This window comes from Pseudoprimorskyibacter insulae, from assembly GCF_900302505.1.
Lineage (GTDB): Bacteria > Pseudomonadota > Alphaproteobacteria > Rhodobacterales > Rhodobacteraceae > Pseudoprimorskyibacter > Pseudoprimorskyibacter insulae.
In genome coordinates, this window is record NZ_OMOJ01000002.1 from 1 (window position 1) to 57,671 (window position 57,671).

Below are 57,671 nucleotides of genomic sequence, written 5' to 3' on the forward strand. Positions count from 1 at the left end.
CGCAATCGCCCGCCCCGCTGCGCGAAATGAAAGCTCCGCGCGTCGGGCGATTGCTCAACCTGCGCCGATCGGCGTAAACACCAACCGGACTCCGGTCGCGGCTGGATGAAAGTTCAGTGGCAGGTCAAAGGGCACAAGGCTGGGCAACAAACATACCAATCCAGACCATGAGTGGGTCACGGGGACATCCCGCCACTGTTGAAACAGCCGATGAAAATGCAATTGAGTTTGCCGTTGACTGTATCGCATCGAATTTGGTTTGGCCGACACGCCGCCGCGCATTCCGAACAAAAAACGATTGTTAGGCAGTTTTCGGAAATAATGCAGCAAATGCCGGTGGTCATACGCCATCTGATCGCTGAACCAGCCTTGGCTACTTTGCTGCTGTTTGGTCAAAGGCGCTGTCACAAGGACCTGAGATTGCGCCGGCATATAGCGGGCGCGAAGCCAATCAGGCACATCATCCGAGGAATAACCGTTCGTCGCCAAGATCACCTTCTTGGCACACACAATTCCATTATCTGTGTAAGCCCTGAAACCCGCACCGCTCGTTTCAAGACGGCGCACAGCGCTAAAGGGATGCAAGCGCGCGCCCGCTGCAAGCGTTATGCGTTGCAAGCCATTAAGATACTTCGCGGGGTTCAGGCCGAATCCAATCGGTATTGTCAGCGCACCAAAAAATTTGCCAGCCAGTCCATGACTTGCCAAATCCGATGGCGCGATGACCGCTGGATCAACCCCATAGGACCGGCGGACACCCGTTGCCGTCTGTGCAAGCTTTCGAAATGCGCGTGGCGAATGCGCCATTATCGTTTCGCCGTTGGAATGCAGATCGACCTTCATCCCGTGTTCGGCGATCAAATCCGCCACCAATTGGACGGCAACGCGTTCCGCCAAGGCCCAGTCAGCGGCGGCGCCTTCTCCAAATTTGCGGGCAATCTGCGCATGGGTCAGCTTGGCACCGCCCAAACAGCAAAAGCCCCCATTCCTACCAGACGCACCGAACCCAGGATCGCGCTCTTCCAGAACGACAACATCGCACCCAGCCTTTGCCAAGTGAAACGCTGCGGACAAACCGGTGTACCCAGCCCCAACAACGGCCACGTCGCAAGTTGTATTTCCGGCCAATGGCAGCGCATCAACCGGATCAACGAACTCATCCCAATAGCATCCAGTTCGCGCAGCATAGGCCTGCGGTTCATAGATGCGTCGCATCGGTTACGACCGTTCGGCGGACTGTTCGTCGCGCGCCCGCTTCACTGCTGCGCGTTTTGTAATCAAAGACGCGGACACGACGCCCACGGTGACGATGCCAATCATGATAGTCGACAGGGCGTTGATTTCCGGGCTGACGCCCAACCGTACCGCCGAGAAGATCTTGATCGGCAACGTTGTCGCCGATGGCCCAGACGTAAAGCTGGCGATGACCAGATCGTCCAACGACAAGGTAAACGCCAGCAACCAACCCGAGATGATCGCAGGTGCGATGATCGGCAAGGTGACAAGGCGGAACGCCTCAAACGGGGAACATCCAAGGTCAAGCGCCGCTTCTTCCAGCGAATGATCGAAGGTGGTCAACCGCGACGACACCACCACCGACACATAGCACATCGCAAAGGTCGTATGGGCCAAGATGATCGTGACAATCCCCCGGTCCAGTCCGATCCCGATAAACAGCAAAAGCAGGGACAGGCCGGTGATGACCTCAGGCATAACCAGCGGCGCGTAGATCATGCCGGAAAACAGGGTCCGCCCGTGAAATCGCCCCTGCCGGACAAGCACATAGGCGGCCATCGTGCCAAGAACCGTCGCAAAGGTGGAGGACACAACCGCCACTTTCAACGTCACCACAGCGGCGGCAAGGAAGTCTTCGTTGTGGAATAATTCGACATACCACTTGGTCGAAAATCCGGCCCAAACGGTCACCAGCTTGCTGGCGTTGAAGCTGTAGATCACCAGAATGATCATCGGCATGTACAGGAATACGAAGCCAAGCGTCAGCGAGGTCGCGTTGAACCAGGAAAACCGCTTCATACCGCGCCCTCCTGCGATGCGGAGGAAAGACCATTCATCGCCCTGCCTCCCGCGCTTTTTGTTCGTTCCGCTGGAACAGGATGATCGGGATGATCAGGATCAGCAGAAGGATGATCGCCACGGCCGAAGCCACCGGCCAATCGCGGTTTGAGAAAAACTCTTCCCACAGGACTTTACCGATCATCAGCGTGCCCGATCCGCCCAACAACGACGGGATGACAAATTCGCCAATCGCCGGGATGAAGACCAGAAAACACCCCGCCACGATCCCGTTGCGGGACAGCGGGAAGGTGATCAGCCAGAAGGCCTGCAAACGCGAACAGCCCAGATCCTCGGCCGCTTCGAGCAGGCTTTCGTCCAGCTTTTCCAAGGCCGAATAGATCGGAAGGATCATGAAAGGCAGGTAGGTGTAAACGATTCCGATATAGACGGCGATCTTGGTGTTCAGCAGGATCAAGGGTTCGGAAATGATGCCGGTCCACATCAGGAACCGGTTCAAAACGCCCTCGGTCGATAGGATGCCCATCCACGAATAGACGCGGATCAGAAAGCTGGTCCAGAAGGGCAGGATCACCAGCATGAGCAGCGTCGGCCGCCATTCATCCGCAGCCCGCGCCATGGCGTAGGCAATGGGATAGGCCACCAGCAGGGTCAGCAGGGTCGATACAACCGCGATCTGCAGCGAGCTTAGGTAAGCCTTCCAATAGAGATCATCTGTCGACAGGAAGACAAAGTTCTCAAAGTCCAGTTCAGACAGGAACGCCTTGATCCCGGCCCAACCTTCCGCCAAGTCAAGCTGCGGAAAATAAGGCGGACGCGCCAAGGCCACATCCGAGAGAGAGATTTTCAGAACGATCAGGAACGGGATCAGAAACAGCGCCACCAACCAAAGGTACGGCACTGCGATCAGGATCAAGCGGCGCATGGTCGACCCCCGCTCACTTCGTCAACAGAACACCGGCGGTGTCTGTCCAACTAAGCCAAACTTCGTCGTCCCACGTAAAATCCCGACGCGCCAAGCGACGCGAGTTGGTCATCAGCGCACTGATCAACCCGCCGGACGGCAGGCGCACGTGATAGGTCGACACGTCGCCCAGATAACCGATGTCCTCGATCTTGCCGCGCACATGGTTGGCGCGGTCGGCCAAGGGTTCACGATCTACGGAAATTTTCTCAGGGCGGATCGCGTAGCTGACGCGCTGGCCATCGCTGATCGGTTGATCAAAGGCCGTGATGATCGGGTCGGCCCCTTCAGCAAAGGAAATATGCACCCGGTCGCCCTGCACGGTGGCGTTGCCTTCGACGATGTTCACATCGCCAATAAAGTCAGCGACATAGACGCTATTGGGGGCCTCATAAATCCCGGCGGGTGTGTCCACCTGAATCATTTTCCCGTGGTCCATAACCGCAACCCGCGACGCGACTGTCATCGCCTCTTCTTGGTCGTGCGTCACGATGACGAAGGTCGTGCCGGTTTTTTCCTGAATGTCCATCAGCTCAAACTGCGTTTCATTGCGCAGTTTCTTGTCAAGCGCGCCAAGCGGTTCATCTAGCAACAGCAGCTTGGGCGCTTTGGCCAGCGACCGCGCCAACGCAACGCGCTGACGTTGCCCGCCTGAGATCTGATGCGGTTTGCGTTTGGCAAATTGCTCAAGCCTGGTCAGGCGCAGCATTTCGGCGACGCGTTCCTCGATCTTGTCTTGGTCCAGCTTGTCCCGGCGCAGACCAAAGGCAATGTTGTCCCAAACGCTAAGGTGCGGAAACAGGGCGTAGCTTTGGAACATCATGTTCACCGGCCGCTTGTTCGGCGGCACCGCCACGATGTCTTGCCCGCCCAGCAGGATCTGGCCCCGCGTCGGGTTTTCGAACCCGGCCAACATCCGCATCAGAGTGGTCTTCCCGCAGCCCGACGGGCCCAGAAGGGCGAAAAATTCGCGTTGGTAGATGTCGATTGTCAGATCATCGATCGCCGTGAAGTCGCCGAATTTTTTCGTGACATTCTTGAATTGGATCAAAGGCTTCGCATCGGGATCTTCCCAAGGCGCAAATGCAGTGGATGCGTGTTTGATACCCGAGGAACGGGGCGCACTGGCCATGAGGATGTCTCCGGCTAATGGTGTGGCCCCGCGCCAAGTCCGGTCGGCACGGGGCATTTCATAGCGATCAGATCAGGTGCCAGACTTGATCTTGGTCCACAGACGGGTCAGCGAACGCTGGTCCTTCGGGCCCCATGGGGTCACGGTATAAAGGTTTTCCAGCGTTGCAGCGTCCGGGTAAATCGCGGTGTCGCCGATCACGTCTTCGATCAGGAATTCCTGCGATGCCTTGTTGCCGTTGGCGTAGTAAACATAGTTCGACGCCGCCGCCATGTTGTTGGCATCCATGATGAAGTTCAGGAACTTGTGCGCACCGTCCGGGTTCGGAGCATCCACCGGGATCGCCATTTGGTCGAACCACATCAGCGACCCTTCGGAGGGCGCGTTATACGCGATCTCAACACCGTTGTCGGCCTCAGCGGCGCGGTCACGGGCTTGCAGAATGTCACCCGACCAACCGATTGCCACGCAGATATCGCCATTGGCCAGCGCGTTGATATACTCCGAGCTGTGGAACTTCTGAATATAGGGGCGCACAGCCATCAGAACTTCTTCGGCCTTGTCCAGCGCGGCCTGATCCTTGCCATCCGGGTCCATACCGGCATAGGCCAGCGCCGCAGGGATAATCTCGGTCGGGGCATCTAGGAAATGCACGCCGCATGCGGCCAGCTTTTCCATATTCGCCGGGTTCAGAACCAGCTCCAGCGACCCAACGGGCGCGTCTTCGCCCAGAATCTCGGTCACTTTGCCAACGTTTACGCCAATACCGGTGGTGCCCCACATGTAGTTGATCGAATAGGCGTTGCCTTCGTCATAGGACGCGGTGCGCTTTTCGATCACGTCCCACATGTTGCCGATGTTGGACAGCTTGGACTTGTCCAGCTTTTGGAACGCGCCCGCAGCGATCTGACGCTGCAAGAAGGTGCCGGTTGGCACAACAACGTCATAGCCCGACCCGCCAGCCAGCATTTTCGTCTCAAGCAGTTCGTTCGAATCGAACACGTCGTAGATCAGATCGATACCGGTTTCTTCTTCGAACTGGGTCAGCAGCTCTTCGTCGATATAATCGGACCAGTTGTAGACGCGCACTTCTTCAGCGCTGGCCATACCGGCCATCAGTGCCGCAACGGCGGTCACGTTCAGCAGATGCTTAGTCATGTGTAATCTCCCACAGGATCCGGAGTCTTCAGCCCCTTGCCCTCAGAATGAGCCGATAATTTGCGCCAACGCAACGGGGCACAGCCTTTCGATGTGCGATTTACTGCGCGACGCTGCGAAACTTTGCATTCCAGTCGCATCCCCTTGTTGGCCGCTTCGAAGTCGCGCCATAGTGCAGGCGTCACGTTTCTGGAAAGGCGCCCGCATGGTCAGCATCTCGACAAACACCCCAACATCCGAACTTCAGGCGATTGATGCGGCGCATCACATGCACCCTTTCACCACGGCGCAGGATCTGGCCGTCAAAGGGGCCCGCGTCATCACCCGCGCCGAAGGCTGTTGGCTGACCGATAGCGACGGGAACCGCATTTTGGACGCTATGGCGGGGCTGTGGTGTGTGAATATCGGTTATGGCCGCCGCGAATTGGCCGAGGTCGCCGCGCGCCAGATCCAGGATCTACCCTTCTACAACACCTTCTTTCAGACGACCCATGTGCCGGTTATCGCCCTGGCCGCAAAACTGGCGGAACTGGCCCCCGGCGATCTGAACACCGTGTTCTTCGCAAACTCAGGGTCTGAGGCGAATGACACCAATATTCGCGCCGTCCGCACCTATTGGGCCGCCAAAGGCCAGCCGGATCGCAATGTCATCATCAGCCGCTGGAACGCGTATCACGGGTCTTGCGTCGGGTCCGGCAGCCTTGGCGGTATGACAGGCATGCACGCACAAGGCGGCATGCCGATTCCTGACATCCACCACATTGGCCAGCCGCATTGGTACAACGAAGGCGGTGATCTCAGCCCCGAAGACTTTGGCCTTGCCCGCGCCCGCGAATTGGAAACCGCAATCCTCGAGATTGGCCCGGATCGCGTCGCCGCCTTCATTGCCGAACCGATCCAAGGCGCAGGCGGCGTCATCGTGCCCCCGGCCAGCTACTGGCCCGAAATCCAGCGCATCACCAAACAATACGGTATCTTGTTGATCGCTGACGAAGTCATCACCGGCTTTGGCCGTACCGGCAATTGGTTCGGCTCTGAAACGCTGGGCATCACGCCCGATATCATGACCATCGCCAAGGGCCTCAGCTCGGGCTACCAGCCCATCGGTGCGTCCATCCTGTCGGATGAGGTCGCGGCGACCTTGGCTCAGGTCGAGTTTAACCACGGCTATACCTATTCCGGCCATCCCGTGGCCTGCGCCGTCGCCTTGGAAAACATACGCATTCTCGAAGAAGAAGACATCATCACCCGCGTACGCGAAGACACCGGCCCCTACCTGAAAAAGCGCTTCGAAAGCCTGACCGACCACCCCTTGGTGGGTGAGGCCAGCATCGTCGGCATGATGGGATCGCTGGCGCTGACACCCGACAAAGCCACCCGCGCCCCGTTTGAGGCCGAGGCAGGCACCGTCGGCTATATCTGCCGTGAACGGTGCTTTGCCAACAACCTGATCATGCGCCACGTTTACGACCGCATGATCATCTCGCCGCCGCTGACGATCTCGAAAAAGGAAATTGACATCCTGATCGAACGGGCCAGAAAGTCGCTCGATGAATGCTACGCGCATCTGCAAGCGAACGACATGCTGAAGCCGGGAACCCGCCCCTAGCTTCTTCTCTTTATTAAATACCGCTGGGGGTGAATGGCCGTAGGCCAGAGGGGGCAAGGCCCCCCTCCTTTCACTGCGGGAAAAACTGCGCGGGTGTTTTCATTGCCGGGTGCGCCCGCATCCGATCAAGCCACCCGGCCATTTTCGCGGACGGCTCCAAGCCTGCGACGGCCAGCCATTGGGTATAGCCCCAAACCGCGCAATCGCCGAAGCCCGGAAACGCGCCGTGCAAGAAATTTGCATCGCCAAGCAAACGGTCAAAGTTCTTCACATCGGCGTTAAAGCGAATGGTCAGCCATTCGATGGCCCCATCCGGGAAGCCTTCGTTCTGCACACGCCGCGCTTCTTTCAGCTGCGGCACGCACATGCCGATCCGGTTCGCCTCCCACATCAGAATTTCGCGACCGCGCCGCAATCCCTCGGCACTTTCGCCGCCCAGAACCCCGAACCGAGACGCAATCTCCATCAGGATCGCGCCGGATTGCACATGCGCCACGCCGTTTATCATTAGGCAAGGCACCTCGGCAAAGGGGCTGGCTGCTAGAAATTCGGCCGGGCGAGTGGCCGGATCAGCCCAGATATCCACCCATTGGGTTTTGTGGTCAAAGCCTGCCATCGACAGGGCCAAAGCCACCTTGCAGGCGTGGCCCGAATCCGGGTGTCCGAAAAGCAACAAATCAGTCATAGCGCATTCCTCAAATCAGTCTGGCCACGCTGATTTGAACCTGTGTTCCTGTCAATCGGTCTAAAATGAAAAAGGGGGCCGAAGCCCCGATTCCTGTTCAATCGGTTTAACGCTTCAGCGCCTGCCGGTCGATCTTGCCCGTTCCCGTCTTGGGCAGGCTTTCGACGTATTCCATGATACGCGGGTACTTGAACGGCTGAAGCTTGCCCTTCACATAGTCCTGCAAGGCTTTGGTTTGGCCATCATCCCCGGCACCGGCCCTTAGGCTGACCACCGCGCGCAGGGTCATCCGGCGATCCTCCAACTCATGGGCCAGCACCGCGCATTCGTGAACGTCGGGGTGTTCGTTCAGGCACCGCTCCACCTCTAGCGGCCAAACCCACTGGCCTGAGACTTTGATCAGATCATCGGCGCGGCCTTGGAAGTAATAGAAGCCGTCCTGTTCGATGAAGCGATCGCCGGTATAGATCCAATCCTCGCGCATGGTCTCGGCGGTTTTGTCGGGGCGGTTCCAATAGATCGGCGCGGATGACCCGCCGCGCACATACATCACCCCATCCACGCCCGAGCCGACACGATTGCCATCGCCGTCGCGAAGCTCAATCTCATAGCCCGGTACGGCCTTGCCGGCGGAGCCAAGCCGCTGCTCCTCAGCCGTGTTCGATAGATACACGTGCAGCATTTCGGTGCTGCCAAGGCCCTCAATCGGCGGCAATCCCGTCAGCGCCTGCCAGCGCTTGAACACGTCTTCCGACAGGATTTCAGCCGCCGACATACATTGCCGCAAAGACGATAGATCACGGGTTTCAACGCCCGGCATATTGCAAATCGCGGTGTACAGCGTCGGCAGGCCGTAGAATACGCTGGGTTTATAGGCCTCAACCGTATCAACCACCGCCTCGGGCGTGGGCCGCCCCGGCATCAGCAGGGTGCAAGCCCCGACCGAGAATGGGAAAGTGAACGCATTCCCGAACCCGTAGGCAAAGTAGATCTTCGGCACCGAGAAACACACATCCCCCGCCGTCAGTTTCAGCACGCTTTGCGCAAAGCTTTGCTGCGAATAGGCCATGTCGTGATGCAGGTGGACGATCCCCTTGGGCCGCCCCGTGGTGCCCGACGAATACATCCAGAACGCCATGTCATCGGGGCCGGTGGTCGCCACCGGCAGATCCGGGCCGTAGCCTGCAAGGAAATCATCCGCGCTTTGCGTTCCTGCAGGGGCCTCGCCGTTGACCACAACCAGCGGCACGCGCGATTTTGCCTCCGAGAAACGCTCAACAAGCCCGGCCTCGGTCAGCGCGAAAGGCGCGGCGCTGTCTTCGAGATAGTAGTTCAAGATGTCCGGCGGGGTCATGGTGTTGAGCAAAACAGGCACGAATCCAGCCCGAACCGCGCCAAAAAAAGCGGCCGGATAGACCGGCGTATCCTCAAGGAAGAAGGCAATCCGGTCGCCCTGAACCAAGCCTGCGGCCTTGAACGCATTGCCCCAACGGCCCGCTTGGTCGATCAATTCGGCATAGGTCACATCGCCAGCCGGTCCGGTCAAGGCACGCGCATTCGGGTTGCGGTCAAGGTTATCCCACAGGATGGACGAGCAATTCGGGTGCTGCGCCTTGTCAAAGCCGATGGCCTTGGCGGCGGGCACATCGTTGCTGACTGGATCGGTGATCTCGGGGCGCAGGGCCTCATAGGCCTCCATGAACTTGGGCGCGATCTGACGCAGTCGGTCGCGCGGAATGCGGCCCGAGCGAGTGATATAGCTCATCCCGAAATCAAGCGGGCGCGCCTCCATCCGTTCGCTGAAGGTCTCGTACCACTCGCAGGAAGTATTGGCCGCCGACACGATCTTTTTCGCCACCGAAACGCGGCTGGCCTGATAGGCGGCAAGGCCCGCGTCAACGGTCTCGGCCTCTTTCACCGATGTCACCAGCGCGATTGCGTCCTCCATCGCAAGGCGCGTGCCCGAGCCGATCGAGAAATGCGCCGTATGTACGGCATCACCGATCAAGGCGCGGTTCTTATACGTCCAGTTTTCGCACCACAGGCGCGGGAATTGCCGCCAGACGGATTTGTTCAGGACCAAAGGCGCGCCTTCCAAAACTTCGGCAAACAGCTCTTCGCAATAGGCGGCGCTTTGCTCTTCGTCCATCTTGTCGAAACCGTGGGCAAAGAAGGCGTCTTCCTCGATCTCGACGATAAAAGTGCTCATGTCCGGGGCATAGCGGTAGTGATGCGCGTTCAGCGCCCCCTTGGGATGGCGCACAAAACTTTGCGTCAGCGTGTCGAACGAGCGTTTGGTGCCGAACCACGCGAAACGGTTGGTCATATTGCTGACGGTCACGCCAAACGCATCGGGAGAGGCGTTGCGGACCACCGAATTCAAACCATCGGCGCCAATGATCAGATCAGCCTCTAGCGCGTCGATATCGTCAATGAACGTGTCAAAGACCAGCTCAACGCCCTCGGCCTCGGCCCGCGCTTGCAGGATCGTCAGCAGCTCAAGCCGCCCGATTGCTGCAAAGCCAACACCATCCAGCGCGACCGCCCCGTCGGGGTGGTTCAGCGTCATATCCTCCCATCGTTCCATGCGGGGGGCGATCAGATCATGGGTTTCGGCATCATCGGCCTTCAGAAAATCAAGCGCCCGATCCGAGAACACCACGCCAAAACCCCAAGTCACCCCGCGCGGGCTGACATCGGTGACGCGCACCTGCACATCGGGGAACATGCGGCGCAACAAGATGCCCGCGTACAAACCGCCGGGGCCACCCCCAACAATCTCAACTTTCTTCAGGTTTGCCATTCCGTCCTCCCGTCAGATGTGGCTTGATTTGATGCAGAACCTATGCGCATTTTCCATATTGCGCAATTATTTTTACAGAACGGAAAATCTATGAGCCAAGCACCCCTGTTTCACATCGACGTCCAGATCAGCTTTGGCCACTGCGACGCGGCAGGAATTGTGTTTTACCCCAACTACTTCCGTTGGTTTGACCGGTGCTTTCACACCTTTCTTCTGCATCGGCATGGCGGGCATGCCGCCGTGTGCAAGCAGACCGGGTCGCGCGGGATTGGCCTAATGTCCGCCGACGCAAAGTTCCGCAGCCCGGGCCTAGATGGCGATCTTCTGACCGTTGAAATGGGCCAACCCGTGTGGGGCAAACGGTCTTTGACGCTTCCCTATCGCGGTCTGGTCGGGGAACGGATATTGATCGAAGGCGAAGAAACGCGCGGCATCTTTGCCGAGGTGGATGGCCGTTTGACCGCCGCCCCGACGGATACGCTGCGCCAGATCATCGAAGGGTAAACCATGGCAGAAAGCGCGGGCATCCAATCACTCGACAGCGCGTTGGTTGTGCTAGAGGCCATGGCGCGTGCGCCCGGCCCGATGACGTTGACGCAATTGGCCAAAGACGTGAACATGCCCGCCAGCAAGGTGCACCGTTATCTGGCCAGTTTCGCGCATGCCGGTCTGGTGCAGCAGGCGGGCAAGTCTGGCAAATACGATCTGGGTCCGGGGGCAGCACGGCTGGGGCTGGCCGCTGTATCGCGGATGGATTTCGTGAACCGCACCGCCGACGCCCTGCCCGAGCTTTGCGCCGACACAGGACTGACCGCGCTGCTGTCTGTCTGGTCCGACAATGGGCCGACCATCGTGCGCTGGGAACGGGCCGCGGGGTTCATCGTGACCACGCTGGGACTTGGAACAACCATGCCACTGTTGCGGTCGGCCACGGGCCGGGTGTTTCTGGCCTATGCGCCCCCTCAGGTCATCGCCGAGCGCCTTACGTTCGAACAATCTACCGCGCCGGGAGTTGATCCCGATGTTATTAACCAAAACGTTAAATCAGACGGGTTCGCCCATGTTTCCGGTGACTTAATCCCCGGACTTGCAGCCATTTCAGCACCCGTTCTAAACTGGCAATCCGAGATTGAGGCCGCCGTCACCCTGATCGGCACAGACCCCAAGATCATCGCCGATACCCATCCAGCCGTTGCCCGGCTCAAAAAATTCTGCAACGACTTGTCCCTGAAAACGTAAAAGGGCGCACTCAGTCGCGCGCCCTTCCACTACGGACTTAAAACCGTCTTACATCTTGCCGAGGTTCCAGAAGAACGTCTCCCCCGAGCTGTCATCGACGCCATCGTTGTCGGTCGACGCCCAAGCGGTACCGTCTTCAAAGATCGCCAGACCTTCGACTTTGTCCACCACATAGCCGTTCTGCGCCCTCAGATCAGGGATCAGGTCGCGCACTTCTTCTTTGCTGACCACCGGAAGCTCTCCGCCCAAGGCCGCCGGAACCATGTCTGCCGCGGGGATGCGATAGATCTTCTTGGTCACTGCGGCAGAACCGATCTGGTTGTCGCGTTCGATCACATAGAAATAGTCGCCATGCGCCACGATCTCGGACAGGCCAACCCAACCCGTCGCAGGTTCGGCTTTGGGGTAGAGGACCGCGCCCCACTCTTCGGTTTCCAGGTTGTAGGACACCAGTTTGACGTGGTTCTTCGGGTCGTCCTTCCACTCACGCTGAACGGCCATCCACAGGGTATCGCCAACCTTGGTGATGCCTTCAAAGCCAAAGCGCTTCTCAACCGACATCAGCGCCGGCGGGATCACGATCTCGCCCGAATTGGTTTTGATCAGGCCATCCTTGTTGACGTGGTAGATCGCGTGCGGAATGGCCCGCTCCAACCGGCCTTCAGAGGCGACATAGAACCCGCCCTTGCCGTCCAGCGTGATGCCTTCCATGTCCAGCTTTTGCGCGGCATCGCCGTTGGCACGGTGGATGCGGATCACGTCGACAATCTGCGCCGGGTTCACCTTGGTATCGATCTTAAAGATCGACGGCTGGAAGCCATGGAAGCTATCGTTGACGGCCCAGACGATACCATCGGCATCGGCAACCATGCCCGAAATCGCGCCCCAACCGATCAGCTCATCGGCACCGGCCGAGGTCAGCTGCGGATAGGCAGCAGGGGCATCCTGATATTCAAACAGCATCACATGCGAACGCACGCCGCCATCTTCGATCAGGTCAGCCTCGTTGGCCACGGCCAGCAAGTTGCGTTCCGGGATCGCAATCGCGCCTTCGGGGGCAATGCCCGACGGCAGGATCTGCTTGAACACCGGGTTCGCCGGGTCGGTCACGTCATAGACCGAAACGGTCGACGACCGCTCGCCCAGAACAAAGGCAAACGGGGTGCCGCCGATAGTGGCGAATTCCATGCCTTCCGGCTCGGCGCCTTTGGCGTCCGAACGCTTGTCAGGGTAATGGCCCGACTGGATGATCGCGGTTTCAAAGTCCGAGTTCGACTCGAACACTTCGGTGCCGTCCTTGTGGAACACGGTTATCGACCGCGACCCGCCGTCCATATCGCCTTCGTTGGCAATCATGAAGTGATCATTGTCGATCCACTGAACGCCATCGGGCTCACGTAGACGGCCCGGTTGCTCACCATCAAACGTCAACGCGCCGCGTTCGTCCTTGGTGTCGATCCGGGTCAGATCAACCGCACCGGCGGGGAAATGGTTGAGGATCGTGCCATCTGCGGCAAGGATCACCATCTCGTTGTTTTCCTGCATGGTCACAACGATTTCACCAAGGCCGTTTACGTCAACGAACTCAGGCTCGGGATCTTCCGGCGAAATCTGCGACAGACCGGTCACGTCGATCTGCGTCAGGCTGCCACAGTCCATCGCGCCATCTGCCACCGCAACGGTGGACACCCAACCGGCGGGCATCTGGCCAACACGGCCATCGCCCAGATCTTCGTCACGCTCGTTCTCAATCGCGATGACAACCTAGGTGCCTTCGTCGTTATGCGCGGTCGAATCCGGCTGACCGCCCAGATCGCAGGTTCCCGTGATCTCGCCCGTGGCCAGATCCAGCGAAACCAGCTTGCCCGACGGTTGCGTGTAGCTTTCCGAAGTGTTCACAGCCACGAAAGCCGTGTTGCCGATCACAGTCACCGAGGTCGGCTCGCCGCCAACATTGGTGTTGCCAAGCGGCGCGGGGTTCTTGGCGTCAGTGATGTCAACGCGGCCCACAACGCCCAGCGGGCTATCGGTATACACCAGCGTCATGCCATCGGCGCTTGCATCAATAATCTCGGCCGAGCTTTCGCGGCCCATGTCTTCGCCATCAGCCATATTGCGAATGGTTTCAAAGCTGGCGATACGGTTAAAATTCATCTCGGCCAGTGCCGAGCCAGCCGTCAGTGCAAGCACCGAGGTCAGGCAAGCGATCCGAATGCTCATCGGAGGTCTCCTTCAGGACAAGTCCCACGCCTCCTGAGGCCTCGCCGTCACAACAAGATGACAATCAGATCAATGTTTTGTAACAGCCCTGCGTATTTTCTGACCCCAAATATCCCGGGGAGTCCGGCCCGCAGGGCCGGGCGGGGCAGCGCCCCAAATGGCCTAGCCCTCGGCCAAAAGCGCCTTCAGATCGTACAGCGCCTGCAAGGCCTCACGCGGGGACAGGTCATCGGGCCGCACGTCTTTCAAGGCGTCTTCCAGCCGCGAATTGCCGGGTTTCGCCTTGGGTTGCGGGGGCGGCGCCGCGGCGAACAAGGGCAAATCGTCGATCAGGGCTTTGGGCGATGCGCGGTCACGTTCGCCCGCTTCCAGCGCCTCTAGAACCGACCGCGCGCGTGCGATGACCGCAGGCGGCAGGCCTGCCAATTGCGCCACTTGCACGCCGTAGGATCGATCAGCCGCGCCTGAGCGGACCTCGTGCAGGAAGATCACCTCGCCTTCCCATTCTTTGACTGCCACAGTTGCATTCGACACGCCGCGCAGCTTGCCAGCGAGGGCCGTCATCTCATGGTAATGGGTGGCAAACAGCGCCCGGACCCGGTTCACATCGTGCAGATGCTCCAACGTTGCCCAAGCGATGGATAGCCCGTCATAGGTCGCTGTGCCGCGCCCGATCTCATCCAGAATGACCAGCGCCCGATCATCGGCTTGGTTCAGGATGGCTGCGGTTTCGACCATCTCGACCATAAAGGTCGACCGACCCCGCGCCAGATCATCCGACGCGCCAACGCGGCTAAAGATCTGGCTGACCACACCGATATGGGCGCTGCGGGCAGGCACATAGCTGCCCATCTGCGCCAGCAAGGCGATCAGCGCGTTCTGGCGCAGGAAGGTCGATTTACCGGCCATGTTCGGACCGGTCAAAAGCTGGATCGCGGCATCCGACCCGTCGCCATTCAACGCGCAATCATTGGCAACGAATGGCCCGTCGCCCTGCGCCTGCAAGGCCCGCTCAACCACCGGATGACGCCCGCCGACCACGTCAAAGGCGCGGCTGTCGTCCACTTTGGGCCGGGTCCAACCCTGATCGACCGCCAGATCGGCCAGCGCGGCGGACAGGTCGAATTCGGCCAAGGCCAGAGCGGTTTGGCTGACCGCGGGTGCGCTGGCAAGAATGGCCTGACGCAACTGCTCAAAGATGGTCTTTTCAATCTCGATCGCGCGGCCACCGGCGTTCAGGATCTTGGTCTCAAGCTCTGACAACTCAACAGTGGTAAAGCGCACCTGATTGGCGGTGGTCTGGCGGTGAATAAACCGCTCGCCCATTCCGAACATGGTGTCGGCGTGGGTGGCCGTGGTTTCGATGAAATAGCCCAGCACATTGTTGTGCTTGATCTTCAGGCTATTGACCCCGGTTTCGGTGGCGTACTCCTGCTGCATCCGGGCGATCACGCCCCGCCCTTCGTCGCGCAGTGTCCGGCATTCGTCCAATTCCTCGTCAAACCCCGGCGCGATAAACCCGCCGTCACGGGCCAGCAAAGGCGGATCAGCCACAAGCGCAGTGTCCAGCAGATCAAGCAGTGTCCAGCAGATCAACCAGATCGTCATGTCCGCCAAGCGCTTTGTAGGCGGCGGCCAGAAGATCGGGCAGGCCATCCGTCGCGACCAGCCCCATCAGATCTTGGGCCTGCACCAACGCGTTGCGCACCGACGCCAAATCGCGCGGCCCGCCCCGGTCCAAACCCAGCCGCGATAACGCACGGTCCAGATCAGGCACTTTGCGCAGGGCATCCCGCAGCCCGTGCGGCGCGGTCATCGCCCAATCGATCGCATCAAGCCGACCCCAGATCACCGGCAGATCCCGTGAGGGGCTGGACAGACGGCGTTCCAACAACCGCGCCCCGGCGGCAGTCACGGTCCGGTCGATCACCGACAACAGCGTGCCTTGCCGCCCACCTTGCAGCGAATGGGTAAGCTCCAAATTCCGGCGCGTGGCGGCGTCGATCTGCAACAGACGTGAAACGCTGTCTTGTCGCGGCGGTTGGAGCAGCGGTAGCTTGCCCTTTTGCGTGATGTCCAGATAGTCCACCAACGCGCCCATGGCCGACACCTCGACCCGCGCGAAAGACCCGAAGGCATCCAGCGTTTGAACGTCGAACAGATCGGTCAGCTTTTTCTCGGCCCCGGTACTATCAAAGCTGGCCTTGCCCAGAGTTGTGGCCGCCACGCGCATGTCGGAAAGGACATGGCCCAGCTCTTCTTCGGTGGCGTCGGTGACCAGAACCTCAGACGGGGCAAGGCGGGCCAGTTCTGCACCGATCCGGCCACGCGGCAGGGTCATGACCTGAAACGCCCCGGTCGAGATATCGGCCCAAGCCATCGCCCAATCATCGCGGACCTGTGCCAAGGCGACCAGATAGTTGTGCCGCCGCGCCTCTAGCAGCGATTCCTCGGTCAGGGTGCCGGGGGTCACCAAACGGACCACATCCCGCTTCACGACCGACTTAGAGCCGCGTTTTTTCGCCTCAGCCGGGCTTTCAAGCTGTTCGCACACCGCAACACGAAACCCCTTGCGGATCAGCGTCAGCAAATACCCTTCGGCGGCATGCACAGGCACGCCGCACATCGGGATATCTTCGCCCTCATGCTTGCCGCGTTTCGTCAGCGCAATGTCCAACGCTTCGGCCGCACCGGCGGCATCGTCGAAAAACATCTCGTAGAAATCGCCCATACGGTAGAACAATAGCGCATCAGGGTATTGCGCCTTGATCTCTTGGTATTGCGCCATCATCGGCGTCATGGGCGGCCCTCCGGTCTTACCAAATGCAGGGGGTGGCGATTGGTTCCGCCCAACATATCGGTCGCGCCCCCTGATCGAAAGGCGGACAGACAAGTTATCCCCAGCTTTTTCGACAGATCCGGCGGGCAAGTATCGAACACTGTTTGCGCAAACTTTGTAATTAAATTTCCTCCGCAGCGCGACATCTTGAAATTTAATTGCGAAATTAGGGGGCGTTTGGGGCTGTTTCTTTCCGGCCGTATTGGTTATGCATCCCCAACATCCGAAAAATGAATGATTGCTGGAATGTCGAAACCCAAGTTTACCCGCGAAGAAGCCCTAGCCTTTCACCTTGAGCCGTCCCCCGGCAAATGGGAGGTCCAAGCCACCGTTCCGATGACCACCCAGCGCGACCTGTCGCTGGCCTATTCGCCGGGCGTGGCCGTACCGTGTGAGGAAATCGCCAAGAACCCCGAGCTGGCCTATGACTACACCAACAAGGGCAACCTTGTGGCTGTTATCTCAAACGGGACGGCGGTTCTGGGCCTAGGCAATTTGGGTGCACTGGGCAGCAAGCCGGTGATGGAGGGCAAGTCGGTCCTGTTCAAGCGCTTTGCCGACGTAAACTCGATCGACATCGAACTGGACACCGAAGACCCCGATGCCTTCTGTCAGGCGGTCAAGCTGATGGGGCCGACCTTTGGCGGCATCAACCTTGAAGACATCAAAGCGCCGGAATGCTTCATCATTGAACAGCGCCTGAAGGAAGAAATGGACATTCCCGTCTTCCACGACGACCAGCACGGCACCGCCGTGATCTGCGCCGCCGGGCTGATCAATGCGCTGAAAATCAGTGGCAAAAAGATCGAAGACTGCAAGATCGTTCTGAACGGTGCGGGTGCCGCCGGTATCGCCTGTCTTGAGCTGATCAAGTCCATGGGCGCACGTCATGAAAACTGCATCATGTGCGACACCAAGGGTGTGATCTATCAGGGCCGCACCGAAGGCATGAACCAGTGGAAATCGGCGCATGCGGTCAAAACCGAGCTGCGCACGCTGGAAGAGGCGATGGTTGGCGCGGATGTGTTTCTTGGCGTTTCGGCCAAAGGCGCCGTGACGCAGGAGATGGTGCAGGGCATGGCCGACAATCCGGTCATTTTCGCCATGGCCAACCCCGACCCGGAAATCACCCCCGAAGAAGCGCATGAAGTGCGCCCCGACGCCATCGTCGCCACGGGCCGGTCGGACTATCCCAACCAGGTGAACAACGTTCTGGGCTTCCCGTACCTGTTCCGCGGCGCGCTCGACATCCACGCCCGCGCGATCAACGACCAGATGAAAATCGCCTGCGCCGAAGCGCTGGCCGAACTGGCCCGCGAAGACGTGCCCGATGAGGTGGCGCTGGCCTATGGCAAGAACCTGTCCTTTGGCCGCGATTACATCATCCCGACGCCGTTCGATCCGCGACTGATCCACCGCATTCCGACCGCCGTGGCGCGTGCCGGGATGGACACAGGCGCAGCCCGCCGCCCGATCATCGACATGCACGCCTATGAGGAATCGCTGAAGTCCCGCATGGATCCGACGGCGAACATTTTGCGTAGCATCAACGCCCGCGCCCGTGCCGCTCAGGCCCGGATGATCTTTGCCGAAGGCGACGATCCGCGCGTGCTGCGCGCTGCTGTGATGTACCAACGATCGGGCCTTGGCAAAGCGCTGGTCGTGGGCCGGGAATCCGACGTGAAAACCAAGTTGGAGGCGGCAGGCCTCGGCGACGCGGTGCGCGAGCTTGAGATCGTCAATGCCGCGAATACCCGCCACCTGAGCACCTACAAAGAGTTCCTGTACGAACGCCTTCAGCGCAAAGGCTATGACCGTCAGGACATCCACCGCCTTGCCGCCCGTGACCGGCACGTGTTTGCCGCGCTTATGCTGGCGCATGGGCATGGCGATGGTCTGATTACCGGCGCGACCCGGAAATCGGCCCATGTGTTGGAACTGATCAACCACGTCTTTGACGCCGATGCCAAGAACGGCGCGGTTGGCGTGACGGCAGTTCTGAACAAAGGCCGGATCGTTCTGATCTCGGATACGCTGGTGCATGAATGGCCAGATGAAAACGACCTTGCCACCATTGCCGAACGCTGCGCCGATGTGGCCCGCCATCTGGGCCTTGATCCGCGTGTGGCCTTCGTGTCGTTCTCGACCTTCGGCTATCCGGTGTCGGAACGCGCCGAGAAAATGCACATCGCGCCCAAGGTTCTGGACAAGCGCGGCGTCGATTTCGAATACGAAGGCGAAATGACTGTCGATGTGGCCCTGAACACCAAGGCGCAAGAGGCATATCCCTTCCAGCGCCTGTCGGGTCCGGCGAACATTCTGGTTGTTCCCGCGCGGCACTCGGCGTCGATCTCGGTCAAGCTGATGCAGGAAATGGCAGGCGCAACCGTCATCGGCCCGATCCTTGCTGGCATCGACAACTCGATCCAGATCTGTTCGACCAACTCGACCGCGAACGACATCCTGAACATGGCCGTTCTGGCGGCTTGTAAGGTCGGGTAACTCCAAACCGGCCGCTGGCTTGCCATGCGGCCGGTTTCCCGTCAGGCTGCGCCCACATTCGGAGCCTGACGCATGACCATTTTCAATCTCGGTTCAATCAACGCCGATCTGTTTTACGCCCTTCCGCATCTTCCCAAACCCGGCGAAACGCTGGCCTCGACCGAGTATAGCCGCGGCCTTGGCGGCAAGGGGGCGAATATGTCGGTGGCGGCGGCGCGGGCGGCAGCGCGGGCGGTGCACATCGGGGCCATCGGCGATGATGGCCGCTGGGCGCTGGACCGGCTGACCGAATATGGCGTCGACACCCGGCATATCGTGCAGGTCGATGTCGCCACAGGCCACGCGCTGATATTGGTGGACCAAGCGGGCGAAAACTCGATCGTCCTTTACCCCGGGGCAAATCAGGCAATCACCGAAATTCAACTGACCGCCGCGCTGTCCGAGGCAACGGACGCCGACCTATTCATCTGCCAGAACGAAACCAACGCGCAGCGCATGGCGGCGGAAATGGCGTCGGCCAAGGGCATGAAGGTCGCCTACGCCGCCGCACCGTTCGATGCGGATGCTGTGCAGGCCATTCTACCGCTGCTCGATCTGTTGATTTTGAATGCTGTTGAGGCCGAACAATTATCAACTGCCACCGGCACACCGATCACCGCCCTGCCCGTGCGCGATATCGTGGTGACGCTGGGCGCGGATGGTTGCGACTGGCACAACACCGACACCGCGCAAACACTCCACATTCCGGCATTGCCCGTCACGCCCGTCGACACCACAGGGGCAGGCGATACCTTTACCGGCTACCTGTTGGCGGGGCTGGATCAGGGGCTGTCGATGGCCGAATCCCTGACGCGCGCGTCCAAAGCCGCCGCGATCATGGTCACCCGGCATGGCACGGCGGATGTGATCCCTGATCTCAAGGACGTTCTGGACAGCGGGCTATAGCCCGTTCGAACACCACTTCAAGACAACACTTTTCAAATACACAAAGCTATCACACCTCTGTGAAGCTAAATTTTTTTATGCAACTTAATGTCCGCTTCCTTCGTTTGCTGAGCATGAAGGCCCAACGATGGGCCAACAACAAGCAAGCTTCAGGAGCTTTTATGAAAACGTTTTTTGCCACAACGACCGCCGCCGCTCTGATCTCAACTGCCGCTTTCGCAGCAGGTCACAGCATGACCCCAATGGTTGAGGCCATGGACCAATCGGTCGCGAATGGCGTTGTCAGCGCCGCGACGATCATGGCCCCCGCAAATGGCTGGATGGTGGTGCACAAAACCGATGCTGACATGAAACCCGGCCCGGTGGTCGGCTACGCGCCGCTTCGCGAAGGCGAAAACATCGACGTGGCCGCCATCCTGCAAGAACCTGTCGCCGCTGGTGACATGCTGATGCTGATGGTTCACGGGGAAGAGGGCGGCATGTCGACCGGCGTGTTTGAATACACCCTTGGCGCAACAGAAGACGGCCCGATCCGGGTTGATGGCGCGCTGGTAATGGCCGTCATCACCGCCCAGTAAGTTTCGAAAAACCAAATGAAAAGCCCGCCGGACAGATCGTCAGGCGGGCTTTGATTTGGGCAAAAATGCCGATTACTTGATGCGCTTGTTCCGCGCGGCCAACAGCTTGAGCCGCAGAGCGTTCAGCTGAATAAAGCCAGCGGCGTCTTTCTGATCATAGGCACCCGCGTCGTCTTCGAAGGTCACGTGCGCTTCGGAATAGAGCGAATGATCCGACCAACGGCCCACACATGTGGCCGCGCCCTTGTACAGCTTCAGCTTAACAGTGCCGGTCACGTGCTCTTGGCTCTTGTCGATGGCGGCTTGCAGCATCTCACGCTCGGGCGAGAACCAGAAACCGTTGTAGATCAGTTCCGCATAGCGGGGCATCAGGCTATCTTTGAGGTGGCCCGCGCCGCTGTCCAGCGTGATCTGTTCGATGCCGCGATGCGCCTCAAGCAGGATGGTGCCGCCGGGGGTTTCGTAGATGCCGCGCGACTTCATGCCAACGAAACGGTTTTCCACAAAGTCCAAACGACCGATGCCGTGCTTGCGGCCGTATTCATTCAGCTGGGTCAGGATCGTTGCCGGGCTCATCGCCACGCCGTTGATGCTAACCGCGTCGCCTTTTTCAAAGCCGATTTCGATGAATTCCGGCGTGTCGGGCGCATCCTCGGGGTTCACAGTGCGCTGATACACATAGTCCGGTGCCATTTCCGCCGGATCTTCCAGTACTTTACCTTCGGACGAGGTGTGCAGCAGGTTCGCATCGACTGAGAACGGCGCTTCGCCACGCTTGTCCTTGGCAACCGGGATCTGGTTCTGCTCGGCAAACTCCAGCAGCTTGGTGCGGCTGGTCAGGTTCCATTCGCGCCACGGAGCAATCACTTTGATCGCCGGGTTCAGCGCATAGGCCGACAGCTCAAAACGCACCTGATCGTTGCCTTTGCCGGTCGCGCCATGCGCAACAGCATCAGCGCCTGTTTCTTCGGCAATCTCAACCAGACGCTTCGAGATCAGCGGCCGCGCAATCGAAGTGCCCAACAGGTACAGCCCTTCGTACACGGCGTTGGCGCGGAACATCGGGAACACGAAATCACGCACGAATTCTTCGCGCACGTCTTCAATGTAGATATTCTCAGGCTTGATGCCCAGCATTTCGGCCTTGGCACGCGCCGGTTCCAACTCTTCGCCTTGGCCCAGATCGGCAGTGAAGGTCACAACCTCACATCCGTATTCGGTTTGCAGCCATTTCAGGATGATCGAGGTATCAAGGCCACCGGAATAGGCCAGAACTACTTTCTTGGGCGCGGACATCAGACTTTCCTTCAAAGCGTTTCCCGCGCGGATATCGCTTTTTCACATGCGCTGCAAGGAGTGTGCGGACCCGCGCCCTAGTCTGCGGGCCAGTTGGCTTGGCTAAAGACCCCGCCATCCACCCAGATCGTCTGACCGGTGACAAAGGCGGCTGCGGGCGAGGTCAGAAACAGGACCGGCCCTGCGATATCAGCCTCAGTTCCGACCCGGCGCAGAGGCGTGATCGCGGCCCATTTCTGATCGTAGCCCGCCAGTTCCTTTTGTGTCCGTTCATTCGTGATCGCACCAGGCGCGACACAGTTCACCCGAATGCCGTGCGGCCCCAATTCCACCGCCGATACTTTGGTGAATTGTTCGACCCCGCCACGCGAGGCCGTGTAATCCACCAATTTCGGGAAGGCGAGTTTGTTGCAGCCAGACCCGATATTGACGATCGCACCGGGCTTGCCTTCGGCAACCATCAGCCGCGCGGAGGCTTGCGTGTTCAGAAAACACCCCTTCAGGTTGGTGCGCAGAACATTGTCCCAATTTTCTTCCTCGAGGTCCAACAAGCTTGACCATGTTTGAATGCCCGCATTGTTCACCAAAACGTCAGGCGCCGCCCCGAACCAATCGCAAACCTGCCCATAGAACGCGTCTACCTGTTCCTTGCGGCCCACATCACAATGCCAGCCTTTTACGGAATGGCCCCCTGCCGCCATCTCTTGCACCAAGGCATCGGCGGCGACGCTATCATCGAAGTAGTTAAAGGCGACTTTATATCCGTCTGCCGCGAAGGCCCGGACCAATTGCCGCCCAATGCCTGAACTGCCTCCGGTTATAACTGCAAAATTGGTCATGCATGCCCCTGAGATGCGCAAAGTTTTGGTAACGCTATCACAGTGGCCATGCGGGTAAACGCCTGAAATACGCGCTCCAAGAAATGCAGACACTTGCGCGGGCCTACGCCCTGATCCACAAACAAAGCATGAGTGATTTTCAAGATAAAGCCCGCGCCGCCACAACCGCCATGCGCGACGTGTTTGACGCGACCCCATTGCAGCGCAACGCCCATCTGTCTGAGATGTTTGGCGCAGATATTTGGCTGAAGCGCGAAGACCTTAGCCCCGTACGCAGTTACAAACTGCGCGGCGCATTCAATGCCATGCGCAAACGGCCCGACGCGGATTTGTTTGTCTGCGCCAGTGCGGGCAATCACGCGCAGGGCGTCGCCTATATGTGCCGTCACTTCGGGCAGCGCGGCGTAATCTTTATGCCCGTCACGACCCCGCAACAGAAGATCCAGAAAACCCGGATTTTCGGCGGAAACGCGATCGAAATCCGGCTGGTCGGCGACTATTTCGACGACTGTCTGCGCGCCGCGCAGGCGTTTTGCGCGTCCGAAGGCGGGCATTTCCTGTCGCCCTTTGACGATGATGATGTGATCGAAGGCCAAGCCACCGTCGGCGTCGAAATAGAGGAGCAACTGGGTCGCGTTCCCGACCATCTGGTCATCCCTGTTGGCGGTGGCGGGCTTGGTTCCGGGTTGTTGAGCTACTTTGGTCATGACTGCCAATACACCTTTGTCGAACCGGCGGGCGGGGCCTGCCTGCGCGCTGCGCTGATTGCGGGCAAACCGGTGCCACTGCCACAGGTCAACACCTTCGCCGATGGGGCCGCTGTTGGGCAAATCGGGGTGCGCACCTTTGAATGCCTAAAGGATGTTGGTCTGGCCAACGCACTGACGGTGCCGGAGGACCGTCTTTGTACCACGATATTGGACATGCTGAACGTAGAAGGCATTGTCTTGGAACCTGCTGGGGCACTGTCAGTGGACGCGCTGAAAGATCTTGGCCAAGCCATCCGCGGGCGGACTGTCGTATGTGTCACATCGGGTGGGAACTTTGATTTTGAACGTTTGCCCGAGGTGAAGGAACGGGCGCAGCGCTTCTCGGGGGTCAAGAAATACTATATCCTCCGCCTGCCTCAGCGACCGGGGGCATTGAAGCATTTCCTTGGCTGCCTTGGCCCTGATGACGATGTGGCACGGTTTGAATACCTAAAGAAATCGGCACGCAACTTCGGTTCTGTCTTGATCGGCATAGAGACGCTGGATCCTTCGAATTTTGATGTGCTATTGGCCAAGTTGGATGAAGGCGGATATGTCTATCAAGATATCACCGACAACGAAACGCTGGCCCAGTTCGTGATATGATGGGACTGACGGGGAAGACCGCGCTTGTCACTGGCGCGGCTCAGGGGATCGGGCGGGCCATTGCAACGCAACTGGCCGAGTCCGGTGTACGTGTGATTTTGTGTGATTTGAGTTTCGAGGCCGCCGCTGCCGCCGCAAAAGCGATTGGGGCAGAAGCTGTTGCTTGCGATGTCCGCGATCCCGTTCAAATTTCCGCTATGATAGATGAGGCGCAAAGCCGCCTTGGACACATCGACATTTTGATTTCCAACGCTGGCTTTGCCAGCGGAGAACCCAACGGGCCGACATCGGCCACCGATGACCATTGGCAAGCCAACTGGGAAGTGCACGTCATGGCGCATTTGCGGGCGGCGCGGCTTGTATTGCCTGAAATGATCAGGCGCGGGAACGGCTGGGTTGTGAACATCGCCTCTGCTGCGGGATTGCTGAGCCAAGTGGGCGATGCCGCCTATTCCGCCACCAAGCATGCCGCCGTCAGTCTGGCACAATCCTTGGCCATAGCGCATGGACAGCAAGGTATTTCTGTGTCCGTCGTTTGCCCGCTTTATGTGGCCACGCCTTTGCTCGGGTATGGCGAAGGTGATGCGCCGCAAACCGCCGGTGTGATTTCGGCGAATGACGTGGCCAAGGCCACGATTGAAGGTATGAAAGCGCGGCGTTTTTTGATCTTGCCGCATCCAGAGGCTGCAGCCTTTGCCCAGCGCCGGATGGAAGATACGGACCGCTGGATAAAAGGCATGCAAAAGGTGCATGACCGCGTCCAAAATTCTGATGCCAAGACGCTGCACGACATTCATAAGCTGGTCTGAGCCGCACCGCTTAGCGCACAGGAAAACTGTTCGCGAAACACCTGGCAGGATGTCTCAAAACAATCCTGAAGCTCGGCCTCTTCAGGCGCACTCCCTTCCGCACAAAGCGCTACAAAATCGCGGAACCCCAGATTCATCGCACTTCCCCGCAGCGCATGAAGGGCGGCAGGAATTTCCGCGACTGAAGCACTGCGATAGTCGGCAAGAAGTTGCGACGTTTCAACCAAGAACAGGTCAACAACTTCATCGAAATCATTAGGACCGATTTCTTCATACAATTCCCTGACACGCATCCAATCAATTGCCATGACAACCTCCGCTGGAAGAACTTGCAGGCGAAATCATGAAGATTCGGTTTCTATCGCCTGAGAAACTTTTCGCGCTTGTATACGGACCATTAACGGACAGCGCGTAGGCTCCAACATGTAAGCAGCATGTTTGAAGGCTCACATTTGCAATATCAGGTCCCTATTTCCAGACAGGCGGACACACCTACGATTCGCCGCGCATTGATCGTTGACGACAGCGAATTGCAGCGTCGGATCTTGCGGGCCATGTTGAATCGTACTGGATTTGAGGTGTTCGAAGCGGCAAGCGGCCAAGACGCGCTGAACATTTGCGCTGAACACCACCCGGACTTGGTTCTGTCGGACTGGATGATGCCAGGAATGGACGGGTTGGAGTTTTGCCGTGAATTCAGACGGATGGAGAGGGAGAGCTATGGATATTTTATCCTACTGACCGCCAAACAGGATAAGGAAGAGGTCGCGCGTGGGCTGGATGCGGGCGCGGATGATTTTCTATCGAAACCGATCAATGGCAGCGAATTGCGGGCAAGGATCAATGCCGGAGATCGCATTTTGCGCATGCAGCAAGAACTGTCTGAGAAGAACGCGGTCATTTCCGAAACTCTCACAGTCGTTCGCAAACTATACGATGATATCGACAAAGACCTGCAACAGGCGCGGCGCATTCAGGAGTCCCTTGTTCCAGCCCGGCAAATGACCTTGAGGGGATCGCGTGTCAGCTTGCTGTTGCGACCTTGCGGTCACGTTGGGGGGGATCTTGTCGGAATGTTCACGCCAGGCGATTGTCGGCTTGGGATGTACAATATTGATGTGTCAGGCCACGGCATTACGTCGGCAATGATTACCGCACGTGTCGCGGGCTATCTGAGCAGCGAATTCCCTGAACAGAACCTTGCCCTTGAACCTAGGTTCAATAAATATTTCGCGCTGCGCGACCCGACGGACGTAGCTCAACGGCTGAACAGGCGCCTTATGGCGGACCATGGCGTTAACGAATACCTGACCATGGCTTATGCCAATGTCGACATGGCCTCAGGTCTGGTGAAATTCGTGCAAGCCGGGCATCCCCCGCCTTTGCTGATGGCCGCGGATGGCAGCAGCCGGTTCATTGGCGATGGCGGCATGCCGATCGGTCTGCTACCGGACCCGGAGTTGGAAACCACCACTCTTCGGATGAACCCCGGCGACCAACTACTTTTCTATTCCGACGGGATCACAGAATGCATCCTAAAGAACGGGAACATGCTTGAGGAGGAAGGGCTTCAACGCCTGGTGACGAATCTGCCGGACAGTCCAGGGTCGGAATTTCTGGACGATCTATATTGGGCGCTGTGCCAAATGGCGCGGGATCCAACGGACCTGAAAGACGACGTTTCCGCCGTCTTGCTAGAATATCAACCGAACACCTGATGTACGAAATGCCGATCACCGTCATTGCCCAGCATTTCCAGCGCAACGTCAACCGGCATCCAAAGGGCTGTGTGCCCCGGCTCGGTCGGGGGGCCGTGGGGGCGAACGGGATCAGCGATGTAAATCGTACAAAGCTTCTCGGCCCAGCGATCGTATTCAGGCATATAGGTAAATCTGCGAAAGGCACCGATGCGGCGCGGCGCGGCGATCCGCCAACCAGTTTCCTCAAAAACCTCGCGGTGCAGCGCGGCAATAGGATGTTCGCCGGGGTCGATGCCACCGCCTGGCAATTGAAACTCGGGCGTCGGCTCTTGTTGATGTGTCACCAGAAGGCCCGCCGCCCCCGGCAAAATGGCATAAACGCCGTGCCGGATCGAATAAGACTTACCAGCCAAAGGGGGATCGCCCACGCGTAGAATCATGTTCGCCTCTTGGTCAGCGGGTTGCCGTACCTATATTGTCGCGATATGCCAAATAGCGGCAGATAAGGAAACCCCATGACACTCGGAAACAAAATCGCCTGGGACGATACAGTCCTGCCGTTTCAGTTGGATGCCTCGGACATGCGCGGCCGGATCGCCCGGCTGGACGGCGTGCTGAGCGGCGTCCTGAAACAGCATGCGTATCCGCCGCAGGTCGAGGCGCTTGTCGCCGAGATGGCGCTTTTGACGGCACTGATCGGACAGACAATTAAACTGCGCTGGAAACTGTCGTTGCAGGTGCAAACCCGTGGCGCTGTGCGAATGATCGCGACCGATTACTACGGCCCAACCAAGGAAGGCGAACCGGCACGCATCCGGGCCTATGCCAGCTTTGACGCCGACCGCATCACCGATCAGGCGCCGTTTGAACAGCTTGGCGACGGGTATTTCGCCATCCTGATCGACCAAGGCGAAGGCACGAAACCCTATCAGGGCATCACGGGCATCGCCGGCAATTCGCTAAGCGACTGTGCCGAGGCCTATTTTGCTCAGTCGGAACAGCTGCCGACCAAATTCAAGCTGGCATTCGGCAAGTCGATTGAACCGGGCGTTGCCGAACATTGGCGCGCAGGTGGCATCATGTTGCAACATATGCCCAAAGCCTCGCCTCTGGGCGCGGCGGCCCTGCTGGACCCGTCGATTTCCGAAGCGGCAAACCGCAATTCGGATGATGATGAGGAAAACTGGAACCGCGTGAACTTCCACCTCGCCACGGTTGAGGAGTTGGAGTTGATCGGCCCGTCCGTCACGCCAGCCGAATTGCTGGTGCGTCTGTTCCACGAAGAACAGCCGCGCGTCTATGAGGCACAGCCGGTCAAGTTTGGTTGCACTTGTTCGGAAGACCGCGTGCGGCAAAGCCTGTCGATCTATTCGGCAAAGGACATCGCGCATATGACAACGCCCGACGGTAAAGTGACGGCGGATTGTCAGTTCTGTAGTGCGCATTACGTTTTGGATCCGACCACCGTCGGGTTTCAGGCGAAGAAGGATGACTGACATCGCGTCGACCCTACGCCGGGCCATTGCGCACGGCGGCGACGGGTCGTCTGACTTTGATCTAAATCCAACGATCAAACTGCCCGCCGGACGCAAATTGCGACCGGCAGGCGTTTTGGTTCCGATTGACCTGACAGGCCCTGTGCCGCAGGTCATCCTGACGAAACGGTCCTCTCGGCTGAAACACCACCCCGGTCAGATTGCCTTTCCCGGCGGCAAGGTGGACGATGGCGATGCCGACGCAACCGCCGCCGCCCTGCGCGAAGCCCGCGAAGAAATTGGCCTGCCCGAACATGTTGTTGAGGTGTTGGGCGACCTGCCGACACATGAAACCGTCAGCAGCTTTGTGGTCACGCCGGTGATTGGCCTGATCCACGCGCGCTTTGACGAACGGCCAGAGGCGGGCGAGGTCGAAGAGGTGTTTCGCGTGCCGCTATCGCATGCGCTGGACCAGTCGCGCTATTCGGTTCAGTCGCGGCGCTGGCAAGGCCAGATGCGGCATTATTATACGGCACCATTCGGGCCCTATTACATCTGGGGGGCGACGGCCCGCATTCTGCGCGGTTTGGTCAGTCGCATGGCCCAGTGACCGAGGTCACGGGGGAATGGCTGACCCGGCCACAGACTCAGGCCGTCATGTCGATGCTGACCCGCGCCGGGTATGAGGCATATTTGGTTGGCGGTTGCGTGCGAAATGCGCTGCTTGGCGCGCCGGTCGATGACATCGACATTTGCACCAATGCGAGGCCCGATGTGGTGATGACCCTTGCCACCGATGCAGGGATGAAGCCGATCCCGACGGGCATCGACCACGGCACGATCACCGTGGTCACCAAGGGCATTCCGCACGAAATCACCACCTATCGCGCCGATGTCGAAACCGATGGGCGGCATGCCGTCGTGCGGTTTTCCAACCTGATGGAGGAAGACGCGCGTCGCCGTGACTTCACGATGAACGCGCTTTATGCCGATCAAACTGGGCAGGTCCATGACCCGGTTGGCGGGCTGCCCGATCTGGCCGCGCGGCGGGTTCGCTATATCGACGATCCCGCGACCCGCATCCGCGAAGACTATCTGCGCATCTTGCGGTTCTTCCGGTTCAACGCCTGGTACGGCGATCCGGCGGGCGGATTTGATGCCGATGCCCTGGACGGGATCGCCCGCAACTTGGACGGCATTTCTAGCCTGTCCCGAGAGAGGGTCGGGAGCGAGATCGCCAAACTGGTCCGCGCGCCAGACCCCGCGCCTGCGATTGCAGCGATGGATCATACCGGCGCATTGGCGGCCTGCCTGCCCGGTGCGGTGGCGCGAGGCCTGCCGGTTCTGATCCATCTGGAGCAAAGCCATACTATCGCGCCCGACCCCCTGCGCCGTTTGGCCGGCATGGGCTATTTCGACGGCGCGGCGCTGCGTTTGCCCAAGACTGACCAGCGCCGGTTAACAACCTATCAAACCTTGATGGGCAGTGCCGAGGGCGCAGCCGAATTGGGCTATCGCCATGGGTATGACATCGCACGCGATGTCCTGTTGCTAAGATCTGCACAGTTCGAACAACCGCTGGCCGCAGACGCACTGCCCGAAGCGCAGCGCGGGGCGCGGGCCGTTTTCCCCGTCGCTGCGTCCGATCTGATGCCCGCGCTGCAAGGCAAGGCGCTTGGCGACCGGTTGCGCGCGCTGGAAGACAAGTGGGTCCAATCCGGTTTTGCCCTGACCAAAGACCAACTTCTAGGCTAACGCGGCTGGCAAGTCCGGGCAAACTGGCTATCTTCAAGCCCATAGGCGGGCCCAATCCGCCAAAAGGATTGCCGATGAAAGCTGCCAATTGGATCAACGCCTTTGCCCCCGCTGACGGTGCGCCGCCGCAAACGCTTCTGCCGTTCATTCGCTGGGCGCTGAAAGGGTCGGGCTGGGCGCTGCTGATCTCGGCGGCGCTATCCATCGCGGCAGGCGTGGTTGAGGTGATGGCCGCGATGGTCTTGGGGCAGGTCGTCGATGCGGCGCTGGCCTCTGACCCTGCGCAGGTGTTTGCGCAGAATAGCACGTTGATCCTGATCGCGGTGCTGTTCTTCATGGTGCTGCGGCCCGCGCTGTTCGGAGCAACGTCGTATACGCAATCGCTGGCCGTGGGGCCGAACATCTTCAATCTGGTTTTGTCCCGCCTGCACCGGTTCACGCTTGGCCAATCTGTCACCTTCTTTGATGACGATTTCGCCGGGCGTATTGCACAGAAGGAAATGCAGACCGCCCGTGCGCTGACCGATGTGGTGATTGAGATGATCCACACCGTGCTGTTTGCGCTCGCCTCGGTCATTGGGGCGATCCTGCTGCTTGGAACGGTGGATGCGCGGATTGCGATTGCCCTGCTTCTTTGGCTGGTCGGCTATTGGTTCATGATCCGTTATTTCATGCCGCGCATTCGCGAACGGTCCAAGTCAAGGGCCGGGGCGCGGGCGATTGTCAGCGGCCAGATCGTAGACACGGTGACCAACATCAAAACGGTCAAGCTATTCGCCCATGCCGATCATGAGGACAAAGCCGCGCTGAACGCCATGGCCACCTTCCGGCAGCGCACGATTGAATTTGGCGAAATCTCGGTCGCGTTTCGGTTCGTGCTGATGACCGCGGCGGGCATGCTGCCGATCCTGCTGGTGGGTGGTGCGCTTTGGTATTGGTCGCGCGGGATGGTCACGGCAGGCGACATCGCCGCCACGGGGGCCGTTGCGCTGCGGCTGGCGCAGATGACGGGCTGGGTCAGCTTTACGCTGATGGGGCTATACGCCAACATTGGTGAGGTTGAGGACGGCATGCGCACCCTGACCCCACCGCACCGGTTGCTGGACAAACCCGGCGCAGCGGAATTGCGGGTGCCGAAAGGCCAAATCGCGCTGCAAGACGTCGGCTTTTCCTACGGACGTGAAACAGGCGGGGTCGAACAGCTTAGCCTGACAATCGCGCCGGGCGAAAAGGTGGGGATTGTCGGCGCGTCGGGTGCCGGGAAATCGACCTTGGTTGCGCTGCTGCTGCGCCTTTATGATGCCGAGCGGGGCAAGATCACCATCGACGGTCAGGACATCTCGGGTGTGACGCAGGAAAGCCTGCGCAGGCAGATCGGTATGGTCACGCAGGAAACGGCGATGTTCAACCGGTCCGCTTTGGACAACATCCGCTATGGCCGCCCCGACGCGACTGAGGCCGAGGTGCATGACGCCGCCCGCCGCGCCGAAGCGCATGATTTCATTCTGGGACTACAAGATCACAAGGGCCGAACGGGCTATGCCGCGCATCTTGGCGAACGGGGTGTCAAACTGTCGGGCGGGCAGCGCCAGCGCATCGCGCTTGCCCGCGCAATTCTGAAAGACGCGCCTATCCTGATCTTGGACGAGGCGACAAGCGCGCTTGATTCCGAGGTTGAGGCCGCGATCCAGATCGCGCTGGACCATGTGATGGAGGGCAAGACCGTGCTGGCCATCGCGCACCGGCTATCGACCATTTCCAGCATGGATCGGATCATCGTTCTGGATCATGGGCGGATCGCCGAATCCGGCACGCATGATGCGCTGCTGGCCAAGGGCGGGCTATATGCGGGCTACTGGAACCGGCAATCGGGCGGGTTCCTTGGCGCACAGGATGCTGCGGAATAACACTTTCGCCAAACCCGGCCTGCGGCTATGTCCTGCATCATGACACAAGTGACCATCGATCGATTGGGCTATCAGGGTGACGGGATCGCCCAGGGGCCGCTATATGTGCCCGGCACCCTGCCCGGTGAAACCGTAACCGGCACCCCGGACGGGCAGACCTTGCGCGATGTGCGGATCGATACGCCCTCGTCCGACCGGGTCAAACCGCCCTGTGTTCATGCCAAATCCTGCGGTGGTTGCCAGCTTCAGCATGCGTCGGACGGGTTTCTGGCCGACTGGAAGGCAGGCGTGGTGCGCAATGCGCTGCTGGCCCACGGTATCGAGGCCGAAATCCGCCCCATCGAAACATCGCCGCCCTTGTCGCGTCGGCGGGCGTCTTTTTCGGCGCGGCGCACCAAAAAGGGCGCATTGGCTGGGTTCCATATGAAAGCCTCGGACGTGGTGGTGTCGATCCCGAACTGCCAATTGCTGCACCCCGATCTAACCGCTGCGCTGCCGATGGTGGAACAGCTGGCCGTTCTGGGCAGCAGCCGTAAGGGCGAATTGTCGGTTCTGGTGACGAAATCCGAAGTCGGTTTGGATGTTGCTGTCACCGGCGGCAAGCCTGCCGATACGGCCCTGCGCGGCGCCTTGGCCAAGATTGCGGACGAACACGATCTGGCGCGGCTGTGCTGGGACGATGAAACCCTGCTGCGCCGCCGCCCCTATCAGATTTTCGGCAATGCCCGTGTGACGCCGCCTGCCGGGTCGTTCCTTCAGGCCACCGCCGAGGGCGAAGCGGCCTTGCAACGCGCAGTGCTGTCTATCGTCGACGGCGCGACCCATGTGGCGGATCTGTTCAGCGGCAGCGGCACCTTTGCCTTGCCGATTGCCCGCACCGCCGCAGTTCATGCCGTCGAAGGCGAAAAGGCCATGATCGCCGCCCTGAACGAAGGGTGGCGCATGGCCGAAGGGCTGCGCCGTGTGACATGCGAAGCCCGCGACCTGTTCCGCAATCCGTTGCTGCCCGAAGAGCTGAAGCGTTTTGACGCCATCGTCATCGACCCGCCTCGCGCCGGGGCCGAGGCGCAGGTTGCCGAAATCGCCAGTATTCGCACGCCCAAAGTGGCGCATGTGTCCTGCAACCCGGTGACCTTTGCCCGCGATACCGCGACGCTTCTGGCGGCGGGCTATCGGCTTGATTGGGTGCAGCCTGTCGATCAATTCCGCTGGTCCACCCATGTTGAACTGGTCGCATCGCTGTCGCTGGATATCTGAAGAACCCGGCACCTATCCGCTTCCTCGATTCAGGTGGCTGGCTCGGGCCGGGCGAATCCTGTATGGTCTTGGCAAAAAGCAAAGAGCAGAGATATGCGGATTCTGAGGGTTCTAGTGGCCGTCCTGCTGGTGGCAGGTGTGGCATCATGTTCAAAATTCTCGGCCTATAACGGGCCGGAAGTCACGCGCATTGTCGTGTTCAAAGAGGCGCGCAAAATGCACCTGCTGAACGGTCAGACGGTGCTGCGCAGCTATGACATCGGCTTGGGCTTTTCCCCGGTGGGCGACAAAAAGATCAGCGGCGACGGCAAAACGCCCGAGGGCGATTACTTTATCGACCGCCGAAACCCCAACAGCGAATTCTACCTATCGCTTGGCATTTCCTATCCCGACGCCTCTGACCGGGCCGAGGCGCGCGCCTTGGGCAAATCCCCCGGCGGGGATATTTTTATTCATGGTCGTCCGTGGAAGTACCGCAAGGGCGGTCAGGATTGGACGGCTGGATGTATCGCCGTCACCAACCGCGAAGTGCGCGAAATTTACAGCATGATCGGCAAAGGCACACCGATTGCGATCCGGCCTTAAAGCGGGTTGCTGATCTCTAGCAGATTGCCATCCGGGTCGCGCAGGTACAGCGACCGGATGGGGCCTGTTGCGCCTGTTCGGTTGATCGGGCCCATTTCGACCGGCACATGCTGGCCTTTCAACCAGTCGATCCAAACTTCAAGCGCTATCGAACTGAGAAAACACAAATCCGCAGACCCCGGCACCGGCGTCTGCGCCTTTGGATCCCATTCACGCCCGGCCAGATGCAGGTTGATCTTTTGCGACCCGAATTTCAGCGCCCAACGCGTGCTGCCGTCCGCCGGGGTGAACTGTTCGGCGATCATACCCAGAACACCCGTGTAAAAGGCCACGGTTTGATCGATGTCAGCGACAGTCAGAACCAAGTGGTCCAAGGTATCAAGCGTGGGTGTCATGTGGCCTCCGATCCTAGCTTGGTGGACTATGCCGTGGGTGTGCGGCAAGGGCCAGAACGCAAAAGGCCCCGTCTGAAACAGACGAGGCCACCAATGCGCGCATCAGTTACTGGGTAACGCGGCCACTTAGCAGCCAGTACCATTCACCACGACCGAGAAGGTACGGTACAGAACTTTCAGATCAGTTACGAAAGACAGCTTGCGCAGGTAGGCGGTGTCAAACTCGGCACGATCGGCAAAGCTGCTTTCGTTGCGAACCGAGATTTGCCAGAAGCCGGTGATGCCGGGACGCAGAGCGTAATAGGCCGTGCCGGGGTACAGATCTTTCTGCGACACCATCATCGGACGCGGTCCAACCAGCGACATGTCGCCATTCAGCACGTTCCAAAGCTGCGGCAGTTCATCGAGCGAGGTTTTGCGGATCAGGTGGCCAACGCGGGTGATGCGCGGATCGTGGCGCAGTTTCTGGCTGTGATCCCATTCGGCGCGGGCTTCGGGGTTCTTGTCCAGATAGGCCTGCAACTGGCGGTCCGCGTTCGGAACCATGCTGCGCAGTTTCCACATGCTGAACACGCGGCCATTTTTGCCGATGCGCTGCTGACGGTAGAACGGAGACGATCCGTCAAGCGACACCAGCAAAGCGAGGATTGCGACCACGAGAACGACGGGCAAAGCTGCGATCAGGATGAGAGCGATATCCAGACCCCGCTTCAGACCATCGCGATAGAGCGAGGTGGTCGGCGCCGCAAACAGCGCATCGGTAATCATTTTGTCAAATTCAGTCGCCAGAGACTTGCGACGGGCCAGCGTAACCATTCCGACCTCTCCTTCGAGGTTGCGTCGAAAGTGTCCTTGCACCGCTGACCCGTGGCACCGTTCCCTAAGGCTGCAAAAAGCCGTTCCGCCAAGGCGGGTGTTCAGGTCCGGTTGTCGTTTTGTCTATGCCACTGGCGCGGCGGTGCGTTTCTTCTTCCGACAGATACAGCACCAGCCCCCTAGTACTCGTTATGTCAAAATCATGTCTTTCCGGCGTGCTGCCGGGATGTCTCCCTTATGCAATTGTGGCGAAAACCCGTCAACGGTTGCCTTTTTTGCCCCAAAGTTTGGAACGTGAAATCGCGTTCGAGAATGGCTCAATCTTTGGATATATTGCCCGAATTGCGGGGGCTGCGCCCGTTTCGTCGGGCGCAATTTTGTGTCTTTTTGATACACTTTTCGGAAACGCCCTTTGAATATTGACCGCCTGCATGAAACAATTACTCCAACATACAGGGGGCAATGATCACGTTTACGCGGGCTGACCCTTGGTCAATTGCTGCATGCGCGAACAGTTGTACCAAAAGTTGTTAATTGTATGCGAAAATGCTCATTTTTCCGCACCATCTGTTTCCGCGAGGTCGAAGTCTGAACGACGGGATTTGTATTCATCGAATGCGGGCTTGAGGCCCTGTCAGCGCTGTTGGCGCCACCGCGCCACAATCCTCTCAATATGTTTCAAAATGTAATAATCATCACGCAATATCTATGGATATTCAGGCACCGTCGAACGTATCGCGTCACATTCTGGCCCATTTTTGCCACTTTTTGATTCGCTTCGCCCCACCGTCACCGCAGCGGTTGATGTTGAACAGAGCCCGCGCAACGGATATGTGCCGTTCAGGATTTAAGTAGTGAGACCGTTCTATGGCCAACCACCTGCACAAAGGCGATCTGCCCGAAGATCTGGACCTTGGCCCGGTGGTCGCCATTGACTGCGAAACGATGGGGCTGAACCCGCATCGCGACCGCCTGTGCGTTGTTCAACTGTCTGCCGGTGATGGCGATGCGCATCTGGTGCAAATTGCCAAAGGCCAGACCGAAGCGACGAACCTGTGCCGCCTTCTGACCGATCGCGATGTGCTGAAGCTGTTTCACTATGGCCGGTTCGATATCGCCGCGATGTACAATGCCTTTGGCGCACTGACAGCCCCGGTCTATTGCACCAAGATCGCCAGCCGCCTGATCCGCACCTACACGGACCGCCATGGCCTGCGGAATCTGACACAGGAACTGCTGGGGGTTGATATCTCGAAGCAGCAACAAAGCAGCGATTGGGGCGCAGACACGTTGACCGACGCGCAACTGGACTATGCCGCATCCGACGTGTTGCACCTGCATCGCCTGCGCGAGATCCTGAACGAACGGCTAGAGCGTGAAGGCCGCAGCGAGCTGGCGCAAAATTGCTTTGACTTCCTGCCGACGCGGGCGTTGCTAGACCTTGAAGGCTGGCCAGACACCGATATTTTCGCCCACGCCTGACCCGGACAAAGGACAGCATCCAGATGCGGCGGGACAACACATATTCACGGGTGATTGCCTGGCTCAAGATCTTGTTCCCGCTGACGGCGCTGGGTCTTTTGTCGACGGTGTTTCTTCTGTCCGAAGAGGTGGCCAAGGTTGGCGAGCTGCCCTTTGCGGATCGCGAATTGAAAGATCGTGTTGCGAACCAACAGATCACCGCGCCGCATTTTTCCGGCGTTACCGCCGAAGGTGACCGGATCAGCTTTACCGCCACATCTGCCCGCCCTGCCCCCGGTAGCTCTGATGCCGCGATTGGCGAAACGGTGTCGGGCGCGTTGGAATCGGACACGCAGGGCACCATCAACATGCGTTCGGATCAGATCGAAGTGCAGATGGATGACAATATGGCCCTGCTGACCGGCGGAGTTCAGATTGCATCGTCCCAAGGCTACAGCGTGACCACGGCCGCGATGCGCACCGCCCTGAATGACGTCTATGTCGAAACACTTGCCCCCGTCGAAGGAACCGGCCCCGAAGGGCAGTTTGCCGCGGGTAAGCTGATTATTACGACGACAAAGCCCGATGGGCGCATACAACTGCTTTTCACCGAAGGTGTGAAACTGGTATACCTGCCCAGACAAAACCAAGAGTAATCCTATGTTCTTTCGCTCGGCCCTATTGATTTGCAGCCTCGCCCTCGCCCCGTTTGCCGGATTGGCCCAAGGCACCAACGTTGGGTTCGGCGCGTCAGAACATGACACGTCGCAACCGGTTGAGGTGTCGGCAGACTCGCTCAAGGTGAACCAAGACGACGGCACCGCCATCTATTCGGGCAATGTGGTCATCGTGCAGGGGCAAATGCGCCTGGCCGCAGCTGAGGTCATCGTGATCTTCAACAAGGACCGCAGCGCGATTGACATGCTAAAAGCCAGCGGCGGCGTGACCTTGGTCAGTGGCCCCGACGCGGCCGAGGCGCAGAACGCCGATTACGCGGTCGAAACCGGCAATGTCGTGATGACAGGCAATGTGCTTTTGACCCAAGGCACCAATGCCGCAACGGCGGAACGGATGGATCTGAACCTTGAAACCGGTCAGGCCAATCTGTCGGGGCGTGTCACGACCATTCTGCAACCGGCGAAAAACTGATGGCCGCGCCCGACCTTACTGTGACCGACGGCGAAAGCGGCCTTGTCATCAACCACCTGCGCAAAAGCTACAAAAAGCGCGTCGTAATCCGCGACGTGTCGATGAAGTTGCATCGCGGTGAAGTGATCGGCCTTTTGGGGCCGAACGGGTCAGGCAAAACCACGTCATTCTATGCGATTGCCGGTCTGGTGAACCCCGAAGGCGGCCAGGTCTTGATCGACGGGCGTGATGCGACCTACCTGCCGATGTACCGCCGTGCACGTATGGGCATTGGATATCTGCCGCAGGAAATGTCGATTTTCCGGGGCATGTCGGTTGAGGATAACATCCTCGCCATTCTGGATATCGCCCAACGCGACCGCCACAAACGGCGCGAACGTCTGGAAGAACTGCTCAGCGAATTTTCGATCGAACATCTGCGCCGCGCCCCCGCGCTGGCCCTTTCGGGGGGTGAACGCCGCCGGGTTGAGATTGCCCGTTGCCTTGCCGCCGATCCGAAATATCTATTGCTGGATGAACCCTTTGCAGGCGTCGACCCCATCAGCGTCAATGACATCCGCTTTCTGGTGGCCGACCTGAAGAAACGGGGAATCGGTGTTTTGATCACCGACCACAATGTGCGCGAAACGCTGGAAATCGTGGATCGCGCCTATATTTTGCACGATGGCACGGTGCTGATGTCCGGCGCCCCGGACGAAGTTGTTAGAAACGAAAACGTTCGCCGCGTTTATCTTGGCGATAGTTTCAAAATCTCCTGAACTTCTGGTCACTTTCTTGAAAAAAGTTTCGCACTCTATCGCGTCATATAGTTGACACACGCCCCTTCAATCGCCTCATATTGAAGTATGACGCCTCGGCATTTTTCAGTTTTGTGCGCGGTACCCTTGTTCCATGGGGCGACACAGATCAAGCCGAATGCCGGTGCGTCTTCCCCCACAGTCATCCGCCCAAAACCGGATTCGTCCGGGCTGTCCGGGTGACTCATAAGAAAAAGGAAATGCCATGCGCTACCAAATCACGGGAAAGCACATCGATGTCGGAGAGGCCCTGCAAACTCATGTCAAAGACGAGTTAGGAGCTGCCGTTCAGAAATATGCAGAGCGGCCGACCGACGCCAGCGTGATCTTTTCCAAAAGCGCACATGAGTATGTCTGCGAAGCGACGGTTCACCTGTCGACCGGACTGACTGCAACTGCCAAAGCCCATGAAACCGAAATCTATGCGGCGTTCGACAGCTGCTGCGAGAAAATGGAAAAGCAGTTGCGCCGCTACAAGCGTCGTCTGAAGGACCATCATAAGGACCGGACGGCACCTGTTGAACTCATGGGCGCATCCTCGTATATCCTCGCCGGCGGCACCGACGATGAAGAGTCGGAGCCCGAGACGCTGCAACCGATCATCGTGGCCGAGATGGAAACCAAGATCCCATCTTTGACCGTGGGCGAGGCAGTGATGCAGATGGAACTTGCTGGCGCCCCGGTGCTGGTGTTCCGAAACGAAAAGAAGGATGGAGTAAACGTTGTCTATCGTCGCGAAGACGGCAATATTGGCTGGATTGATCCATAATTCAGCACGCCCCTGACGGGACAACTTTTTTCCTTGGCTTCTGCCATCATACAGGCTCATCATGACATTTGTGGAACTTTTGAAACCAGAAGCTGTGAAGGTGTTGGCTGGCGTGTCCAGCAAGAAACGCCTGATGCACGATGTCGCTGAGCTTGCGCATACCGCATACGGGGTAGGCGCGAATATGTGTGTCGAAGCCCTGATGGAACGCGAAAGCCTTGGCCCAACCGGTGTGGGCCATGGCGTTGCTTTGCCTCATGCGCGCGTCCCCGGCCTCGATTCGGTCGTGGGCGCGTTTATCCTGCTGGAAAAGCCGATTGATTTTGAAGCGGTCGATCGTCAGCCGGTCGATTTGGTTTTTGCCCTGTTCGCCCCCGAGGACGCAGGCGTTGAACATCTCAAAGCGCTGGCGCTGGTATCGCGCACCCTGCGCGAGGTCAGCATTTGCCGCAAGCTGCGGGCGAACCCCGATGCGGCAACGCTGTACACCATCCTGACCGAAGCGCAGGCGACCAAGGCCGCCTAACCGCTTAGTCCCAGTCGCGGAACCCAAACATAGTATAGTCGCGCTGATACGCCTCTTGGGCGAGCGCCTCAATCTGGTCGTCGTAAATGTCGGCCAGTGCGAAAGGCGCTTTGTTCGGTACAGGTTCGGGATCGGGCGGCGAAAGATGCCCCACCTGCATCGCAAGGCTGGGCAGGTAGACGTCCATTTCATCCTCTCGGACGATCATGTCAGGCAGGTTATAGTCTGCCATCCCCATCAGGCATTGCGACTGGGACGCCCAGTGATTGTCGACCCGCACGGCCGTTTGCCCGGCCAGATTGGCCCGCACAAACCGCAAGAAGGCGCTGAACGCTTCGCGATGCTCATCCCGCCCATAGTTGGGATCGGGCCATTCGGCAGGCAGCGGCACATCATGCTGACGGATCAGCGCCCGCCGGATCATCAACATCGCCCCCGGCCCGGTGCGCAGCAGATGGGCACAGAACACCGCATGGGCCCGCGCAACAGGGTGGCGCACCACAGTAAAGCTCCGATGTCCGGGGCGGTCGCGTTTCCACCCTGTCAGTTCGGCCCGGTTGAACTTGGTTCCCAGTTCAGACCCATCGACCCCGTCCAGCGCGGCCATCCATTGACGCACGGCAAGTTCGGGGCCGGAGCGGATTGGCATATACAGCAGCGGCGTTTTCGCCCCGGCGACATAGCTGGGGATCATCGGGCCGCGGCGCGGCTCAAACGCGGGCGTGCGCGTCAGGTTGAACCGGTCCAGCCGTGCCAGCCCCTGCCGCATGTCATCTGGGTTGGCGACCTTGTCGATCACCGGTTCAGGGTTCTGCCGCTTTAAAGACTTGTTCAAGCTGTCCAGCGACTGATCCACGCCCAGCCATTTTGCCAACCCGTTGAACACCTCAACGTCCTGCAAATCTTCATAGGCGATGTAGAACGCGGCTTGCCCCGACTTTTGCAGACGGTGCATCACTGTTACCTGAAACTGCTGAAGCTCGGTCACGTGGGCCTCAAACTCATCGGCGTTGAACTCGGCCTGCGCTTCGCGGCGCTTTTTGACATTGGTCAGCTTCCACTGCCCGGTCGCCTGCGCGATCTTCCAGCTGACATAGCTGTCGAGCGGGTTACGGGTCAGGATGATCTTGGCGCATTTGGGATCGTTCAGAATGTCATCCAGCACGCGCGGATCATGGTCGTGGAAATAGCGGAACCCCTGCAACGTGCCGCTATCGGACTGAATGGCCCGCAACAGGCGGCGCGGCTTGGCGTCCCTTTCCTGCTTGGAAATGCCGTGGATGTCCGTCGCCGTGGGATAGCCGATAAAGGCCGGGTTAAACGCCTCACCCAGACATTCGATCCCGTCAAAGGCGTTCAGATTGGCCTCAAGAAAATTCGAACCGGTGCGCATTTCGGCCAGAACGACGAAAGACGTGAAGGGTTTGGGCATGGTTATGACTTCTTCACAAGATAGGGTTTGCGCGGACGGTCGCCTGCGCTGGCGGTTCGGGCTTCGGCGGGGAAATCGCCCATCAGATAGGGGTGCATGCCTTCATTCTTCAGCCTTTGCAGAAACGGTCCAAAGCCCGCAAGATCGGTCATATGCGGCGCCTCACGAAGGCGATTGTCGGGCAAATGTGCGATTTCTTCGATGATGGCCTGCAACGGCTCCAACGGGGCTTCGATGAATTCCGCCAAGGACCAGATGCGCACGCGGGCCTGAACGTGATGCGCCTGAAGCAATTGCAGCGCTTCGTTTTCGATCTTCTGAAGCAGCGCGGCCCGTTTGCGGATATCGCCGAAATTCGCGTTGGACTTGAACAAAGGCACCGCCCAAGCCCCCGAGATCACCGAGATCTGCGCGTTCGGGTCGCGTACCATGTCATGCAGCACCGCCTGCCGGTCGCGCGGGCTAAACAGGATGCACTGACGTTCGCCGCGCGTGTTCCAGATGACGTTGGTCAGAAAGGCCTTGGGATTGGCATCGCGCAGCTTGGCATTGTCGGTCATCGCGCCGTTGAACGTGTCGGCATCGCCGGCAAAATGCACTCGGTCGCGGGCAAACAGATGGCCATGCACCCGCGCGCCCGCGGTGCGGTTCAGCCAACCGCCAAAGTTCTCGAACAGATCGTCAAAGCCTTGGAACACCGAATAGGGCCAAGCCGTGATGCCATGTTCCCACCCGTGGTTCGGATAGCGGCTGGCCATGTATAACCCCGGACGGCCACGCGTGCGGCGATCCACGGCGCGGGTAAAGATGCGGTCAATCTTGCCCGGATTAGGCTCCGTCCGCTTCAGCGCGCGGTCCGGGTCCGTCAGGAAGGCGCGGTACAAACCATCGGCCTTAGGCCAGATTTTCCGCGCCACAAAACAGTCCGACCGCCGCAGCAATTGCAGGTGGTCGTCATAAAAGACATGCGGTTTGCCCTGAATGTCGAATTTGGACAGGGTCAGCGACCGGCTTTCAACCTTCTTGGCATGCACCCGTGCCATGGTCTGAAAATAACTTTCATCCGGAATCCAGACGCGGCGGAAATAGGTGTCATACTGGCTGCGCTTGGGATCATTCAGAATGGCCGACAGGGTATCGCGCGTCAGGCACCACCACTGGCTGCCCATATGCGGCACCAAGCCTTCGGGGATCTTGCGGCGCACCCGCAGCCGCCGTTGCAGCGCGACGAAATTGTCGAACAAAGCCCGCCGCTTGCGCCATGAGAACGGAAAGTGCAGCGTAAATCGTTCGGCCTCTAGCCCGCCGACCGTCCAGGGCACATCGGCGGTTGTGGCGCTTTCGATGAAATCCGTATCGGGCCGAGCGTTCAGATATTCGATCAATTCGCCAACAGGCCGCAGCGGCAGGCATGACCCCGAGGTCAGATAGACGTGGCGCACCTCTGGGTGCTGATCCAGAAGCAGTTGGCTGGCCGCCTGACTGGCCGCGACAATGCCCCATGTCCCCCATTCACAGCGATACCGAGGCCCAAGCGTGACCCCCGGCAGATCCGCCAACTTGCCCGCGAAATGGTCGTAGGCCGCGCTCGGCACAGCCTTGTCCACATGGATCACCACCGGACAGCCGGCGTTGGCCCAATGGCGGGCCACCTGTTCAGCCCGGCGGAACGCGGTGTGAACCAGCATGACGATGCCCAGCGTGCTCATGCCCAGTTGCCCTTTGACATGAGGCCCAGAATTTCAAGCTGACGCCAGTTGATGTATTTTTCCGAATGGCTACACCACAGGTCCGGGTTTTCCTTCACCATATGCGCATAGGCCAGATATTCCTGACTGCCGGAATAGTGCTGTTTGCGGGTCAGCTCCTCTTTGGCCTTTTTGTTGAAGGTGTTCAGAAACTTGGTGTGCAGCAGCACGCCCGACGCCTTTTCCCCGCCTGCCTGTTCATAGACAAGGTTCAACCCGCGCGGCAGCATGTTGTGGGTTGAACTGACATAGGCATAGCGCCGGTCCCATTTCACCAGCGGGATCTTGTTCAATGCCGGGGCTTTGTCAGGCTGATCGGCGAAAAAGACCCGCGCCCGTGGCCCGCCCTGAATCCACAGGTTCCACATCAGATCATTGCGCCGCAGCAGGTAGTTGCCGGGGTCAAACCACGCAGCAATATCCACCGGGTTGTCGCCCGCCTCATACTTATGGGCGTTCAGCTTGCCCTTTGGGTACATATCCAACAGCATGGTCCCAAACGACCGCACAGCCGAGGCATCAAGCCAATCGGTCAGTGCCGACAGAGGCCGCGTGTCGCAGAACGGGTAAACAAATAACTCATCCGGGTCGACCGTCAGACACCAATGCCCGTCGCCATAGACGCGCAACAGATGGTTCATCCAGTCCATCCCAAAGCGGGATTTCTTATAGCCCGCCCGCGTGTGCCAGACCGAAACGTCCTGCTGGTTGGACAGAAATTGCAGCGTTCGGTCCGTGCTGTCATTGTCGACCAGCAAGAAATGCGACACGCCCAAGTCACGGTAATACTTCAGGAAATACGGCAGGCGCACCGCCTCATTTCGCATGGTGGCGAACAGTAGGATATCGCCGCGCCGAATTTTACCCGTGCGATTGGTAACAGGCCGCAATTGCCGACGCTTTCGAAACGCCCGGATCAACAGGCGCCGACGCTGAAGCCGCAAGCGGTATGACTGCCGTAGACTCAAATCTGCCCTCGTGACGCGCAGCTGTCCTCATAGCGGTATCGTGGCAAGATTAACGGCCGATTGCCATTGCCCGATGTCACCAGTTTGGATTTTGCGCAGACTGCTCTGTTTTATTGTTGAGAAAACTATAGGCGCGAAAATTGTGCAGGTAAACTATCCACAGGCGGCCCGAAACGCGGCGCGCTGCATAAGCCCCAGATCTTCCAACTGTTTCGGCCCTGTGTAGCGCAGCGACTCGGGGCACCACAGGTCTGGGTTCGCGGCCAGCCCGTCGAAATAGTCGCCAAACTGGTCGGGCCGGTTGAAATGCTGGGCCCGGTGGTCGGGGTCGGCTGATCGGTCCACAACCTCGGGCAGGAACTTGGTATGCAGCAACGCGCCGCTCACCTGCGCCGGTCCGAACACGTCGTTCAAATGGGGTGGCAGGGCCGCATGGGTCGAGTTCACATAGGCATAGCGCCGGTTCCAATGAATCAGCGGGATCTTGTTCAGCGTCGGCGCCATGTCAGGTGCTTCCGCAAAGAACACCCGGTCACGCGGGCCGCCTTGCACCCAAAGGTTCCGCATCGGCTGTTGCCGCTGGGCGCGATAGCCGTATGGGTCGAAATGGGTCAGCACCTCAGTCGGGTTTTGGCCTGCGCGGTAGGTCTGATCTTGCAGCCGGCCTTTGGGGTACATCTCTAGCATCAGGGCGCTAAGGCCCGTCTGGCCTGTTGCCGCCAAATGCGCGGTCAATTCGGGCAGGTCCGCGCGGTCGCAATCGGGGTAGATCAGCAGCTCATCCGCATCGATCGTCAGGCACCAGTGGCCATGCCCATAGCGTATAAGCAACCACGTCATCCAATCCACACCAAAGCGCGATCCGCGATAGCTGGCCCCGGTTTGCCAGAGCGAAACGTCCGGCTGCGATTGCAGCAAGGCGCGGGTGTCGTCGGTGCTATTGTTGTCGACGATCAGGAACTGCGCCACGCCCAAAGCCCGGTGATGTTGCAGAACATAAGGCAAGCGCTGCGCTTCGTTCTTCACCGTCATAAAGCACAGGATATCAGGGGGCTTGATGCCACTGGTCCGATCCGCAACCGGGCGCAAGACGTGGCGCGACCGGAAGGACCGCCAAAGCAGCCTTCGCCGCTTTAGCCGCAGCTTATACGCGGTCCATGGGGTGGGTGCCTGTGCCAAAACGAAAGCCTCATCGCCGTCAGGCAATGAGGCTATACAGATTTCGCCGGTTAGGGAATCCCGTTACTGGGCCGCCTGCTCCATCGCCACGATTTCACGCAGATAACCGGACAGTTCGTCCTTCAGGTCATCCCGCGCCAAGGCAAAGGCGACGGTCGCTTGCAAGAATCCGGCCTTGGATCCACAGTCAAACCGCTGACCGCGGAAGCGGAAGCCATAGACGCCATGTTCGCCGCCGATCTCATCGGCGATAGCGTCGGTCAGTTGGATTTCACCGCCTGCGCCCTGCTTCATCTTGTTCAGATTGTTCAGCACGTTGGGCGTCAGGATATAACGGCCAATGACTGCAAGGTTCGAAGGCGCGGTGCCAGCGGCGGGCTTTTCAACCATGCCCTGAACCTCAACGATCGAGCCCATGTCGTTCTTGATATCCAGCACGCCATAGGACGAGGTTTTTTCGGCCGGGACTTCCATCGCGGCAACCACGTTACCACCGGTTTCCTGATACGCCTCAACCATCTGTTTCAGACAGGGCACATCGGCGGCGATTACGTCATCGGGCAGCATAACCGCGACCGGTTCGTTCCCAATCAGGCGGCGGGCACACCAGACCGCGTGACCCAAGCCAAGCGCCTTGTGCTGGCGGACATAGGCAATCGCGCCGCTGTCCATGTTGGTGCTTTTCAGCACCTCCAACAGATCATCCTTACCCTTCTTGCGCAGCTCCTGTTCAAGCTGGGGGGAGTGATCGAAGTAATCTTCCAATGCACCTTTGCCGCGCGAGGTGACGAAAATGAATTCTTTGATGCCCGCAGCACGGGCTTCGTCGATTGCGTATTGGACCAGCGGACGGTCCACCAGCGTCATGATTTCCTTCGGCACCGATTTGGTTGCGGGCAGGAAACGTGTTCCCATCCCGGCTACAGGGAAAATCGCTTTGGTGACCTTCTTGCGCATTCAATACTCCTTAAAAACGTTTGTCCGAGGGCTGCCTTAGGCGAACCATGGAATTGCCAGAAGTGTTCCAGCCTCGGGGGAAGATGTTGACCAATGATTAGGCAGTTTCCAATTCAGCGTTGTGTCGCAGCGTGGTTGTGATGGAATATTAATCAACTTCGCCGTTCCCGCTGCAATAATGGGCAAAACATACATCTGCTTTGCCCTGCGCCGATAGCTTCGCATTCCGGCGCGATTTGAGCAAGTGTTTCGCGAAACCTGCGCATTCTCAGGGACGCCTTTGAAACAATGCGGCCTTCAACCGCGCTTCAATTCCACGGCAGGGGCATAGGCAATGAAGAACGGATTCGCAAAACCCTCTTTGCCATAGGCCAGCGGCGTATGATCGTCGAAACGAACGACCTGGCCGCCTGCACCTGCCAGAACGGCGTGACCTGCGGCGGTGTCCCATTCCATCGTGCGGCCAAGTCGCGGATAGATGTCCGCTTCGCCCGTGGCAACAAGACAGAATTTGAGCGACGATCCCGCGCTTTTGGAATCCTTGACCGCGTATTTGTTGATGTAATCATCGGTCGCCTGATCGCGGTGCGATTTCGACGCGACAACCATCAGGGCGCCATTGTCACTATCCGCGACCGAGATCTTGCGCAGGTTGCCGGGGGCGTCTTTGGCAAAGGGGCCGTCTTCTTCAACCGTCGATCCATCGGCCAGCGTAAAGAACATCCGTTCGCGTGCCGGGGCATAGACCACGCCGCGCGTCGGCACGCCGTCCTCGACCAGCGCAATGTTCACGGTAAAATCGCCACGGCGGTTCACGAATTCCTTGGTGCCGTCCAGCGGATCAACGATCAAGAACGTCTTGGCGGTGATGTCGTGGCTGTCGGACTGTTCTTCAGTGACCAGCGCGATATCCGGGAACGCCGCGCGAAGCCCGGCCGAGATCAACGCATCCGCCGCTTCGTCTGCTTCGGTCACGGGGCTGTTGTCGGACTTGGTCTTTACGGCAAAATCGTCAGAATTGTAGATTTCCATGATCTTGTCGCCAGCTTCCAGCGCCAAACGGCGGATCACGGTGGTAAGGGCTTCGTAATTCAAAAGGTCACTCCTTTGCCCAGCCATTGCCGGATTCATTGAATATCAATCTCGGCAACCTTATGATCCGAACCATTCCGATCGGCAAGCACAGGCAGGCCGTCGCAACGCAGTCAGGCACACGATGTTTCAGCAGACCGCCCCAAAATCTCGGCTCGACTCGGCCATCGTCATTGCCGAACTGATCTACCACAACGCGGTGCGGACCGTGCGCAAAACGCACAACAACGCGGTGATGTCGATCCTGATGAACATGGTGCAGGCCGCCACCTTCGTTCTGGCGTTCTTCCTGATGTTTTCGGTTATTCCCGGCATGCGCAGTTCCGCCATTCGGGGTGATTACCTACTCTACATTATGTCCGGCGTGTTCCTGTTCATGACCCATGTGAAAACCATGGGGTCGGTCGTTGGGTCCGAAGGGCCCGCCAGCCCGATGATGCAGCACGCGCCGATGACCACCGCCATCGCTATTGCCGCCGCGATGCTGTCTTCGCTGTATGTGCAGGTGATTTCGATGTTTACGATCTTGTTCCTGTACTACACCGCATGGCAACCGTTTGAGATTTATGACGCCGCCGGGTGCATGGCGATGCTGCTGCTGGCATGGTTCACCGGTGCGGCCGTCGGCATGGTGTTCTTGGCGCTAAAGCCTTGGTTTCCCACGGCGGTTGGCATTGCAACCACGATTTACCAACGTGCCAATATGATCGCGTCAGGCAAGATGTTCGTGGCCAACACTCTGCCGGGTTTCATGCTGGTGATGTTCGATTGGAACCCGCTGTTCCACACCATCGATCAGGCCCGCGGCTTCGCCTTTATCAACTATACCCCGCACAACAGCACCATCGCATATCCGTTGATCCTTGGGGTCGTGCTGTTTACCATCGGCTTGATGGGTGAATTCTACACCCGCAAACATGCCTCAGCATCGTGGAGTGCGCGCCGTTGATCCGACTTGCGCTTGTCCTTCTGCTAACTTGGACCGGGCTTGCGCAGGCGCAATCGGTGCCCGGCCTGTTTGATGTGGCGGGCGTGGCGATGGACGATGCGTTGAACGTGCGCGTGTCGCCCAAAGGCAGCGCGGATAAGATCGGCACGCTGGCGCATGATGCCAAAACGGTCGAAGTGACGGCCCTGTCGAACAATGGCAAATGGGGCCGCATCAATCTGGATGGTCAGGCGGGATGGGTCTCGATGCGCTATCTGGCGCAAGTGCCTGCACCGGGCGGGATTCCCTCGCAACTGACCCGCTTTGGGACGGAGCCGTTTTGGTCCATGGACCTATCCGGATCTGACGTGAAAATGACCTTTATGGGGCTGGATCCGCTGCGCCTGTCGCTGGTCCATATCGCCCCGGCTTCGGGCCGGTCCGATCGGTTTGCCATGCTGGCCGAAGGCGCGGGGGTACGGTTGGTTGCCGCTGTCCGCAAGGTTCAGGCCTGTAGCGACGGCATGTCCGACCGGCTTTATGGCTATGACATCGACGTGATCGACACGGGCCAGGGCAGCATCGTACCCTATACCGGGTGCTGTTCACTAAAATGAAAAGGCCGCGCTGGATGCGCGGCCTAATCTGTTAACCCTTCATGCTGTCCCAGAAGCTTTTCACAGAGGAAAAGAAGGACTTGCTTTCGGGGTTGTTGTCTTCGCTCAGCTCTTCGAACTCTTTCAGCAGCTCTTTCTGGCGCGAGGTCAGGTTGACCGGCGTTTCGACCGCCAGTTCGATGAACATATCGCCAAGCCCACTGCCGCGCAGGGCGGGCATGCCCTTGCCGCGCAATCGCATTTGGCGGCCCGATTGGCTGCCCGACGGGATTTTCACCCGGCTGCGACCGCCATCAATGGTCGGCACTTCAATATCACCGCCCAAAGCCGCTGCAGTCATGCTGACCGGGACACGGCAAAACAGGTTGGTGCTGTCCCGCTCAAACAAATCATGCTTGGTGACTTCCACGAAGATATACAGATCCCCCGGAGGCCCCCCGCGCAGCCCGGCCTCACCCTCGCCAGCCAGACGAATGCGCGTGCCGGTTTCCACCCCCTTGGGGATGTTGACCGAAAGAGCGCGATCCTTCTGTTCCCGGCCTGTGCCGCCACATTTGCCGCAGGGGTTCTTGATGATCTGGCCCAGCCCCGAACAGGTCGGGCAGGTCCGTTCAACGGTAAAGAAGCCTTGCTGCGCACGTACCTTGCCCATGCCCGAACAAGTCGGACAGGTCACAGGTTCCGCGCCACCTTCAGCACCCGATCCTTTGCACGACCCGCACTGCGTTGCCGTCGGCACCGAGATGGTCTTTTGCAGGCCCGAGAACGCCTCTTCCAAGGTCAGCCGCAGGTTAAATCGCAGGTCCGATCCGCGGGTCGCGCGCTGACGGCCACCGCCGCCCCGCTGACCGCCCATGAAATCGCCGAACAAATCGTCGAACACATCGGAAAATGCGCTGGCGAAATCGCCCTGCCCCGGATGGCCACCGGGACGACCGCCGCCACCGCCCATGCCGCCTTCGAAGGCCGCATGACCATAGCGGTCATAGGCTGCTTTCTTGTCGGCATCTTTCAGAACCTCGTAGGCCTCATTCACAGCTTTGAACTGATCTTCGGCGTCGGGGTTGCTGGCGTTTCGGTCGGGGTGCAGTTCCTTGGCCTTCTTGCGATAGGCCTTTTTGATCTCGTCCGCCGAAGCGCCCTTCTGAATGCCGAGCAGCTCATAATAGTCACGTTTGGACATCTAAGCCCTCCTTGCTCCCGGAACGCAGGAGGCCGGCCCGGTGATCGGACCGGCCCCCAAAGGTTCCGCTGGGTGGCACTTACGAACGCTTGTTGTCGCCCAGATCTTCGAAGTCCGCGTCAACGATATCGTCATCGCTGTCACGTTCTGCCGAGTCTGCGGCCGCAGGTTCGTCATCACCCTCTTCGGCTTGCGCCTTGTAGATCGCTTCGCCCAGACGCATGGCCACTTCGGTCACGTTCTGGATGCCCGACTTGATTTTCTCGGCGGTGGCATTGTCCTTCTCAAGGTCGTCCTTGAGCGCGGCCAGCGCCAGTTCGATCGCTTCGATGGTCGACGGGTCAACCTTGTCGCCATGCTCTTCGATCGACTTCTCGGTCGAGTGGATCAGGCTTTCCGCCTGGTTGCGGGCTTCGACCAGGTCCTTACGGGCCTTGTCGGATTCGGCGTTTTCTTCGGCTTCCTTGACCATCTTTTCGATGTCGTCATCCGACAGACCACCAGAGGCTTGGATCGTGATCCGCTGCTCTTTGTTGGTGCCCTTGTCTTTGGCCGAAACCGAAACGATGCCGTTGGCGTCGATGTCGAAGGTCACTTCGATCTGCGGCATGCCGCGCGGTGCCGGCGGGATGTCTTCCAGGTTGAACTGGCCAAGCATCTTGTTGTCGGCAGCCATTTCGCGTTCACCTTGGAACACGCGGATGGTCACAGCACTCTGATGATCTTCGGCGGTCGAGAAGACCTGGCTTTTCTTCGTCGGGATCGTTGTGTTGCGGTCGATCAGACGGGTGAACACGCCACCCAGCGTTTCGATGCCCAGCGACAGCGGCGTGACGTCCAGCAGAACAACGTCTTTCACGTCGCCTTGCAGAACACCGGCCTGAATTGCGGCGCCCATGGCAACCACTTCGTCCGGGTTCACACCCTTGTGCGGCTCTTTGCCGAAGAATTTGGTCACTTCTTCAATGACCTTCGGCATACGGGTCATACCGCCAACCAGAACGACTTCGTCAATGTCCGAGGTCGACAGGCCCGCGTCTTTCAACGCAGCGGCGCAAGGCTTCATCGAGCCTTTGATCAGATCGCCAACCAGCGATTCCAGCTTGGCACGGGTCAGTTTCATGACCATGTGCAGCGGCTGACCGTTCGACCCCATCGAGATGAACGGCTGGTTGATTTCGGTCTGGCTCGAGGACGACAGTTCGATCTTCGCTTTTTCAGCAGCTTCTTTCAGACGCTGAAGCGCCATCTTGTCGCCGCGCAGGTCGACCGAATGTTCTTTTTTGAACTCATCCGCCAGGTAGTTGACGATGCGCATGTCAAAGTCTTCGCCGCCCAGGAAGGTGTCGCCGTTGGTCGACTTCACTTCGAACAGGCCGTCGTCGATTTCCAAAATGGTCACGTCGAAGGTGCCGCCGCCAAGGTCATAGACCGCGATGGTGCGCGATTCTTTCTTGTCCAGACCATAGGCCAACGCAGCCGCAGTCGGCTCGTTGATGATGCGCAGCACTTCCAGACCGGCGATTTTGCCAGCGTCTTTGGTGGCCTGACGCTGGGCGTCGTTGAAGTATGCCGGAACGGTGATAACGGCCTGCGTCACGTCTTCGCCCAGATAGGACTCAGCGGTTTCTTTCATCTTTTGCAGAATGAAAGCCGAGATCTGCGACGGGCTGTATTTGTCACCCTTGGCTTCGACCCATGCGTCGCCATTGCCGCCGTTGATCACGTTGTACGGCAGGTTTTTCATATCTTTGGCCAGATGCTCGTCGTCGATACGACGGCCAATCAGGCGCTTCACACCGAATACGGTGTTGTCGGGGTTGGTCACGGCCTGACGCTTGGCCGGCTGACCCACAAGGCGCTCATCGTCGGTGAACGCGACAATCGAAGGCGTGGTACGTGCGCCTTCCGAGTTCTCGATCACACGCGGCTGCGAACCATCCATAATGGCGACACAGCTGTTGGTGGTGCCGAGGTCGATACCAATCACTTTTGCCATGTTTCGATCCCTTCATATAACAAGGCGATGACCCGAGACGCGGACCCGTTTCGGCATCCCGCCCCGGCTTTGATACGCAGCGGGATGGCGTCCCAGCCGCGCGTTCGAAGCGTATATAAGGAGGTCATTTTGGCCCTGCAAGCATTCGTGCCGCAGTGAATCTGGAAAATCGTCGGTTTTTGCCCGTGTTTGCCGCTTTCGCGGGCCATCTGGGCAGGCCCGATTTTCGAATAGCGATGCGCCTAGCAGATCCTCGGCAATTGCTCGCCCACCAACATATCGACAATCCGCGCCCCGCCGAACAGGGTGCGCATGGTCACGCGGCCCGCCTGCCCGCCCGTCGCTTTGCCAATGATCGTCGCGCCTTGCCCGGCCTTCACGCTGCGCATGGCGGCAAGGGCAGCCTCGGCCTCGGCCTCGGGCACGAACAAAACCAATGTGCCCTCATTCGCCAGATAAAGCGGATCAAGGCCGAGGATTTCACACATGCCTTTGACTTCAGTGCGCAACGGCAAGGCGGTTTCTTCGATCTCGATGCCGCAACCTGCGGCCTCGGCAATCTCATTGAGCGCACTGGCCACGCCGCCACGCGTCGCATCGCGGGCGGCCCGGACATTCGGACAAGCGGCCAGAACCGCCTCCATCAAATGGCCAAGCCCCTGACAATCGGACGGGATTTCCGCCGACAGCGCCATATCCCCACGTGCCGCCATAATCGCCGCGCCGTGATCGCCCAGAACACCGTTCACAATCGCCACATCACCGGGCCGCACATGCCCCGCCATCAGATCGCGCCCCGGCGGGATCACCCCAACGCCTGCGGTGGTGACAAACACCTTGTCGGCGCTGCCGCGGCCAACAACCTTGGTGTCGCCGGTGACAATGCGAACGCCCGCCGCCACAGCCTCTGCCTTCATCGACGCCACAATCCGGCGCAATAGCGCGATCTCGGTTCCTTCTTCGATGATGAACGCCGCCGATAACCAAAGCGGCCGCGCGCCTCCCACGGCCAGGTCATTGACCGTGCCACAAACGGCGATCTTGCCGATATCGCCGCCGGGAAACTCCACCGGATCCACAACGAAACTGTCCGTCGTCATCGCCAGCCTTGCGCCCGGCTGTTGCAGCGCCTCCGACACAAGCCGCGCCTGATCTTCCATCCCATCGGGCTGAAACACCGAGGTAAACACCTCTTCGATCAAGTCCCGCATTGCCTTACCGCCGCCGCCATGGGCCAGCGTCACACGTTCATCCCGCAGCGCCATTTGTCTTCATCTTTCTCATAAATACTCGGGGGAATCGCCCTGCGGGCGATGGGGGCAAAGCCCCCTATTCCGCCGGTTCGACCGCGCGGGCGCCGCCGTATTGGTAATAGGCCGCGCAGGCCCCTTCGGAACTGACCATCAACGCCCCAAGCGGCATTTCAGGCGTACAACCCTTACCGAACTGCGGGCAGTGCACGGGCTTCATCCGACCCGTCATCACCGCGCCGCATTCGCAGCCCTCGATTTCCTCGACCACGCGGGGTCCAGCAGCATAACCGATGCCGAACTTCTCTTCGGCGTCATAGGCGGCATAGGCCGGACGAATGCGCAGGCCGCTCTCCTCGATCTCGCCCAATCCGCGCCATTCAAAGCTGGGGCGCGGCTCGTAAACATCGGCAATCGCGGCGATTGACGCAGGGTTGCCATGTTCCGGCACCACGCGGGCATATTGGTTTTCCACCTCAGCGCGTCCATCGCGGATCTGCTCCAGCACCATCAACACCGATTGCAGCAGGTCTAGCGGTTCAAACCCGGCTACAATGATCGGCTTGCCGTAGTCGCGCGGGATGAAGTCATAGGGATGCACGCCGATCACCATGCTGACGTGACCGGGGCCAACAAACCCGTCCAGCACCATATGCGGATCATCCAGCAGCGCCTTGATAGGAGGCGGCACGGTGATGTGATTGCAGAAGACGCTGAAATTCGTCAGCCCTTCGCGCGCCGCCTGCTGGATCGAAAACGCGGTTGAGGGCGTTGTCGTCTCAAACCCAAGGCCAAAGAACACAACCTCGCGGTCGGGATTGCGGCGGGCCAGCTCCAGCGCATCAAGCGGCGAATAAACCATGCGGATATCCGCGCCATCGGCCTTGGCTTGCATCAGGCTTTTGCGGGTGCCCGGCACGCGCATGGCGTCGCCGAAGGTGGTAAAGATCACCTCGGGCCGTTCGGCGATTTGCACACATTCATCCACCCGTGCCATTGGCAACACGCAAACGGGGCAACCGGGGCCGTGGATAAACTCGATCCCTGCGGGCGTCAGCTTATCAAGGCCATAGCGGAAAATCGCGTGGGTGTGACCGCCGCAAATCTCCATGATGTGGACGGGCTTTTCCGCCGTCGCGCCGATCTGATCGACCACGGCGCCAATCTTGGCCAAAAGGGCCTTGGCGGCTTTCGGGTCGCGGAATTCGTCTGCGTATTTCATTGCGTCCCCTCCAAGGCGGCATCGCCTGCGGCCATCGCCTCTAGCGTTTCTTGCGCCTCGCCAAGGCCGCGCAGCGCCTCAAGCGTTTTGGCGGCCTCGTCCTCATCAATCACCGCCATCGCAAAGCCGACATGGATCAAAGCCCACTGGCCCACCACATCCTCAATCGGACCCGTCGCAATGGGGGCCACGTTGACCTCTCGGCGCACGCCCGAGACATCGGCCATAGCCATCATGCGGGCTGCATCGGTCACGGCCACGATCTGGCCGGGAATTCCTAGACACATGGTTAGTCCTCCTCCTCCATCGCCTCGGTCTTGCCGGGTTCGACAATACCGTAGCGGTCAATTTTGGCGCGCAGGCCAACGCGGCTCAGGCCAAGCTCGGCGGCAGCACGGCTTTTGTTCCACTTCAAACGGGTCAGGGTTTCGCGCAGAATCCGCATCTCGATCAGTTCGATCCGGTCTTTCAGCGTGCCTTCGGCGGTCAGCACCAGATCGACCGAAGTGTCGGCCCCATCCGGCCCCGGCGCGGCTTGCAGGATCTGGCGGCTGATCAGTTCCGGCCCCAAGATCGCGTCTTGCGAAAAGACCAGCATTCGCACCATTTCGTTCTCTAACTCGCGCAGATTGCCCGGCCAGTCGTGGTTTTCGAGGAAGCGAACCGCGTCTTCTGACAAACCATGCACCGGTTTGCCATGGGCCGCCGCCGCATCGAACAGCAGGTTCTGCGCAAGGACCGGCAGATCACCTTTGCGCGCCCGCAGCGGCGGAACGGCCAGCGTTGCCTTGGCCAGCGCGTAATACAGATCCGAGCGGAAGCGTCCCGCCTCGACATCCGCGCGCAGATCGCGGCTTGATCCGGCGATGATCCGCACGTCTGAGCGCATCATCTCATGCCCGCCAACGGGGCGGAACGCGCCCTCAGTCGCGGCGCGCAGCAGGGCCAGTTGCATCCGCGGGCTAAGGTCCGCAATACCGTTGATGAACAGCGTTCCGCGATCGGCCTTTTGCAGCAATCCGGGTTTGTTCGACTGCAACCCCGGCACCGCCCCGCGCCGAACGCCGAACAGCTCCATTTCCAGAATGTCGTCATCCACACCGACGCAGTTGATTTCGTGGAACGGGCGGTCCGAGCGGAGCGACGAATAGTGCATCGCCCGCGCAAGTGCCGTTTTGCCCGTGCCCTGTTCGCCCGTAATCAGAACGGTGACATGAAAGCTGGCGAATTGACGGGCTTGGGCGATCACTGCGTTCATCGGCGAATTCGGTGCACGCAGAACCTTTTCGAAGCCCAACCCTTCGCGCAGGGCTTTGCGCTGATCCTCAAGCTTGGATTCCACCCGCCGCGACAGATAGCGCATTTCCAGCGACATCCGCTCATGTTCGCGGTTCAGGCGAAATAGATCGGTCGCGTTCTTGGCGGTCATGACCAGTTGATCGGGGTGCCAAGGCTTGGTCAGGAACTGGTAAATCCCCGCCTCGTTGATCGCCGAGATCATGTCATTCGTTTCGGTATAGCCGGTGACAATGATCCGAACGGTTTCGGGCCAGCGGTCGCGAACCTCGGTCAGAAACTCGACCCCGGTTCGCCCCGGCATCCGCTGATCGCAAAAGATCACCTGCACGAACTGTTCTTCCATCATCCGCACGGCATCGGCGGCATTGGTGGCGGTCAGGCACTCGAAATCGTCCTCAAGCGCCATGCGCATTGCGGCCAGCGAATGCTCTTCGTCGTCAACCAGAAGAACGGTGGGCAGGGCGTCTGTCATCGGTCTTTACTCCGCCGCCGCGCTTTGGGCTTTGCTGGCCAGATTGGTGCGCAGCCAGCCGAGCCATTGCTCCATCCCCTCGCCCGTGCGGGCCGAGACGCGGATAATCTCGATCCCCGGATTCACGCGGCGCAGGTTTTCTTCGTAGAGGTCCAGATCCACGTCGCAATAGGGCGCCAGATCAACCTTGTTCAGCAGCGCAAGACGCGAGGCGGTAAACATGTCGGGGTACTTAAGCGGCTTATCTTCGCCCTCAGTGACCGACAAGATTGCGACCTTGCAATCCTCACCCAGATCAAAGCCGGCCGGACACACCAGATTGCCGACGTTCTCGATGAACAGCATCGAACCTTTCTCAAGGCTCAGATGTTCCATCGCGTGGCCAACCATGTGGCCGTCCAAGTGGCAGCCCTTGCCGGTGTTGACCTGAATGGCGGCGGCCCCCGTGGCGCGGATGCGGTCGGCATCATTGGCGGTTTGCTGGTCGCCCTCGATCACGGCCAAAGGCTGATCGCCCAGCGCCTCGATCGTTTTGCACAGCAGGGTCGTTTTGCCCGAACCCGGAGAGGACACAAGGTTAATCGCAAAGGTCTCAAGCCCTGTCAGAACGGCGCGGTTGGCGTCCGCGTAGCGGTCATTCTTGGCAAGGATATCCGTCTCAATCTCAATCAGGCGTTCTTGCGACATCCCCGGCACCTCAACCCCGGCAGGGCCATGGCCAAAGTGGATATCCCCGTGGTGGTGGTGATGGTGGTGCCCGTGATGATCATGGGAATGACCGTGGCTATGATCGTGCGCGTGGTCATGAGAATGACCGTGTGCATGCCTTTCAACGCTGCCCGTTCCACATCCGCATACCGTACACATCAGACGACCTCCAAATCCTTGATCCGCATTTCATCGCCCCCATTGGGCATCAGCTTGCCGCCGCCACACTTCGGGCAGGGCGAAAGCCGGGTTTCAATCTCGACTTCCTCGACGCAATCGTAGCAAAGCGCCTTTCCCGGTAAGTCGATCATTTCCAGCCGCGCGCCTTCGGCCACGCTGCCGCGCATCACCACGTCAAAGGCAAACTCAAGCGCGGGCTTTTCGACCCCTGCGAATTTGCCGATTTCGACCCGAATACTGCGCACTTTGGTAAATCCATTGGCGCGGGCGCTGTCCTCGATCACGGTGCGGATGCCTTCGCAAAGCGACATTTCATGCATGATCCGCCTCCTTGATCGTTACGGGGCTGCACGGGTCAAGAATATCGACCAGCAACGGAGCTTCATCGTGCTTAACCCGCGGCAAGGACGCAAGCGCCTGCGCCATGACACCTTGGTCGGCCATCAGGTGATCGGTGGGCGTCACCCGCTGGAACGCCGTCACGACGCCGCCCTGCACCTGCATTGCCAGTGCATAGCGGCCACGGGCAGCAGGAACAATCGCGCGGCCCTTTTCGGGGGTGGCAATCTCAGGCTCTGACCCGTGCGAAAACGCATCGTAATCCAGCGCTTTTGCCACGACCCGCCACAGCGGCCCACGGCCATACTCAGCCTCAATCGCGCGCATCAGCGGGTGATCCAGATGCCGTGCGGCGACCGTGTTTTCCAAAGCCAGCGGCTGAAATGCAGTCTCATCATCGGGCAAGGGCAGCGCGGGGATGCTGGCCTCAAACGGCGCAAACCGCGACCGCAGGGCCAGCAGTAGCGGCGCGATCCCCACACCGGACTCAAGGAAACCG

50 protein-coding genes and 3 pseudogenes (1 of these 53 running past the window's edge) are annotated in these 57,671 nt (G+C 59.3%); 23 read left to right on the forward strand and 30 right to left on the reverse strand.

Annotated features, from left to right (window positions below):
• Positions 1–141: 141 nt before the first annotated feature.
• The 5 genes and pseudogenes from PRI8871_RS05570 to PRI8871_RS05590 all read right to left on the reverse strand — a co-directional run.
• Positions 142–1,215 (reverse strand): annotated as a pseudogene (locus PRI8871_RS05570) (NAD(P)/FAD-dependent oxidoreductase); the annotation flags it as partial.
• 3 nt (positions 1,216–1,218) lie between these two features.
• Positions 1,219–2,034: an ABC transporter permease gene (locus PRI8871_RS05575; protein ID WP_108885224.1), complete on the reverse strand. Its 816-nt coding sequence runs from the start codon at positions 2,032–2,034 to the stop codon at positions 1,219–1,221.
• Between the two features lie 34 nt (positions 2,035–2,068).
• Positions 2,069–2,959, reverse strand: a complete 891-nt coding sequence (locus PRI8871_RS05580) for an ABC transporter permease subunit (protein WP_108885225.1) — start codon at positions 2,957–2,959, stop codon at positions 2,069–2,071.
• A gap of 13 nt (positions 2,960–2,972) precedes the next feature.
• A complete protein-coding gene (locus PRI8871_RS05585; RefSeq protein ID WP_108885226.1) occupies positions 2,973–4,130 on the reverse strand; it encodes an ABC transporter ATP-binding protein in 1,158 nt (385 codons plus the stop codon).
• Positions 4,131–4,202: 72 nt separating this feature from the next.
• Positions 4,203–5,288 (reverse strand): polyamine ABC transporter substrate-binding protein, encoded by a 1,086-nt coding sequence (locus PRI8871_RS05590; RefSeq protein WP_108885227.1) that lies wholly within the window; start codon positions 5,286–5,288, stop codon positions 4,203–4,205.
• Positions 5,289–5,493: 205 nt separating this feature from the next.
• On the opposite strand from PRI8871_RS05590, the gene PRI8871_RS05595 reads away from it, so the two are divergent.
• Positions 5,494–6,897: an aspartate aminotransferase family protein gene (locus PRI8871_RS05595; protein WP_108885228.1), complete on the forward strand. Its 1,404-nt coding sequence runs from the start codon at positions 5,494–5,496 to the stop codon at positions 6,895–6,897.
• Between the two features lie 70 nt (positions 6,898–6,967).
• Here PRI8871_RS05595 and PRI8871_RS05600 read toward each other — a convergent pair whose 3' ends face one another.
• On the reverse strand, positions 6,968–7,582 hold the full coding sequence (locus PRI8871_RS05600; RefSeq protein WP_108885229.1) for a glutathione S-transferase family protein: 615 nt from the start codon (positions 7,580–7,582) through the stop codon (positions 6,968–6,970).
• A gap of 106 nt (positions 7,583–7,688) precedes the next feature.
• Positions 7,689–10,385: a benzoate-CoA ligase family protein gene (locus tag PRI8871_RS20110; RefSeq protein WP_108885230.1), complete on the reverse strand. Its 2,697-nt coding sequence runs from the start codon at positions 10,383–10,385 to the stop codon at positions 7,689–7,691.
• Positions 10,386–10,475: 90 nt separating this feature from the next.
• On the opposite strand from PRI8871_RS20110, the gene PRI8871_RS05610 reads away from it, so the two are divergent.
• Both PRI8871_RS05610 and PRI8871_RS05615 read left to right on the forward strand, forming a co-directional pair.
• Positions 10,476–10,889 (forward strand): acyl-CoA thioesterase, encoded by a 414-nt coding sequence (locus PRI8871_RS05610; RefSeq protein ID WP_181389387.1) that lies wholly within the window; start codon positions 10,476–10,478, stop codon positions 10,887–10,889.
• A gap of 3 nt (positions 10,890–10,892) precedes the next feature.
• Complete coding sequence (locus tag PRI8871_RS05615; protein ID WP_108885232.1) at positions 10,893–11,624, forward strand: IclR family transcriptional regulator; 732 nt, start codon at positions 10,893–10,895, stop codon at positions 11,622–11,624.
• A 48-nt stretch (positions 11,625–11,672) separates the two neighbouring features.
• On the opposite strand, the pseudogene PRI8871_RS05620 reads toward PRI8871_RS05615, so the two are convergent.
• Both PRI8871_RS05620 and mutS read right to left on the reverse strand, forming a co-directional pair.
• A pseudogene (locus PRI8871_RS05620) lies at positions 11,673–13,844 on the reverse strand (esterase-like activity of phytase family protein).
• 162 nt (positions 13,845–14,006) lie between these two features.
• Positions 14,007–16,644: pseudogene (gene mutS, locus PRI8871_RS05625) on the reverse strand (DNA mismatch repair protein MutS).
• 285 nt (positions 16,645–16,929) lie between these two features.
• On the opposite strand from mutS, the gene PRI8871_RS05630 reads away from it, so the two are divergent.
• The 3 genes from PRI8871_RS05630 to PRI8871_RS05640 all read left to right on the forward strand — a co-directional run bounded on the left by PRI8871_RS05630 (position 16,930) and on the right by PRI8871_RS05640 (position 20,708).
• Positions 16,930–19,185 (forward strand): NADP-dependent malic enzyme, encoded by a 2,256-nt coding sequence (locus PRI8871_RS05630; protein WP_108885233.1) that lies wholly within the window; start codon positions 16,930–16,932, stop codon positions 19,183–19,185.
• A 72-nt stretch (positions 19,186–19,257) separates the two neighbouring features.
• Positions 19,258–20,130, forward strand: coding sequence for a ribokinase (locus PRI8871_RS05635; protein WP_108885234.1), 873 nt, complete (start codon positions 19,258–19,260; stop codon positions 20,128–20,130).
• Positions 20,131–20,291: 161 nt separating this feature from the next.
• Positions 20,292–20,708 carry a DUF7282 domain-containing protein gene (locus PRI8871_RS05640; RefSeq protein WP_108885235.1) on the forward strand — a complete coding sequence of 139 codons (417 nt, stop codon included), beginning with the start codon at positions 20,292–20,294 and terminating at the stop codon, positions 20,706–20,708.
• A gap of 72 nt (positions 20,709–20,780) precedes the next feature.
• Here PRI8871_RS05640 and PRI8871_RS05645 read toward each other — a convergent pair whose 3' ends face one another.
• Both PRI8871_RS05645 and PRI8871_RS05650 read right to left on the reverse strand, forming a co-directional pair.
• Positions 20,781–22,004, reverse strand: coding sequence for an argininosuccinate synthase (locus tag PRI8871_RS05645; RefSeq protein WP_108885236.1), 1,224 nt, complete (start codon positions 22,002–22,004; stop codon positions 20,781–20,783).
• A 77-nt stretch (positions 22,005–22,081) separates the two neighbouring features.
• Positions 22,082–22,843: an SDR family NAD(P)-dependent oxidoreductase gene (locus PRI8871_RS05650; RefSeq protein ID WP_108885237.1), complete on the reverse strand. Its 762-nt coding sequence runs from the start codon at positions 22,841–22,843 to the stop codon at positions 22,082–22,084.
• Positions 22,844–22,971: 128 nt separating this feature from the next.
• Here PRI8871_RS05650 and ilvA point away from each other — a divergent pair, with 128 nt between their 5' ends.
• Both ilvA and PRI8871_RS05660 read left to right on the forward strand, forming a co-directional pair.
• On the forward strand, positions 22,972–24,198 hold the full coding sequence (gene ilvA / locus PRI8871_RS05655; protein WP_108885861.1) for a threonine ammonia-lyase IlvA: 1,227 nt from the start codon (positions 22,972–22,974) through the stop codon (positions 24,196–24,198).
• Positions 24,195–25,007 (forward strand): SDR family NAD(P)-dependent oxidoreductase, encoded by an 813-nt coding sequence (locus PRI8871_RS05660; RefSeq protein WP_219929006.1) that lies wholly within the window; start codon positions 24,195–24,197, stop codon positions 25,005–25,007. The genes ilvA and PRI8871_RS05660 overlap by 4 nt, the downstream gene beginning before the upstream one ends.
• Here the strand turns inward: PRI8871_RS05660 and PRI8871_RS05665 are convergent.
• Positions 24,992–25,315 carry a histidine kinase gene (locus PRI8871_RS05665; RefSeq protein WP_108885238.1) on the reverse strand — a complete coding sequence of 108 codons (324 nt, stop codon included), beginning with the start codon at positions 25,313–25,315 and terminating at the stop codon, positions 24,992–24,994. The two genes, PRI8871_RS05660 and PRI8871_RS05665, sit on opposite strands and share 16 nt — an antisense overlap.
• Positions 25,316–25,441: 126 nt before the next feature.
• On the opposite strand from PRI8871_RS05665, the gene PRI8871_RS05670 reads away from it, so the two are divergent.
• Positions 25,442–26,725, forward strand: coding sequence for a PP2C family protein-serine/threonine phosphatase (locus PRI8871_RS05670; protein WP_108885239.1), 1,284 nt, complete (start codon positions 25,442–25,444; stop codon positions 26,723–26,725).
• Here PRI8871_RS05670 and PRI8871_RS05675 read toward each other — a convergent pair.
• Positions 26,710–27,147: an NUDIX hydrolase gene (locus PRI8871_RS05675; protein ID WP_108885240.1), complete on the reverse strand. Its 438-nt coding sequence runs from the start codon at positions 27,145–27,147 to the stop codon at positions 26,710–26,712. The genes PRI8871_RS05670 and PRI8871_RS05675 overlap by 16 nt on opposite strands.
• A 75-nt stretch (positions 27,148–27,222) precedes the next feature.
• Here PRI8871_RS05675 and hslO point away from each other — a divergent pair, with 75 nt between their 5' ends.
• From hslO to PRI8871_RS05705, 6 genes are all read left to right on the forward strand, one after another.
• Complete coding sequence (gene hslO / locus PRI8871_RS05680; RefSeq protein WP_108885241.1) at positions 27,223–28,203, forward strand: Hsp33 family molecular chaperone HslO; 981 nt, start codon at positions 27,223–27,225, stop codon at positions 28,201–28,203.
• Positions 28,196–28,792, forward strand: a complete 597-nt coding sequence (locus PRI8871_RS05685; protein WP_108885242.1) for a CoA pyrophosphatase — start codon at positions 28,196–28,198, stop codon at positions 28,790–28,792. The genes hslO and PRI8871_RS05685 overlap by 8 nt, the downstream gene beginning before the upstream one ends.
• The gene (locus PRI8871_RS05690; RefSeq protein ID WP_245897782.1) at positions 28,789–29,937 is read left to right on the forward strand and encodes a CCA tRNA nucleotidyltransferase; all 1,149 of its coding nucleotides are present in this window, start codon (positions 28,789–28,791) and stop codon (positions 29,935–29,937) included. Before PRI8871_RS05685 ends, PRI8871_RS05690 begins: the two co-directional genes overlap by 4 nt.
• A 74-nt stretch (positions 29,938–30,011) precedes the next feature.
• Entirely contained in the window at positions 30,012–31,844 is a 1,833-nt protein-coding gene (locus tag PRI8871_RS05695; protein WP_108885243.1) for an ABC transporter ATP-binding protein, read from the forward strand.
• A 39-nt stretch (positions 31,845–31,883) separates the two neighbouring features.
• On the forward strand, positions 31,884–33,101 hold the full coding sequence (locus tag PRI8871_RS05700; protein ID WP_108885864.1) for a class I SAM-dependent RNA methyltransferase: 1,218 nt from the start codon (positions 31,884–31,886) through the stop codon (positions 33,099–33,101).
• Between the two features lie 93 nt (positions 33,102–33,194).
• Positions 33,195–33,686 carry a L,D-transpeptidase family protein gene (locus PRI8871_RS05705; protein ID WP_108885244.1) on the forward strand — a complete coding sequence of 164 codons (492 nt, stop codon included), beginning with the start codon at positions 33,195–33,197 and terminating at the stop codon, positions 33,684–33,686.
• Here PRI8871_RS05705 and PRI8871_RS05710 read toward each other — a convergent pair.
• The gene (locus tag PRI8871_RS05710; RefSeq protein ID WP_108885245.1) at positions 33,683–34,081 is read right to left on the reverse strand and encodes a VOC family protein; all 399 of its coding nucleotides are present in this window, start codon (positions 34,079–34,081) and stop codon (positions 33,683–33,685) included. The genes PRI8871_RS05705 and PRI8871_RS05710 overlap by 4 nt on opposite strands.
• A gap of 126 nt (positions 34,082–34,207) precedes the next feature.
• Positions 34,208–34,897 carry a sugar transferase gene (locus tag PRI8871_RS05715; protein WP_108885246.1) on the reverse strand — a complete coding sequence of 230 codons (690 nt, stop codon included), beginning with the start codon at positions 34,895–34,897 and terminating at the stop codon, positions 34,208–34,210.
• A gap of 867 nt (positions 34,898–35,764) precedes the next feature.
• Here PRI8871_RS05715 and PRI8871_RS05720 point away from each other — a divergent pair.
• The 6 genes from PRI8871_RS05720 (at position 35,765) to PRI8871_RS05745 (ending at position 39,599) form a co-directional block, all read left to right on the forward strand.
• A complete protein-coding gene (locus PRI8871_RS05720; protein ID WP_108885247.1) occupies positions 35,765–36,379 on the forward strand; it encodes a ribonuclease D in 615 nt (204 codons plus the stop codon).
• A gap of 23 nt (positions 36,380–36,402) precedes the next feature.
• A complete protein-coding gene (lptC, locus tag PRI8871_RS05725) occupies positions 36,403–37,014 on the forward strand; it encodes an LPS export ABC transporter periplasmic protein LptC (RefSeq protein ID WP_108885248.1) in 612 nt (203 codons plus the stop codon).
• 4 nt (positions 37,015–37,018) lie between these two features.
• The gene (lptA, locus tag PRI8871_RS05730; RefSeq protein ID WP_108885249.1) at positions 37,019–37,507 is read left to right on the forward strand and encodes a lipopolysaccharide transport periplasmic protein LptA; all 489 of its coding nucleotides are present in this window, start codon (positions 37,019–37,021) and stop codon (positions 37,505–37,507) included.
• A complete protein-coding gene (gene lptB, locus PRI8871_RS05735) occupies positions 37,507–38,265 on the forward strand; it encodes an LPS export ABC transporter ATP-binding protein (RefSeq protein ID WP_108885250.1) in 759 nt (252 codons plus the stop codon). Before lptA ends, lptB begins: the two co-directional genes overlap by 1 nt.
• Positions 38,266–38,509: 244 nt before the next feature.
• Positions 38,510–39,073 (forward strand): ribosome hibernation-promoting factor, HPF/YfiA family, encoded by a 564-nt coding sequence (gene hpf, locus PRI8871_RS05740; protein ID WP_108885251.1) that lies wholly within the window; start codon positions 38,510–38,512, stop codon positions 39,071–39,073.
• 61 nt (positions 39,074–39,134) lie between these two features.
• Positions 39,135–39,599, forward strand: a complete 465-nt coding sequence (locus tag PRI8871_RS05745; protein WP_108885252.1) for a PTS sugar transporter subunit IIA — start codon at positions 39,135–39,137, stop codon at positions 39,597–39,599.
• 4 nt (positions 39,600–39,603) lie between these two features.
• Here PRI8871_RS05745 and PRI8871_RS05750 read toward each other — a convergent pair whose 3' ends face one another.
• The 6 genes from PRI8871_RS05750 to cysQ all read right to left on the reverse strand — a co-directional run bounded on the left by PRI8871_RS05750 (position 39,604) and on the right by cysQ (position 46,978).
• Positions 39,604–41,031 (reverse strand): nodulation protein NodH, encoded by a 1,428-nt coding sequence (locus tag PRI8871_RS05750; RefSeq protein WP_108885253.1) that lies wholly within the window; start codon positions 41,029–41,031, stop codon positions 39,604–39,606.
• Between the two features lie 2 nt (positions 41,032–41,033).
• The gene (locus tag PRI8871_RS05755) at positions 41,034–42,740 is read right to left on the reverse strand and encodes a DUF5927 domain-containing protein (RefSeq protein WP_108885254.1); all 1,707 of its coding nucleotides are present in this window, start codon (positions 42,738–42,740) and stop codon (positions 41,034–41,036) included.
• Positions 42,737–43,723, reverse strand: a complete 987-nt coding sequence (locus PRI8871_RS05760; protein ID WP_370741959.1) for a glycosyltransferase family 2 protein — start codon at positions 43,721–43,723, stop codon at positions 42,737–42,739. Before PRI8871_RS05760 ends, PRI8871_RS05755 begins: the two co-directional genes overlap by 4 nt.
• Positions 43,724–43,900: 177 nt before the next feature.
• Positions 43,901–44,926 carry a glycosyltransferase family 2 protein gene (locus PRI8871_RS05765; protein WP_245897783.1) on the reverse strand — a complete coding sequence of 342 codons (1,026 nt, stop codon included), beginning with the start codon at positions 44,924–44,926 and terminating at the stop codon, positions 43,901–43,903.
• Between the two features lie 63 nt (positions 44,927–44,989).
• Positions 44,990–45,883 (reverse strand): UTP--glucose-1-phosphate uridylyltransferase GalU, encoded by an 894-nt coding sequence (gene galU, locus PRI8871_RS05770; RefSeq protein ID WP_108885256.1) that lies wholly within the window; start codon positions 45,881–45,883, stop codon positions 44,990–44,992.
• A gap of 297 nt (positions 45,884–46,180) precedes the next feature.
• A complete protein-coding gene (gene cysQ, locus PRI8871_RS05775; protein ID WP_108885257.1) occupies positions 46,181–46,978 on the reverse strand; it encodes a 3'(2'),5'-bisphosphate nucleotidase CysQ in 798 nt (265 codons plus the stop codon).
• A gap of 121 nt (positions 46,979–47,099) precedes the next feature.
• Between cysQ and PRI8871_RS05780 the strand changes: the two genes are divergently transcribed.
• Complete coding sequence (locus PRI8871_RS05780) at positions 47,100–47,924, forward strand: ABC transporter permease (protein ID WP_108885258.1); 825 nt, start codon at positions 47,100–47,102, stop codon at positions 47,922–47,924.
• The gene (locus PRI8871_RS05785) at positions 47,921–48,520 is read left to right on the forward strand and encodes an SH3 domain-containing protein (protein ID WP_146188657.1); all 600 of its coding nucleotides are present in this window, start codon (positions 47,921–47,923) and stop codon (positions 48,518–48,520) included. The genes PRI8871_RS05780 and PRI8871_RS05785 overlap by 4 nt, the downstream gene beginning before the upstream one ends.
• Before the next feature lie 31 nt (positions 48,521–48,551).
• On the opposite strand, the gene dnaJ is transcribed toward PRI8871_RS05785, so the two are convergent.
• The 9 genes from dnaJ to PRI8871_RS05830 form a co-directional block, all read right to left on the reverse strand.
• The gene (dnaJ, locus tag PRI8871_RS05790; RefSeq protein WP_108885260.1) at positions 48,552–49,703 is read right to left on the reverse strand and encodes a molecular chaperone DnaJ; all 1,152 of its coding nucleotides are present in this window, start codon (positions 49,701–49,703) and stop codon (positions 48,552–48,554) included.
• 79 nt (positions 49,704–49,782) lie between these two features.
• Positions 49,783–51,702: a molecular chaperone DnaK gene (gene dnaK / locus PRI8871_RS05795; protein WP_108885261.1), complete on the reverse strand. Its 1,920-nt coding sequence runs from the start codon at positions 51,700–51,702 to the stop codon at positions 49,783–49,785.
• A gap of 242 nt (positions 51,703–51,944) precedes the next feature.
• Complete coding sequence (gene hypE / locus PRI8871_RS05800; protein ID WP_108885262.1) at positions 51,945–52,967, reverse strand: hydrogenase expression/formation protein HypE; 1,023 nt, start codon at positions 52,965–52,967, stop codon at positions 51,945–51,947.
• 64 nt (positions 52,968–53,031) lie between these two features.
• Positions 53,032–54,174, reverse strand: a complete 1,143-nt coding sequence (gene hypD / locus PRI8871_RS05805; protein WP_108885263.1) for a hydrogenase formation protein HypD — start codon at positions 54,172–54,174, stop codon at positions 53,032–53,034.
• Positions 54,171–54,461 carry a HypC/HybG/HupF family hydrogenase formation chaperone gene (hypC, locus tag PRI8871_RS05810; protein ID WP_108885264.1) on the reverse strand — a complete coding sequence of 97 codons (291 nt, stop codon included), beginning with the start codon at positions 54,459–54,461 and terminating at the stop codon, positions 54,171–54,173. The genes hypD and hypC overlap by 4 nt, the downstream gene beginning before the upstream one ends.
• Before the next feature lie 2 nt (positions 54,462–54,463).
• Entirely contained in the window at positions 54,464–55,945 is a 1,482-nt protein-coding gene (locus tag PRI8871_RS05815; RefSeq protein ID WP_108885265.1) for a sigma-54-dependent transcriptional regulator, read from the reverse strand.
• A 6-nt stretch (positions 55,946–55,951) separates the two neighbouring features.
• Complete coding sequence (gene hypB, locus PRI8871_RS05820) at positions 55,952–56,812, reverse strand: hydrogenase nickel incorporation protein HypB (RefSeq protein WP_108885266.1); 861 nt, start codon at positions 56,810–56,812, stop codon at positions 55,952–55,954.
• Positions 56,812–57,153, reverse strand: coding sequence for a hydrogenase maturation nickel metallochaperone HypA (hypA, locus tag PRI8871_RS05825; RefSeq protein WP_108885267.1), 342 nt, complete (start codon positions 57,151–57,153; stop codon positions 56,812–56,814). The genes hypB and hypA overlap by 1 nt, the downstream gene beginning before the upstream one ends.
• Positions 57,146–57,671: the 3' portion of a hydrogenase expression/formation protein HupK gene (locus PRI8871_RS05830; RefSeq protein WP_108885268.1), read on the reverse strand. It continues 347 nt past the right edge of the window; only the last 526 of its 873 coding nucleotides appear in the window; its start codon lies off the right edge, out of view; it ends in the stop codon at positions 57,146–57,148. The genes hypA and PRI8871_RS05830 overlap by 8 nt, the downstream gene beginning before the upstream one ends.

Bases quoted from the DNA above. Each gene is read 5' to 3' on its own strand.
- PRI8871_RS05575 (WP_108885224.1), bottom strand. From the start codon at position 2,034: ATGAAGCGGTTTTCCTGGTTCAACGCGACCTCGCTGACGCTTGGCTTC.
- PRI8871_RS05580 (WP_108885225.1), bottom strand. From the start codon at position 2,959: ATGCGCCGCTTGATCCTGATCGCAGTGCCGTACCTTTGGTTGGTGGCG.
- PRI8871_RS05585 (WP_108885226.1), bottom strand. From the start codon at position 4,130: ATGGCCAGTGCGCCCCGTTCCTCGGGTATCAAACACGCATCCACTGCA.
- PRI8871_RS05590 (WP_108885227.1), bottom strand. From the start codon at position 5,288: ATGACTAAGCATCTGCTGAACGTGACCGCCGTTGCGGCACTGATGGCC.
- PRI8871_RS05595 (WP_108885228.1), top strand. From the start codon at position 5,494: ATGGTCAGCATCTCGACAAACACCCCAACATCCGAACTTCAGGCGATT.
- PRI8871_RS05600 (WP_108885229.1), bottom strand. From the start codon at position 7,582: ATGACTGATTTGTTGCTTTTCGGACACCCGGATTCGGGCCACGCCTGC.
- PRI8871_RS20110 (WP_108885230.1), bottom strand. From the start codon at position 10,385: ATGGCAAACCTGAAGAAAGTTGAGATTGTTGGGGGTGGCCCCGGCGGT.
- PRI8871_RS05610 (WP_181389387.1), top strand. From the start codon at position 10,476: ATGAGCCAAGCACCCCTGTTTCACATCGACGTCCAGATCAGCTTTGGC.
- PRI8871_RS05615 (WP_108885232.1), top strand. From the start codon at position 10,893: ATGGCAGAAAGCGCGGGCATCCAATCACTCGACAGCGCGTTGGTTGTG.
- PRI8871_RS05630 (WP_108885233.1), top strand. From the start codon at position 16,930: ATGTCGAAACCCAAGTTTACCCGCGAAGAAGCCCTAGCCTTTCACCTT.
- PRI8871_RS05635 (WP_108885234.1), top strand. From the start codon at position 19,258: ATGACCATTTTCAATCTCGGTTCAATCAACGCCGATCTGTTTTACGCC.
- PRI8871_RS05640 (WP_108885235.1), top strand. From the start codon at position 20,292: ATGAAAACGTTTTTTGCCACAACGACCGCCGCCGCTCTGATCTCAACT.
- PRI8871_RS05645 (WP_108885236.1), bottom strand. From the start codon at position 22,004: ATGTCCGCGCCCAAGAAAGTAGTTCTGGCCTATTCCGGTGGCCTTGAT.
- PRI8871_RS05650 (WP_108885237.1), bottom strand. From the start codon at position 22,843: ATGACCAATTTTGCAGTTATAACCGGAGGCAGTTCAGGCATTGGGCGG.
- ilvA (WP_108885861.1), top strand. From the start codon at position 22,972: ATGAGTGATTTTCAAGATAAAGCCCGCGCCGCCACAACCGCCATGCGC.
- PRI8871_RS05660 (WP_219929006.1), top strand. From the start codon at position 24,195: ATGATGGGACTGACGGGGAAGACCGCGCTTGTCACTGGCGCGGCTCAG.
- PRI8871_RS05665 (WP_108885238.1), bottom strand. From the start codon at position 25,315: ATGGCAATTGATTGGATGCGTGTCAGGGAATTGTATGAAGAAATCGGT.
- PRI8871_RS05670 (WP_108885239.1), top strand. From the start codon at position 25,442: ATGTTTGAAGGCTCACATTTGCAATATCAGGTCCCTATTTCCAGACAG.
- PRI8871_RS05675 (WP_108885240.1), bottom strand. From the start codon at position 27,147: ATGATTCTACGCGTGGGCGATCCCCCTTTGGCTGGTAAGTCTTATTCG.
- hslO (WP_108885241.1), top strand. From the start codon at position 27,223: ATGACACTCGGAAACAAAATCGCCTGGGACGATACAGTCCTGCCGTTT.
- PRI8871_RS05685 (WP_108885242.1), top strand. From the start codon at position 28,196: ATGACTGACATCGCGTCGACCCTACGCCGGGCCATTGCGCACGGCGGC.
- PRI8871_RS05695 (WP_108885243.1), top strand. From the start codon at position 30,012: ATGAAAGCTGCCAATTGGATCAACGCCTTTGCCCCCGCTGACGGTGCG.
- PRI8871_RS05700 (WP_108885864.1), top strand. From the start codon at position 31,884: ATGACACAAGTGACCATCGATCGATTGGGCTATCAGGGTGACGGGATC.
- PRI8871_RS05705 (WP_108885244.1), top strand. From the start codon at position 33,195: ATGCGGATTCTGAGGGTTCTAGTGGCCGTCCTGCTGGTGGCAGGTGTG.
- PRI8871_RS05710 (WP_108885245.1), bottom strand. From the start codon at position 34,081: ATGACACCCACGCTTGATACCTTGGACCACTTGGTTCTGACTGTCGCT.
- PRI8871_RS05715 (WP_108885246.1), bottom strand. From the start codon at position 34,897: ATGGTTACGCTGGCCCGTCGCAAGTCTCTGGCGACTGAATTTGACAAA.
- PRI8871_RS05720 (WP_108885247.1), top strand. From the start codon at position 35,765: ATGGCCAACCACCTGCACAAAGGCGATCTGCCCGAAGATCTGGACCTT.
- lptC (WP_108885248.1), top strand. From the start codon at position 36,403: ATGCGGCGGGACAACACATATTCACGGGTGATTGCCTGGCTCAAGATC.
- lptA (WP_108885249.1), top strand. From the start codon at position 37,019: ATGTTCTTTCGCTCGGCCCTATTGATTTGCAGCCTCGCCCTCGCCCCG.
- lptB (WP_108885250.1), top strand. From the start codon at position 37,507: ATGGCCGCGCCCGACCTTACTGTGACCGACGGCGAAAGCGGCCTTGTC.
- hpf (WP_108885251.1), top strand. From the start codon at position 38,510: ATGCGCTACCAAATCACGGGAAAGCACATCGATGTCGGAGAGGCCCTG.
- PRI8871_RS05745 (WP_108885252.1), top strand. From the start codon at position 39,135: ATGACATTTGTGGAACTTTTGAAACCAGAAGCTGTGAAGGTGTTGGCT.
- PRI8871_RS05750 (WP_108885253.1), bottom strand. From the start codon at position 41,031: ATGCCCAAACCCTTCACGTCTTTCGTCGTTCTGGCCGAAATGCGCACC.
- PRI8871_RS05755 (WP_108885254.1), bottom strand. From the start codon at position 42,740: ATGAGCACGCTGGGCATCGTCATGCTGGTTCACACCGCGTTCCGCCGG.
- galU (WP_108885256.1), bottom strand. From the start codon at position 45,883: ATGCGCAAGAAGGTCACCAAAGCGATTTTCCCTGTAGCCGGGATGGGA.
- PRI8871_RS05780 (WP_108885258.1), top strand. From the start codon at position 47,100: ATGTTTCAGCAGACCGCCCCAAAATCTCGGCTCGACTCGGCCATCGTC.
- dnaJ (WP_108885260.1), bottom strand. From the start codon at position 49,703: ATGTCCAAACGTGACTATTATGAGCTGCTCGGCATTCAGAAGGGCGCT.
- dnaK (WP_108885261.1), bottom strand. From the start codon at position 51,702: ATGGCAAAAGTGATTGGTATCGACCTCGGCACCACCAACAGCTGTGTC.
- hypE (WP_108885262.1), bottom strand. From the start codon at position 52,967: ATGGCGCTGCGGGATGAACGTGTGACGCTGGCCCATGGCGGCGGCGGT.
- hypD (WP_108885263.1), bottom strand. From the start codon at position 54,174: ATGAAATACGCAGACGAATTCCGCGACCCGAAAGCCGCCAAGGCCCTT.
- hypC (WP_108885264.1), bottom strand. From the start codon at position 54,461: ATGTGTCTAGGAATTCCCGGCCAGATCGTGGCCGTGACCGATGCAGCC.
- PRI8871_RS05815 (WP_108885265.1), bottom strand. From the start codon at position 55,945: ATGACAGACGCCCTGCCCACCGTTCTTCTGGTTGACGACGAAGAGCAT.
- hypB (WP_108885266.1), bottom strand. From the start codon at position 56,812: ATGTGTACGGTATGCGGATGTGGAACGGGCAGCGTTGAAAGGCATGCA.
- hypA (WP_108885267.1), bottom strand. From the start codon at position 57,153: ATGCATGAAATGTCGCTTTGCGAAGGCATCCGCACCGTGATCGAGGAC.